This window comes from uncultured Halovibrio sp. (assembly GCF_913056445.1).
Taxonomy (GTDB): domain Bacteria; phylum Pseudomonadota; class Gammaproteobacteria; order Pseudomonadales; family Oleiphilaceae; genus Halospina; species Halospina utahensis_B.
This window is the reverse complement of the sequence record NZ_CAJXMA010000002.1, coordinates 57672-108022: the sequence shown is the minus strand read 5'-3', so window position 1 is coordinate 108022 and position 50351 is coordinate 57672. Positions and strand designations below refer to the sequence as shown.

The following is a 50351-nucleotide window of genomic DNA, read 5'->3' as shown; positions in this document are numbered from 1 at the left end:
CCAGTCGGTTGATCAGTGCCCACAGCATCGGGCGGACCCCCCCCGATGCAGCCGCTGTCATGAATCGGCCCCCCGGGGGCGGGGACAGAGCCAGGTTACACTAGAGCAAAACCACATCGTACTGCTCCTGGCTGTAGACGAGCTCAACCTGGAATTTGATGGTCTTGCCGATGAAGGTCTCGAGGTCCGCAACGTTATCCGAATCCTCGTCCAGAAGACGGTCGATCACGCTCTGCGAGGCCATCACCAGCAGCCCCTCCACATCGTAGGCACGATTGACCCGCATGATCTCGCGAAAAATCTCATAGCAGACCGTCTCCGGTGTCTTGAGAAAGCCTCGTCCATTGCAGACCGGGCAGGGTTCGCACAGCAGCTGCCCCAGGCTCTCGGTGGTGCGCTTGCGGGTCATCTCCACCAGCCCCAGCTCGGAAACGCCGGTGATCTTGGTCCGGGCATGATCCCGCTCCAGCATCTTCTCGAGCATGCGCAGCACCTGGCGCTGGTGCTCCAGGTCGGCCATGTCGATGAAATCGATAATGATGATGCCGCCGAGGTTACGCAGTCGCAGCTGGCGGCTGATGGCGCGGGCCGCCTCCAGGTTGGTCTTGAAGATGGTCTCTTCGAGATTGCGGTGACCGACAAAGGCGCCGGTATTCACATCGATGGTGGTCATGGCCTCAGTCTGGTCAATCAGCGCATGACCACCGGATTTGAGCTGAACATGGCGGCTCAGCGCCTTCTGGATCTCATCCTCGACACTGTAAAGATCGAACAGAGGGCGCTCGCCGGGATAGAACTCGATCATTTCGCGCAGCTGCTCGACAAACCGGTCCGCGAACGCCAGCAGTTTCTCGCAGCTTTCCCGCGAATCGATACGGATCTTCTCCGTCTGGACCCGCACCAGGTCCCGCACCGTCCGGATGAACAGCGGCAGATCCTCGTAGATCACCCCCGGGGCCTGAACATCACGGGCGCCTTCCATGATGGACGTGGACAGGCGGTTGAGGTAGTCCATGTCCCGCCGGATATCGTCCTCACCCACACTTTCGGCGGCAGTACGGACAATGTAGCCTCCAGCATCCAGCTCATAGTCCCGCGCCACCGACTGGATCAGATCACGCAGACGTTTTCTCTCGGTTTCATCCTCGATTCGCTGCGAAATCCCAATATGGGACATGGCCGGCATGTAGACCAGATAGCGCGACGGGATGGAGAGGTGAGTGGTCAGGCGTGCGCCCTTGGTGCCAATCGGGTCCTTGGTCACCTGCACGATGATCGACTGACCCTCACGCAGCAGCGAACGGATGTCCGGAACGGTGCGTGGCGCGCTGCTGTCGCTGTCACCACCGAGTTCGGCCACATCCGAGGCATGAATGAATGCAGCCCGCTCCAGCCCGATATCCACAAAGGCTGCCTCCATGCCCGGAAGCACCCGTACCACCTTACCCTTGTAGATATTGCCAACAATGCCCTTGTTGCGGGTCCGCTCCACATAGGCTTCCTGGAGCATCCCGTTTTCCACCAGCGCCACCCGGGTCTCGACGGGGGTAACGTTGATCAGGATCTCTTCACTCATCAGACGTCACCCACCACTGATGCACGGGCTGATCCACCTGATGCAGCAGGTCTGTGACCGCCTCCAGAGGCAGCCCCACCACAGCGGTATAGCTGCCGGACAGCTCCGAGACCAGCGCTGCCCCTCGCCCCTGGACCGCGAAGGCTCCGGCCTTGTCCATTGGTTCGCCTGTCGCCACATAGTTATCAATCTCGGCGCTGGACAGCGGGCGCAGCCGTACCCGTGAGGCAACCACCCGTTCACGGACAGCGTGGGGTCCGGTCAGCGCCACACCGCTCATCACCTGGTGCTCGCGCCCGGACAGACGTGCCAGCATGGCCCGGGCTTCCCCGGCATTGGCGGGCTTGCCCAGTATGCGGCCGTCCATGACCACGGCTGTATCCGCGCCCAGGAAAAGGCGGCCGGCATCATGCCACCCCGCCTGACAGGTCAGCGCCTTCTGCCTGGCCATCCGCAGCACGTACAGATCCGGTGCCTCATGCTGGCCGGGCGTTTCATCGATATCGACCGGGGCAACCTCATGCCGGATCCCGATCTGATCCAGAAGCTCACGGCGGCGCGGTGATGCGGAGGCCAGTACCAGTGACTGGAAGGCTGGGCTGCTCATTCGTTTTACTCCAGCTTACGATTCACGAAATCCCAGAAGCCCCGGAAGACCGGCCATATGAGACCACTGGTAACCGCGGGAAGCAGATAGTCAAATCCGCCGCCCGCCTGCCCCAGCAACTGGTGCAGGAAATGCACCACCATGTGCGCCAGGCCGATCATGAGAAAAACCACGAGCGACTGCTGCGCCAGGGGGAACAGCTTCAGCCGCTGATGGGCGGCCAGCACCATTAAGGCGATCAGGGCCATGGCCAGCGCATTCATACCCAGAATATCCGCCCGCAGCACATCCACAAGCAACCCCAGACACCAGGCCAGCACAATGCCGAAGGTCTGTGGCGCACGCAGCACCCAGTAGACCACAACCAGCCCGATCCATTCCGGCCGCCAGTGCCCGATCTGCTGCGGGAACAGCGAGATGGTGCCAACCAGGGCAACAAGAGCACTCAGGATAGCCACCGGGTAACTGACCGAACGGTGCTCCATGCTCAGTCCTCCTCCCCAGTCGCCGGTGATGGCGTGTCCCCGCCGCTGACCGAGCCACCGCTGAACACCACCAGCACCTGGCTGCTGCTGTTGAGCCTGGCCATGGGGCGGGCCTCAACCCGGGCAAAGGGCTCGCCCGGGTCGTGTTTGATGCTGTTGATCCGCGCCACCGGGTACCCCTGGGGGAAACGTCCGCCCAGCCCGGAGCTGACCAGCAGATCCCCCACCTCGACATCGGCGGTATCCGGCACATGAGCAAGTTCCATGCGATCATGCTCCCCTGTGCCGAACATGATCGCACGCAGCCCATTACGGTTGATCTCCACGGGAACCGCATGACTGTTGTCGGAAATCAGGATGGCGCGGGAGGCGTGGGCACTGGTATGCACAATCTGCCCCATGAGGCCATGGGCATCGAGCACGGCCTGACCTTTGCTCAGCCCATCGGACTCGCCCTTGTTCAGGATGATCTCATGGGTCAGTGGGTCCGGTGTCACGCCGACCACATCGGCAACGAGCACCCTGTCATCCAGCTGTTCAGAAGCGTTCAGGAGTTCCCGCAGGCGGGCATTCTCCGCGGCAAGGGCGGTGTAGCGCTGGGCGCGGCGCTCCAGCACAAGAAGGCGGGACGCCAGGGCCTCATTCTCCTGCAGCAGATCGGAGCGGCTGCTCGTCAGATCCCCCATCCACTCAAGGAATCGGTCCGGCGCGTGCCCCAGCCAGTAGACCGGCGTCAGGCCGGTCATGAGCCAGCTGCGCACCCGGTCGCCATAGGGCAGATACAGGTCCGCGCCGACCAGCACTCCAGACAGGAGCACCACCAGCAGCAGCCTGGGACCAATGAGTGGGCCTTGCGTGAAAAGCGTGTTGATGGACCGTCCCCCGTTCAGAACGACAGCCGCCGCTGGCGCCGGGACGGCAGCGGCGGGTCTTCTTGCGATTCAACCGGAACCGGTGGCGACTCTGTCAGTCGTCCTGGGAAAACATGGTCACGCCGCTCTTGTCGATACGCTCGAGCGCCTTGCCACCACCCCGTGCCACGCAGGTCAGCGGATCTTCCGCCACCACCACGGGCAGGCCGGTTTCCTCGCTCAGAAGGCTGTCGAGGCCACGCAAAAGCGCACCGCCACCGGTCAGAACAATGCCGCGCTCCGCAATATCGGAAGCCAGCTCGGGCGGCGACTGCTCAAGCGCGCTCTTGACCGTCTGAACAATCTGCGACAGCGACTCCTGCAGTGCCTCCAGGATCTCGTTGCTGTTGAGCGTGAACTGGCGCGGCACGCCCTCGGCGAGGTTACGCCCGCGCACATCGATCTCGCGCACTTCCAGCCCTTCATAGGCACAGCCGATCTCATGCTTGATGCGCTCGGCAGTGGAGTCCCCGATCAGGCTCCCGTAGTTGCGGCGCACATAGGTGACAATGGCTTCGTCGAACTTGTCACCGCCAACGCGCACCGATTCCGCATAGACGATGCCGTTGAGCGAGATGATCGCGATCTCGGTGGTGCCCCCACCGATGTCCACAATCATGGAACCGCTGGCTTCCTCCACCGGGAGCCCCGCGCCAATCGCGGCCGCCATGGGCTCCTCAATCAGGAACACCTCCCGGGCACCGGCACCGAGGGCGGATTCGCGGATCGCCTTGCGCTCCACCTGGGTGCTCTTGCTGGGCACACAGACCAGAACCCGCGGACTCGGGGTAATGAAGCTGTTCTCGTGTACCTTGTGGATGAAGTGCTGAAGCATCTTCTCGGTGACCACGAAATCCGCGATCACCCCGTCTTTCATCGGGCGGATGGCCTTGATGTTGCCCGGAGTCCGGCCCAGCATGCGCTTGGCCTCACTGCCCACGGCAGCGACTTTCTTCTGCCCGTTGGAGGTGCTGACCGCAACAACGGAAGGCTCATCCAGGATGATGCCGCGGCCGCGGACAAAGATGAGCGTGTTGGCGGTCCCCAGATCAATGGACAGATCGCTGGAGAACGCGCCTCTGAGTTTCTTGAGCATCGGTGCTGTTTCAACCTGGCTTTACGGATTCGATGGCTGGCCTCGCCCTCCCCGTTGCGTGGCGAAACCTCTTGGATGCCGGAACTTTAGCAGTGGCGGGGGGTTCAGGCAAGACAACCGGCATTGTGAGCGGCCAGGCAGCAATGGAATAATGCCTGTTTCATAAACAACAGTGGACGTCATGTCGCAGCCTCTGGCAGCCCGACGAACCGGACCAACCATCAGATCCGCTGCCCTGCTGTTGCTGGCAGTACCCGGCTCAGCGACCGCTTTCTGGGGTGACACCCTGGTCATGGAACCACAGCCATTCCGCCAGGAGCGCGTCCTGCAGGGGCGCACCTTCCAGTACAATGACGAAAGTTTCATCCAGCGCAACAGCTTCACGGCCAGAGCCTCCGAGTTCCATGCGGCCCCAGTACCCCGCGACCACATTGAAGGTACGGGCGGAAGCACGCGTACCAGAGAGCTTTTCCTGGATGCCAGCGTCAAGGTCACCCGGCAATTCGACGATGAAGGAACGCTGGACTTCCAGTACCGATTCCGGCGGAGCGAGGACTTTGACGGGCGCTACACCCGCAACCTTATGGGCATTGGCGTGCATCCGGGCGGCGGCTTCCAGGCGCGACTGATGGCAGATGTGCGCGGGGACAAATCCCGCATCGACCTCCAGCCGGAACTGGGCTGGCAGGATGACGCCGGAAACGCGGCGCGATTCGCCGTGGTTCTCCCGGAGTACCTGTTCAACAGCAAACAGGATGAAGGCCAGTACCTGAGCGAACCCATCACCCTGTTCAGCGCCGGCGAATGGCACCCGTCCTCCGACAGCACCCTGCGCGGCTATATCAGCGCGTCACCGGAAACGGAACTGGAAATCCCGTCACTGGAGCGTCGCTTCCGGGATGAATCCCTGCAGGGTGGCGCCAGTATCCAGTACCGCCTCAGTGAACGGAGCCGGCTGCGCTGGCTGGCGGAAGGCCTGGCCACCAATCGCCACGAAAGCGCCACCACCAGCAACCGGTCAGCAACCATGGAAAGGCGCGCCTGGCGCAGCCGGATCGCACTGACACTGGGCGGCGACCCCGTCAGCCAATGGCGCCTGGGCGGGGAATTCCTGAGCCTGTCCGAAAAGGGCGCCCTGATCGGCGGGGCGCAGCAGCTTTCCAGCCGGGACGAGCACCTGGTGTTCGCGGGCCTGACAACCCCGCTATCCGCGGACTGGCATTTCGCCCCGGAGCTGTTCGTCAGCCACGTGGACGGCGAATCCATCCAGGGCATCGACCGCCGGCGCACCGACCATGACGGCACCTATGCCAAGGTCTCACTGCCATTCACCTGGTCGCCGGGCAACGGCGCCCAGCTCACACTGAACCCCACAGTAGAGCTGCACAGCGCCGCCTTTGGTGGCGGCAACCTGCGCGTACGCATCCCGCTCTAGGGGGTTCGGATCAACGTTGCATCTGCTATCATCCCGCGCTCCGAAGGGAAGGAAACGGCATGAGCATCTCCAGAGACAAGATCGAACAGGTGGCCTGGCTGGCGCGCATCCGGCTTGAGGACTCCGAGAAGGAAGCCCTCGAGGGCAAGCTGAGCGACATCCTCGGCATGGTCGACCAGCTCCAGGCCTCGGACACCGACGGCATCACCCCCATGGCCCACCCGCTGGACGCCACCCAGCGGCTGCGCCCGGATGAGGTAACCGAAACCAACAAGCGCGAACGGTTCCAGGCCGTGGCCCCCGAGACACAGGACGGGCTCTACCTGGTACCGCGGGTAGTGGAGTAAGCGCCGCCATGCACACCAGCACCCTTTCCGAACTGGCCCGGGCACTCGAGGCGGGCGAAACTACCAGCGAAGCGCTGACCCGCGAAACCCTGGAGCGCATCCGGGCCCACGACGGACGCTACAACAGCTTCATCACCGTTGCGGAAGAGCGCGCCCTTGAACAGGCCCGCGCAGCCGACCAGGCCCGCACAGAGGGTCGGGCAGGCCCTCTGACCGGTATTCCCTTCGCGCACAAGGACATCTTCTGCACCGAGGACCTGCTCACCACCTGCGGCTCGCGCATGCTCGAAAACTTCGCGCCGCCCTATAACTCAACCGTGGCCCAGAAGCTGGACGACGCCGGCGCGGTCTGCGTGGGCAAGGCCAATATGGACGAGTTCGCCATGGGCTCGTCCAACGAGACCAGCTATTTCGGCCCGGTGACCAACCCCTGGGGTGACGGCCTTGTCCCCGGTGGTTCCTCCGGCGGCTCCGCCGCGGCGGTGGCGGCACGCCTGGTGCCCGCCGCCACCGCCACCGACACCGGCGGCTCCATCCGCCAGCCTGCAGCGCTGTGCGGCCTCACAGGTCTCAAGCCCACCTATGGCCGCATCTCCCGGTACGGCATCATTGCCTTCGCCTCCAGCCTGGACCAGGCCGGCACCCTCACCCGCGACGCCCGGGACGCGGCCCTGATGCTCAACACCATGGCCGGTTTCGACCCCAAGGACTCGACCAGCCTGGACCGCGAAGTGCCGGACTACTGCGCCAGCCTGGACAACGACCTGAGCGGCCTGCGCATCGGCCTGCCGAAGGAATACTTCTCGGATGAGCTGTCACCGGAGATGGCGGAACAGGTCCGCAACGCCGTGCGCGAATACGAGAACCTCGGTGCCACGGTGAAAGAGATCAGCCTGCCCCACTCGCACCTGGCCGTAGCTGCCTATTACGTCATCGCGCCCGCGGAAGCCTCCGCCAATCTCTCACGCTTCGACGGCGTGCGCTACGGCCACCGCTGCGAGAACCCGCAGGACCTCAACGACCTCTACCTGCGCTCGCGCTCCGAAGGCTTCGGCGAAGAAGTCAAACGCCGCATCCTGGTCGGCACCTACGCCCTCTCGGCCGGCTTCTTCGACGCCTACTACCTCAAGGCCCAGAAAGTCCGTCGCCTGATCCAGCAGGATTTCACCGACGCCTTCAATGAAGTCGACCTGATCATGGGCCCCACGTCGCCCTCACCGGCCTTTGCCCAGGGCGACAAGACCGACGACCCGATCAACATGTACCTGGAGGACGTTTTCACCATCGCCTCCAACCTGGCGGGCCTGCCAGCCATGTCCATACCCGGCGGCATGGTGAACAACCTGCCAGTGGGGCTACAGATCATCGGCAACTATTTCGACGAAGCGCGCATGCTCAATGCCGCCCACCGCTTCCAGCAGGTGACGGACTGGCACCAGCAAGTGGCACCTAACGGGGTTTAAGACAATGCAATGGGAAACCGTGATCGGGCTGGAAGTCCACGTACAGCTCGCCACCCAATCCAAGATCTTCTCCGGCGCCAGCACCGCCTTCGGCGCCGAACCCAACGCCCAGGCCAGCGCCGTCGACCTGGCCATGCCCGGCATGCTTCCCGTGCTCAACGAAGGCGCCGTGCGCATGGCCGTGCAGTTCGGCCTGGCCGTCAACGCCAACATCGCGCACCGCTCCGTCTTTGACCGCAAGAACTACTTCTACGCCGACCTGCCCAAGGGCTACCAGATCAGCCAGATGTACCACCCCATCGTGGGCAAGGGCGAAGTCAGCGTAAACCTGTCCGACGGCAGTGAGCGCACCATCGGCATCGAGCACGCCCACCTTGAGGAAGATGCGGGCAAATCCCTGCACGAAGACTTCCAGGGCCAGTCCGGTATCGACCTCAACCGCGCCGGCACGCCCCTGCTTGAGATTGTCTCCGAACCGGACATGCGCAGCGCCGAGGAAGCTGCAGCCTACCTGCGGAAGATCCACGCCATCGTCACCTATCTAGGCATCTCCGACGGCGACATGTCCCAGGGCTCCATGCGCTGCGACTGCAACGTCTCAGTGCGCCCGAAAGGCCAGACCGAATTCGGCACCCGCAGCGAGATCAAGAACGTCAACTCCTTCCGTTTCGTGGAAAAAGCCATCAACACCGAGGTGGAGCGCCAGATCGAGCTGATCGAGGACGGCGGTGAAGTCCAGCAGGAAACCCGGCTGTACGACGCGGACCGGGACGAGACCCGCTCCATGCGCACCAAGGAATTCGCCAACGACTACCGCTATTTCCCCGACCCCGACCTGCTGCCATTGGAGATCGATGATACCTATATCAACGCCATCCGCGACGGCCTGCCGGAGCTGCCGGACGCCAAGCAGGCCCGCTTCGTCACCGAGTATGGGCTGAACGCGGACGAAGCCGCGCCCCTGGTCCAGAGCCAAGCGCTGGCAGACTACTTCGAGCAGGTCGCCAGGGGCAGCGGTGATGCCCGCCAGGCGGCCAACTGGATCATGGGCGAACTGGCCCGACTGATGAACCAGAACGAGGTCGAGATCCAGGACTGCCCGGTAGGCGCCAGCGACCTTGCCACTCTGATCCTGCGCGTTCAGGACGGCACCATCTCCGGCAAACTCGCCAAGCAGGTCTTTGAAGCGCTGTGGAACGGCGAAGGCAGCCCGGATGAGATCATCGATAAGCAGGGCCTTAAGCAGGTCTCGGACAGCAGTGAGATCGAGGCGCTGGTGGACCAGGTGCTGGCGGACAACCAGGCCATGGTGGACGACTATCTTGGCGAGGAAGTGGCCAAAAAGCAGAAGAAGAAGTTCAACGCCCTGGTCGGCCAGGTCATGAAGGCCTCACAGGGTAAGGCCAACCCGGCCCAGGTGAACGACATACTGCAGCAGAAGCTGACCTCAAGCGATTAGGGTGCTACGTTCTGTAACAGAATTCGGCAGATCAGTGCCTTGCGTGCGATTTGTATAGTCTGTGTACAGCAACTACGCTGATAGTCAAATCGCGTCAACCGGTATTGACCCATGTCAGCACTCTCGTCATCCACAGGCTTCACCGGCAGGCCCAACCTGCGCCACTACCATCGCATCCCGGTGAACCTGGAAGCGTTCCTCGAGCGTGGCGGCGAAGCCCTGCCCCGCTGCCCCATCAACAATCTGTCACGGGCCGGTCTCCAGATCGAGTGCACCCCGGAAACGCTTGATCAGCTGGTTCCCAATGGCGAGCCCGTGGCCCCCCAGATGGCCATTCCGGTCCAGGTGGCGTTCACCATTCCCGTAGGCGAATCCGAAAGCACCTGCATCCGGGCCCGCTGCGACGTGGTGACAGTGCGGCGCATTGCCCGCGACTGTTTTCATGTAGGCATGTCCTTCGCTGAGTTCGAGGAAGACGCAGTCCCGATGCTCGATCACTACATCAATGAACAGCTTTCGGCCGGCGTCTGAACGGACCCTTCTTCCTCACCCTCACGCTCTGGTATAATTCCTCGTTCAGTTGAAGCCGTTTGTTATAAGAAGCGGTTCCATTCCGAGTCAACAGCGGTACAGAGCGCGATGACCCAATACAACCTCACGCACCTCAAACAGCTGGAAGCGGAAAGCATCCACATCATGCGGGAAGTAGCGGCCGAGTTCGACAACCCGGTCATGCTCTACTCCATCGGCAAGGACTCCTCGGTGATGCTCCATCTGGCCCGCAAGGCTTTCTGGCCCGGCCGGATCCCCTTCCCCATGCTGCACGTGGACACCACCTGGAAATTCAGGGAAATGATCGAATTCCGGGATCGCATGGCCGAAAAGTACGATCTCGACATGATCGTCCACATCAACGAGGAAGGCGTGAAACAGGGCATCGGCCCCTTCAGTCACGGCAGTGCCAAGCACACCGACGTGATGAAGACCCAGTCGCTGAAGCAGGCCATGGAGAAGTACAAGTTCGATGCCGCCTTTGGCGGGGCCCGCCGTGACGAGGAGAAATCCCGCGCCAAGGAGCGCGTCTACTCCTTCCGGGACGAGAACCATCGCTGGGACCCGAAGAACCAGCGCCCGGAGCTGTGGAACATCTACAACGGCCAGATCAACAAGGGCGAGAGCATCCGCGTCTTCCCGCTGTCCAATTGGACCGAGCTGGACGTCTGGCAGTACATCCATCTTGAGGACATCGAGATCGTGCCGCTGTACTTCTCCAAGCCCCGGCCTGTGGTCGAGCGCGACGGCACCCTGATCATGGTCGACGACGACCGCATGCCGCTGGAGCCGGGCGAAGAGCCCGAAATGAAGTCCGTGCGCTTCCGTACCCTGGGCTGCTACCCGCTGACCGGCGCCATCGAGTCCGAGGCGGACTCGCTGCCCGAGATCATCCAGGAGATGCTGCTGACACGCAGCTCCGAGCGCCAGGGTCGAGTCATTGACCACGACAGCGCCGGCTCCATGGAGAAGAAGAAACAGGAAGGCTACTTCTAAGCGCGCCCAACCCGGTTTTCGGAGACAAGATCCAATGTCACATCAGTCAGACCTGATCGGCACCGACATCAACGCCTACCTCAAGCAGCACGAACAGAAGGAACTTCTGCGGCTGCTGACCTGCGGCAGCGTGGACGACGGCAAAAGCACCCTCATTGGCCGCCTGCTGCACGACACCAGCATGATCTACGAAGACCAGCTGGCAGCGCTGGAGTCCGACAGCTCCAAGGTGGGCTCCACCGGCGAGAAACTGGACCTGTCGCTTCTCGTCGATGGCCTGCAGGCCGAGCGGGAACAGGGCATCACCATTGACGTGGCCTACCGCTACTTCTCCACCGCCAAGCGCAAGTTCATCATGGCCGATACGCCCGGGCATGAGCAGTACACGCGCAACATGGCCACAGGCGCCTCCAATGCGCAGCTCGCGGTCATCCTGATCGACGCCCGTCATGGGGTGCTGACCCAGACCAAGCGCCACTCCTTCCTGGCCTCGCTGCTGGGCATCAAGCACGTGGTCGTCGCCATCAACAAGATGGACCTGGTCGACTACAGCGAGCAGCGCTTCAATGAAATCAGGGAGGAGTACCAGCACTTCTGCGGCAACCTCGGCCTGGAAGACGTGCGGTTTGTGCCCATCTCCGCGCTCGAGGGCGACAATGTCGTCTATCCCAGCGAGAACATGCCCTGGTTCGACGGCAAGCCCATGATGCAGGTGCTGGAGACCGTCCCGATCTCCCACGACAAGGACTTCGAGCATTTCCGCTTCCCGGTCCAGTACGTGAACCGCCCGAACCTCGACTTCCGGGGCTTCTGCGGCACCATCGCCAGTGGCGTTGTGAAGCCGGACGACGAAGTGGTCGCCCTGCCCTCGGGCCGCTCCACCCGCGTGGACCGGGTCGTCACCTTTGAAGGGGATCAGGACGAAGCCCATATCGATCAGGCCGTTACCCTGACCCTGAAGGACGAGATCGACGTCAGCCGCGGCGACATGCTGGTACACGCCGGCAACATGCCCGAGGTGGCCACCGCCTTCAACGCCAACGTGGTCTGGATGACTGACCAGCCGCTGGCACCGGGCCGCCAGTACGACATCAAGCAGGGGCCACGCTACACCTCTGGCGCCATGCGCCGGGTGCACTACAAGACGGACGTGAATACCCTGGAACAGCAGGAAGGCAGCGAGCTGGGCCTGAACGAGATCGGCCTGTGCGAGTTCGCCGTCAGCCACCCTCTGGCCTTTGACCCCTACCCGAACTGCGGCTCCACCGGGGCGTTCATCATCATCGACCGCCTGACCAACATCACCATCGGTGCGGGCATGATCAAGAGCACCGCCAGCGACGCCGAAGGCCTGATGAACCCGGTCACTATCGAGGAATGGCAACGCCGGCTCGACCAGAAACCGCTGGTGATCGACTGCGGCGGCGAAGCAGCAGACAAGCTGGCCACAGCCCTGCAGCGCAGCCTGTTCGACGTGGGCAAGACCGGCGTTGTGCTGGACAACACCAATACGGACTCCGAGGAAGACCGTGGCAGCATGGCCGATGTACTGCGCAGCCAGGGCCTGATCGTGCTCACGGCCGGTATAAGCGGCACACCGGCGGACTACAGTGTCAGTGCCGACAATGACGCCGGCATCAGCAAGGCCGTGCAGGAACTGCTGCAGACACTGCGTCGGGAACAGCGGCTGCAGGGCTGACCCATGGCCATTCAGCAGCTCAGGCTGATGCGAGCCACACTGCCCGGCGGCGGGCAGCCGGCCCGGGCCAACGCCGGAGAGGCGATGGCCGAGCCGGGTGGTGACTACGAAGCCCTGCACCGCCAGCTCAAAAAGCTGTTCAACAACCGCCCCGGCAAGGCCTATGGCCGCTTTTCGGACGACCTTGGCAGCCACCCCATCCGCGGGTGGCTCGGCAACTACCTGGACGGCCAGCAGGGCTTTGAGGCCTTCACGGACCAGCTTCTGGGCCAGTGGCAGGACGAGATCACCCGCGCGGACACCGACCCCGAGCGCCCGCTGCTTATCGTCCACGAATCCCTGGCCGACGGCGAGGTGCTGTACCTCTTCGCCCTGGAGATGGACCCGGTCTTCACCCTGGACCCGAACCTGGAGCTCACCCCCACCGAAACCATCAGCCGCTCCCGCCTGAACCTGGCGGCGCGTGTTGAGCTGGAGGACTGGCGCGGCGAGTCCGGCTCAGAGAACTACCTGACGGTGCTCCAGGGCCGCGGAACGGGCGAGATCGGAAAGTGCTTCGCGCGCCTGGTGGGCTTCCAGCAGGAAGTGGACGTGGAAGCGGAGACCCGCACTTTCCTGGAGGCGGTGGAGTCGTTCGCCCAGCAGCAGACGGAGCCGGAAGACGCCCAGAGCGTGCGCCACAAGGCGTTCGAGTTCTGCAATGAGCAGGAGGCGCTGGGCGAGCCGGTGCCTCTCTCGGCCCTTTCCAGCTACATCGATGACAGCCAGCCGGAGCGGTTTGCCGAGCATGTGGCCGAATCCCAGGCCGTGGGGCCGGATCAGGTCCTGCACCCGGACCGGCGCAAGGTCCGCAAACTGGTCCGCATCGCCGGCAAGGGCAACGGCCTGAGCCTGTCGTTCTCCTCCGACCTGGTGAACCAGGCGGTCCACTACGACCGCGACCGCGATGCCCTGATCATCACCCAGGTCCCCCGCAGCCTCAAGGAACAACTCCAAAGCTATCTGGATGATTCCTCTGACTGAGGTGTTGTCTCCAGCTTGGACGGTTTTGACTTCTGTTTGGAGACTTTCCGGATTTTACGTCTTGTCTCAGGCATGACGGCCAGTGCGAGGCATTACGCTGGGGGAGCCCTTTCAGGGACCGCTGTAAACCCATCCCTGGGCGCTGGCGCGATGACATCCTGTCATCGAGCCTCCCTGAAAGGGCTCCCCCACCGCAATGCTGTTGAGTGAGTCGGTAACGCATCCATTCCCGCCTGAGACTCATGCTCTGCCTTTTCAGATCCAAGGAATGCTGAAACACCAATTATTCGCCAAGAGCAGAAATAATCTTCCAAGCACGGGCAGCTCCCCTGTGTAAGCGTTAGCTGGCCAATTTTTCCGCTGCGAGGCACAGCTTTCTACTGAAGCTCTAAAAAGGCCTGCGAATAGCAACTGTCCCTGAGCGTTGGGCCATGGGGGTCTTTTCCGGGAGGCTCGATGGCAGGGATGCCATCGCGCCAGCGCCCAGGGATGGGTTCACAGCGGTCCCGGAAAAGACCCCCATGGCCCGACGCTTGCAGCACCCCCAAAGGCTGGTGACAACATCGACGCTCCGATAAGGTAGTTGGGGAGCAATCACCCATCAGGCTTGTGACAGAACCAGACCGCAGGCGTTATAATCGCTGATCTTCCAACCAGACAGAACGCCGCCAACCATGGGAAAGAAACTCTTCATCAAGACCCACGGCTGCCAGATGAACGAATACGACTCATCGCGCATGATCGACCTCCTGCGCGAGAGTCACGAGGTGGAGCTGACCGACACCGCCGACGACGCGGACATTCTGCTGCTCAACACCTGTTCCATCCGTGAAAAGGCCCAGGAAAAGGTCTTCCACCAGCTCGGCCGCTGGAAAAAACTGAAGAAAGACAACCCGGACGCCATCATCGGCGTCGGCGGCTGCGTCGCCAGCCAGGAAGGTCAGGCCATCATCGACCGGGCGCCCTACGTGGACATGGTCTTCGGCCCCCAGACCCTGCACCGCCTGCCCGAGATGATCACCAAGGCGGACAGCGAGGGCGGCGTCGGCGTGGTGGACGTCAGCTTCCCCGAAATCGAGAAGTTCGACCAACTGCCCGGGCCAGGCGTGGATGGCCCTTCCGCCTTTGTGTCCATCATGGAAGGCTGCAGCAAGTACTGCTCCTTCTGCGTGGTGCCCTACACCCGGGGCGAAGAGCTGAGCCGCCCGGTGGAGGACGTCCTTGAAGAGGTCCGGGACCTCGCCAGCCAGGGCGTGCGGGAAGTGAATCTTCTCGGCCAGAACGTCAATGCCTACGACGGGGAAACCCTGGACGGCGACACCATGGACCTGGCCGAGCTGATCACCTGGGTGGCGGACATCGAGGGCATCGACCGGATCCGCTTCACCACCTCGCATCCGGTGGAGTTCTCGGATGCGCTGATCAACGTCTACGAGCAGGTTCCGGAGCTGGTCAGTCACCTGCACCTGCCGGTACAGGCGGGCTCGGACCGGATCCTGGCGCTGATGAAGCGTGGCCACACGGCCCTGGAGTACAAATCCAAGATCCGCAAGCTGCGCCGCATCCGTCCGAACCTGAGCCTGTCCTCGGATTTCATCATCGGTTTCCCCGGTGAAACCGAAAAGGACTTTGAAGACACCATGAAGCTGATCAACGACGTGGGCTTCGATGTGTCCTTCAGCTTTGTCTACAGCGCCCGCCCCGGCACCCCGGCGGCGGACCTGCCGGACGATACCCCGGAAGAGGTCAAGAAAGAACGCCTGGCGATCCTGCAGGACCGCATCAACCAGCAGGCCATGGACATCAGCCGCAAGATGGTCGGCAACACCGAGCGCATCCTTGTCACGGGCGTGTCCAAGAAAGATCCCGGTGAATACCAGGGTCGGACCGAGAACAACCGGGTCGTCAACTTCCGCACCGATGTCCCCGGCGTGGTCGGCTCCTTCGTGGACGTCGAGATTACCGAGGCATTGCCGAATTCACTGCGCGGCGTCATGATTGACGACAACCGCTACTGAGCCGAGGCCCGATTGAGCGCCGACACCCGAGAATTCCAGCTGGAACCCGCCGACACGGAACGTCTGGCCGCGCTCTGCGGTCAGTTCGACGAACACCTCAAGCATATCGAAAAACGCATGGGCGTGCGCATCGGCTACCGGGGGCACCACTTCCGGATCACCGGTGACGGCGAGGCCGCAACAGCGGCCATGGAAGTGCTCAAACACCTCTATCGGGAAACCGAGGCCAGTGATGACATCAGCCCGGACACGGTGCACCTGTTCATCCGCGAATCCGGCTTTGAGCGCCTGCCCGAGACCAGCGGCTATGACGGCGCCCAGCAGGTCATCGAAACACCCCGCCTGAAGATCCAGCCCCGGGGCGAGAACCAGCAGCGCTACGTACATGCCATCCGCACCCATGACATCAACTTCGGCGTGGGCCCGGCTGGCACGGGCAAAACCTGGCTCGCCGTGGCCTGTGCCGTGGAGGCCCTCCAGGCCGAGGAAGTCAAGCGGGTTATGCTGGTCCGCCCAGCGGTCGAAGCCGGTGAAAAGCTGGGTTTCCTGCCGGGGGATCTTTCCCAGAAAGTCGATCCCTACCTCAAGCCGCTCTATGACGCTCTCTACGAGATGCTCGGCTTCGAGCAGGTGAACAGGCTGATCGAACGCGGTGTGATCGAGATTGCACCGCTGGCGTTCATGCGCGGGCGCACCCTCAACAACTCCTTCATCATCCTGGACGAAAGCCAGAACACCACGCGGGAACAGATGAAGATGTTCCTCACGCGCATCGGCTTTGGTTCCACCGCCATCATTACCGGCGACATCACCCAGATCGACCTGCCGCGCGGCCAGCACTCCGGCCTGGAACACTGCCTGCGTGTGCTGCGGGAGGTCAAAGGCATTGGTATCACCTACTTCGGCGCCGAGGACGTAGTGCGCCATCCGCTGGTTCAGCGCATCGTGGAAGCCTACGACGACTGGGACGACCGCAACGCATGAACCGCGTAACGCTGGATCTGCAACTGGCAACCCGGCTCACGGGGCTGCCCGCCCAGGCGGATTTCGAAACCTGGGCGGAACAGGGCTGGCAGGGTGACGGCGAAACCGAAGTGACCCTCCGGATCGTGGACGAGCCGGAAGGCCATGAGCTGAATCACCAGTACCGGGGAAAGGATTATCCGACCAACGTGCTTTCCTTCCCCTTCGAGGCGCCCCCCGGGGTGGAGCTCGTCCTGCTCGGAGATCTCGTCATCTGCGCCGGGGTCGTCGAACGGGAAGCCCATGAGCAGGGCAAGACGCCTGAAGCCCACTGGGCACACCTGCTGATTCATGGCATGCTTCACCTGCAGGGTTACGACCATCAGGACCCAGACGAGGCAGAAACCATGGAGAATCTTGAAGTGCATCTCCTTGCCGAGCTTGGTTTTCCCGACCCCTATCGGTAGCATCCCGCGAACAGCAATCCGGAAAGGACCCCATGAGCGACGACTCATCCAACGGCCAGACAAAAAACTCCTGGCTGGAGCGATTATCCCAGGCTTTCTCGAGTGATCCCCGCACCCCCGAAGATCTGCTGCGCGTTCTGCGCGACGCGGAGTTTCAGCAGCTGATCGACAGCGATGCCATGAGCATCATCGAGGGTGCCATGCAGGTGACGGACATGCGCGTGGAGGAGATCATGATTCCACGCTCGCGCATGGTGACGGTCAAGGCCGACGCCGACCCCTCCTCTTACATCAGCGAGGTCATCGAATCCGCCCACTCGCGCTTCCCGGCCATCGGCGATACCTCGGACGAGATCGTCGGCATCCTCCTGGCCAAGGATCTGCTGCCACTGGCCCTGCGCAACAACCTGACCCGCGACAGCATCCGAGATATCCTGCGCCCGGCCACTGTCGTGCCCGAGAGCAAGCGCTGCAACCAGCTGCTCAAGGAGTTCAAGGAAAACCGCAACCACATGGCCATTGTGGTCGACGAATACGGAGGTGTGGCTGGGCTGATCACCATTGAGGACGTGCTTGAACAGATCGTCGGCGACATCGAGGACGAGCACGACGTTGATGATGACGATCGCATCCGCGAGCGCGAACACGGCATCTACGCGGTCAAGGCCCAGACGCCCATCGATGAGTTCAATGAATTCTTCGGCACGGATCTGGACCAGGAAGCTTTCGACACCATCGGTGGCCTGATGCTCAAGGAGTTCGGCCGCCTGCCAAGGCGTGGTGAAACCACCACCGTGGACCGTTTCCGGTTCAAGGTGCTGAACGCCGATAACCGCAAGATCCGCCTGATCCAGGTCAAACCCATCGCATGACGCGGGACGCGCCATGATCCAGAACCGCCTTTTCCGTATTCCCGCGCTGGTGGCCACCGGCGCGCTCCAGACACTCGCGTTTGCCCCCTTCTATCTGTGGCCCGCTGCGCTGCTGTCCCTTATGCTGATCCTGCTTCTGTGCAGCGGCCGGGAGGCGAAGCCCCTGTTCCGGGACGGCTGGTTCCTCGGCCTGGGCCTGTTCGGCAGCGGCGCCTCCTGGGTCTACGTCAGCATCAGCGAATACGGCATGACGGCCGCGCCGCTGGCCGCGATCATGACGCTGCTGTTCGCCATGGGACTGGCGCTGTTCCCGGCCATCGCCTTCTGGTGCTGGGGCCGGCTCGCGGGCACTCACACCGGGCGCAGTCTGTGGCTGTTCCCGGCCGTCTGGGTCCTGATGGACTGGGTGCGTGGCTGGCTTCTGACCGGCTTCCCCTGGCTCTACGCCGGCACCGCCCAGGTGGATGGTCCCCTGGCGCCATGGGCACCGGTCCTTGGCGTACACGGCGTCACCTTTGTTACAGCTGTCACAGCCGCCCTGCTGGTCGCCGCCTGGCACCATTACCGCAGCGGCCCCCGCTGGCTGCCCGCCGGCTTCGTGGCCGCCGCCATACTGCCCTGGCTGCTGGCGCCGCTGCTCAGCCTGGTGGCGTGGACCCAGCCGCAAGGCGAGCCCCTGTCGGTCGCCGCCGTCCAGGGCAATATCTCCCAGCATGACAAATGGGATCCGGACATGCTCCGGAAGCAGATCCGGATCTACCGGGAGCTCACCGAGCCGCTCTGGGGCCGGGATCTGATCCTCTGGCCGGAAACCGCACTGCCCGCCACCCAGGGGCAGGCGGCCCAGGTTCTGGATGCACTGGAAAGCCGCGCACTCGAGACCGGCACGACGCTGGTCACTGGCCTGCCCTGGTACGGCAACAGCCCACACTACGCGGAGCCGGTCTTCCACAACAGCCTGATGACAGTGGGCCCCGGCCAGGGAACCTATCACAAGCAGCGGCTGGTGCCATTCGGTGAATACGTGCCGCTGGAATCACTGCTACGCGGCACCATCGAGTTCTTCAACCTGCCCATGTCGGTCTTCCGTCCGGGCCCGGAAAACCAGTCACCACTGAACTTCGACGACACCAGCACCCATCCGGCCGTGTGCTATGAGATCGCCTACGCGGACTTCGTCGCCCGCAACACAGCTGAAACAGGATTCCTGATGACAGTGAGCAACGACGCCTGGTTCGGGCGTTCACTCGGCCCCTTCCAGCATCACCAGATCGCCCGCATGCGGGCACTGGAAACCGGCCGGGAACTGTTGCGCGCAACCAATAACGGGATCACTTCCATCGTGGACCGCGAAGGCCGGATCCGCGCCCGGGCCCGGCACTATGAGCGGGATGTTCTGAAGGGGGAAATCCAGCCGGTAACCGGCACCACGCCCTTCATGGCTACCGGTTCATGGCCGGTCATAACGCTGGCGGCCGTGATGATCGTGTTCGGCCGCCAACGCGGGAAGCGCAATACGGCCTAGGCGATCGAAGCCACCAGCCCGTCAATCGCCACCAGCCCACCGAGAATCACGCCACCGAGCGCCAGGGCTAGAAGGGTATTCACGGAGTACTTCAGCGCCTTGTACTGACGCCGGTTGGTCTTCTTCAGTTCCCGCACCCGGGCCAGTGCCGGCGAGATCCGCGCGAACAGGCTGTTGGCGAAGCCACGCTGGTCGCCATCCATATTGGGCACCACGGTCAGCCGCATCAGCCCCTTGTAGAAGACGTTGATTACACTCCCGAGCAACCATGTGGGCCGCTCCACATCGCACATCAGGATCAGGCGATACTGTTTGGCATCGTTGTGGGCGTAATGGAGGTAGGTTTCGTCAAAGATCAGGTCCTCGCCATCGCGCCAGGAATAGTCCTGGCCATCAATATTGATGTAGCAGCGGTCATCGTTGGGCGTGGACAGCCCCAGGTGATAGCGCAGCGAGCAGGCCACCGGATCCGCATGCCGGGTCAGTTGTGAGCCCACCGGGAGGATCGAGAACATGGCCCCGTTCACCGACGGCACCTGATCGAGGATCTTCAGGGTCTCCGGGCACGAGGCTTGGGCGGAGTTGTGCTTGGTCCCATACCACTTGATATAGAACTTGCTCCACCCATACTTCTGAAAGGTGCGGAAACCGATGTCGTAGTAGGCGCTGGATTCCGGGTCACTGGTCTGGTCGAAGACCCGATCCTCATAAAGCCCCACCGCCTCACGGCGGATGGTCTCCCAGTTGTCCTGGATCACCTGCAGTTCCGGGAACTGATCCCGATCCATGATGGGGGCCCGCGCCCGTTTCTCGGTGAAGAGATAGAGCAGACAGTTCAGCGGACTGAAGATCGGCCAGCCCTTGCGCCAGTACTCACCAACGCTCTTATAGCGCTCCTGGCCACGGAATCGGTACACATAGATCATTGACCCTGCAACAAAGGCCACGATCAGGATAAAAACGGCCACAGCGACCGGCATGGGCAACCTCCCGGAATGAATGGTTTGAACCGCCACTCATTCTGGGATAGTTCGAAAAATCAAGCAAAGGCCGCGTGCTCAGCCTGTGCCAGGCTCCACATCCGGCGTGTGCGCCGTAATCCGCTCGAAGTAATGGGATTCACACCGCTCACAGGGCTCCAGGCGGGTTGTTTCAGCCAGTGTCCGCATGTGACCGCAGTTCAGACAGCGCAGAACACCCGCCATGGCGAGCTCGCCTGCAAAATAGTGATCCGCGTCCGTGTTCTGAAGCTTCTGCTGGAGCTCCAGGGTATCCAGGCGGGTGGGATCGGCTATGGACAGCAGCCGCTCCACCAGCCAGTCCTCGATCCATTCCAGGTCCGTGCGCAGCCACTCCGCCACGCCGTCGCCGGTACTGGAAACAAAGCCCAGCAGATGGGAGAGATCCCGACGCAGGTAAGCGGCGAGCAGATTCAGCTCATCACGGGTGAGTTCCGCCACCTCCTGCTCAAACTCAACCGCTTCCTCAATTTCCTGCTGGAGCTGCTCCCAGGTTCGTTCCTCCGCTTCCGCGAGGCGGGACTCCACCCGCTCAAGCATGCGGTTGTAGGCGGTCTCGGCACCGTCACTGAGACGGGGGCGCTGCTTATCGGCCACTGTTTTCTCCTGCTGATGGGTTGGAAGTCGGCATGCCTACCTGTCACCTTCTCTCTACGCTAGAATGAGCCCTTTCCCGATGCAACAGCCATTTTCGATCCGAGAGCATAAGGCACCGACCCATGGAAGAGCATTACCGCCCCGACGCCGTCGAGCGCAACGCCCAGCAGTACTGGGAGTCCAACGATGTCTTCGCGGTACGGGAAGAACCCGGCAGGCCCAAGTACTACTGCCTCTCCATGTTCCCCTACCCCAGCGGCAAGCTGCACATGGGGCATGTGCGCAACTACACCATCGGTGATGTGATCTCGCGCTTCCAGCGCATGCAGGGCAAGAATGTGCTGCAGCCCATGGGCTGGGATGCCTTCGGGCTGCCGGCGGAGAACGCGGCCATCAGCAACCGCACCGCCCCCGCCGCCTGGACCCGGCAGAACATTGAACACATGAAGACCCAGCTCAAGCGCCTGGGCTTCGGCTACGACTGGAACCGGGAACTGGCGACCTGCGATCCTGAGTACTACCAGTGGGAGCAGTGGTTCTTCACCAAGCTCTATGAAAAGGGCCTGGTCTACAAGAAGAACGCCACCGTCAACTGGGACCCGGTGGACCAGACGGTACTCGCCAACGAACAGGTGGTGGATGGCCGCGGCTGGCGCTCTGGAGCTGTGGTCGAACAGAAAGAGATTCCCCAGTGGTTCGTCAAGATCACCGACTACGCCGATGAACTGCTGGACGACCTGGATCAGCTCGAGGGCTGGCCGGAACAGGTCAAGGCCATGCAGCGCAACTGGATCGGCCGCTCCGAAGGGGTCGAGCTCGACTTCCAGATGGAGGACGGTTCCGAAACCCTGCGGGTCTATACCACCCGTCCGGACACCCTCTATGGCGTGACCTACATGGCGGTGTCCGCACGTCACCCGGTAGCGGAGAAGGCGTCTGAGCGTTCCCGCGAGGTGGCCGAGTTCGTGGAGGAGTGCCGCCACACCGTTGCCTCCACCGCCGATGTGGAAACCATGGAGAAGAAAGGCGTGGAGACGGGCCTGTATGCCCTCCACCCGCTGACCGGCGAGCGCCTCCCGGTCTACGTTGCCAACTTCGTGCTGCACGAATACGGCACCGGCGCTCTGATGGCGGTGCCCGCCCACGACGAGCGCGACCACGAGTTCGCCCGCAAGTACCGCATCGCCATCCGCCAGGTCATCAGCCCCAGCGACGGCCGCGACGTGGACACCTATGTGGAGGCCTTCACCGAGAAGGGGCTGCTGACCGGCTCAGGCCCCTACACCGGTACCAGCTCCGACGAGGCCTTCGCGGCCATCGCCGAGGATCTGGAAAAGCGCGGCATCGGTAAGCGCAAGACCAATTACCGCCTGCGCGACTGGGGCGTCTCCCGCCAGCGCTACTGGGGCGCGCCCATCCCCATGCTCACCCTCGAAAACGGTGAGTCAGCCCCGGTACCGGAAAGCGACCTGCCAGTGGCACTGCCCGAGGACGTGACCATGGACGGCGTCCAGTCGCCGCTCAAGACCGATCCCGAGTGGGCAAAGACCACCTACAACGGTGAGCCCGCCTTCCGCGAGACGGACACCTTCGACACCTTCATGGAGTCCTCCTGGTACTTCGCACGCTTCTGCAGCCCCTGGAAGGACGACGGCATGCTGGACCCGGAAGCGGCCAACTACTGGCTGCCCGTGGACCAGTACATTGGCGGTATTGAACACGCCATCCTGCACCTGCTCTACGCGCGCTTCTTCCACAAGCTGCTGCGCGATGTCGGCCTGGTCAACAGCGATGAGCCCTTCAACCGCCTGCTGTGCCAGGGCATGGTGCTGGCCGAAACCTGGTACCGCGAGACGGACAACGGCGGTAAAGAGTGGTTCTCACCGCAGGATGTGGACGCGGAGTACGATGGCAAAGGCAACGTGGTCAGCGCCACGCTCAAGGCGGATGGCGAGCCTGTCCACCCCGGTGGCGTGACCAAGATGTCCAAATCCAAGAACAACGGCATCGATCCCCAGGCCATCATCGACGAGTACGGTGCCGACACCGTGCGCCTGTTCATGATGTTCGCGGCCCCGCCGGAGCAGTCGCTGGAGTGGTCCGACAGCGGTGTGGAAGGCGCTCACCGCTTCCTGCGCCGGCTCTGGCGGATGGTGCACCAGCACGTGAGTGACGGCGGCACAGACGGGGCCATGCCGGGCGAGCCCGATGAAGCCCAGCAGGGCATGCGCCGCAAGACGCATCAGACCATTGCCAAGGTCAGCGACGACTTCAGCCGACGCCTGACCTTCAACACGGCCATTGCCGCCGTAATGGAGCTGCTCAACGACGCCGGACGGTTTGAGATCCGCAATGACGGCGACCGGGCGGTGATGCAGGAGGTGCTGGAAACAGCCGTTCTGGTGCTGGCACCTGTGGCCCCCCACATCACCCATGAACTGTGGCAGGCCCTTGGCTACACAACCGCGGTTGTCGACGCTGAATGGCCCGTAGCCGACGAGAACCTGATGAAACAGGACAGCATTGAGCTGGTGGTGCAGGTCAACGGCAAGCTCCGCTCGCGCATCCAGGCGGACGCCGAGGCCGACCGGGACCAGCTCGAGGCCCTGGCGCTTGCGGATGACAACGTCCAGCGCTTCATCGAGGACAAGACCATTCGCAAGGTGGTGGTGGTTCCCGGCAAGCTTGTGAACGTGGTCGCCAACTGACCCGGTCCGGAGGAGATCATGCCCCAGGTCGCCTGGAAACCCATCACCGTACTCATGCTGACAACGGTTCTCAGCGCCTGTGGCTTCCAGCTCCGGGGCAGCGCCCTGGTACCGGATGCACTGGCGCCTTTAACGCTGTCCTGTGGCGAGGGCGTCCCCACCTCCGTCTGCTCAGGCGCCCGCGAGCGTCTGGGCCTGTACAACCTGCTGGCGGAAGACGGCGAGACACCGGAATACCGCCTGACGCTCAGCGGTTACGAGCAGGAACGGCGGACCAGCGCCCTGGATGACCGGGCAGCCGCCAGCGAATACGAACTCAGTGCCCGCATAGCGGTGGAATTGACGACCAGGGACGGCATTCCCCTTCTGGCGGATACCGAACTGAGTGCCCGTGAGTTCTACCAGGCGGATGAGCAGCAGGTGCTGGCCGGAGAGCGGGAACAGCAGGGTATCGAGGGCCTTCTCCAAGACCAGCTGGTGCAACAGGTCACCCGCCGGCTGATGCCCTTCACCGAGGAGCGTATCCGCCGGATCCGCTCCGAGCACGAAAGCAGTACGGACACGGACGAATGAAGGTCACCCCGGAACAGCTCCCGGATCAGCTGGCCAAGCGCCTGGATGCCGGCTACCTGGTTACCGGTGATGAACCCCTCCTGGTCCAGGAAGCCTGCGACCGCATCCGCGAACGGGCCGTTGCAGAAGGCTACGAGGAACGCACGGTCTTCCAGACGGACCCGCAGTTCGACTGGCAGCAGGTCCACGACGAGACCCAGGCACTGTCGCTGTTCGCCAGCCGCCGTCGCATCGAGGTGCGCCTGCACAGTGGCAAGCCCGGCAAGGGCCGTGAGGTTCTGGAAGCCTTCGCCAAGGCGCCCCCGGAGGACGTCATCCTGATTGTGTCTGGCCCACGCCTGGACAGCGGCGAGACCAGCAAGGCCTGGTTCCGCAACTGGCAGAAGGTCGGCCTCCACGTTCCGGTCTGGCCGGTGGATCCAGCGGACTTCCCCCGCTGGCTCTCACGCCGCGCCGAAACCATGGGCCTGAAGCTCACCCGCAACGCCGTGGCCCAGCTCAGCGAGCGCCTGGAGGGCAACCTACTGGCGGCCCACCAGGAGCTGGAACGGCTCAGGGTGGTCGCCGGGGATGAACCGGTGGATGACGCCGTTGCGATTGGAGGTGTTGAGGACAGCAGCCGTTACAACGCCTTCGAGCTGAGCGCCGAGGCGCTTTCCGGCAACCGGGTTCACGCCCTGCAGATGCTGCGGCGTCTCGAGGAGGAAGGAACCAGCACACTGGCCGTATTGGGTGTGCTCCAGCGTGACCTGAAGCACCTTGCCAGCCTGCAGCACAGCCTGCGTCAGGGCAGCAATGCCGCCACCTGGTTCAAGCACAACGGAGTGCGCCAGCCGCCGCTGAGAAAGGCCCTGGAAAAGGCCTCACGCCGGCACAGCAGCCAATCGATCAGCAGGGCCTGGGGACAGGCCAGACAGGTAGACCGGGCCAGCAAAGGGCAGGACCCGGCCATGCCGCCCTGGTCCGCCCTTGCCGCCCTGGTGGAGACGCTCTCCGCCTAGCCGAACTCCGCCTCGTCGAACGCCATCATGCTGTCGCCGCCGTTGCGGATGGACTCCGTCAGGGCAACCGACTGCGGCAGGATGCGGTCGAAGAAGAAGCGCGCGGTCTTGAGCTTGCCGGTATAGAAGCCGGAAGTATCGTTCTCCGCCTTGGGCGCGGCTGCCTGCACCATGCGGACCCACAGATAGGCTTCGGCGGTGAGGCCGAACAGATCCAGGTAGTCCACTGCGGCCGCACCGATCTCCGCCGGATTGCCATCCGCTGCCTTGATGACGCTCTCGGTCACATCGGAAAGACGCTCAAGAGCCGCCGCCAGGGGCTGGATGTAGTCGGCCACTGCCGGATCATCCTGGTTCGCATTGATGTAGTCGGCCACGTCGTTCGCGAAGAGTTCGAAGAACTTACCGCCATTACCGACCACCTTGCGCCCCATCAGGTCCATGGCCTGGATGCCGTTGGTCCCCTCGTAGATCTGGGTGATGCGGGTATCACGCACCAGCTGCTCCTGGCCCCACTCACGGATGTAGCCATGACCGCCGTAGACCTGCTGACCAATCACACAGGTATCCAGCGCCCGGTCGGTCAGGAAGGCCTTGGCCACCGGCGTCAGCAGCGCCACCATGCCATCGGCTTTCTCCTTCGCTTCCGGGTCTTCGGCGAACTTGGCCTGGTCGAGCCACTGGGCTACGTAAGTGATAAAAGCACGGCTGCCTTCGGTATGCGCCTTCATCTTCAGCAGCATCCGGCGCACGTCCGGGTGCACGATGATGGGATCCGCCTGCTTGTCGGGGGTCTGGGGCCCGTTGGGCGAGCGGCTCTGGATGCGCTCGCGGGCGTAGGCCAGGGCGTGCTGGTAGGAAGCTTCCGCCGCGCCCACACCCTGGATGCCCACACCCAGACGCTCATAGTTCATCATGGTGAACATGGCCATCAGGCCCTTGTTGGGCTCGCCCACGAGCCAGCCACGGGCATCATCGTAGTTCATGACACAGGTCGCGGAGCCGTGGATGCCCATCTTCTCCTCCAGTGACCCGCAGGAGACGTTGTTGCGCGCGCCCAGGGAATCGTCCTCATTCACTTCGTATTTCGGCACGAGGAAAAGCGAGATGCCCTTGGGTCCCGCCGGGGCGTCCGGCAGCTTGGCGAGCACCAGGTGGATGATGTTCTCCGCCATGTCGTGCTCACCCCAGGTGATGAAGATCTTGGTGCCTGAGATGCTGTAGGAACCATCATCGTTTGGCTTCGCCTTGGTCCGGATAATGCCCAGATCCGTGCCGGCGTGGGGCTCGGTCAGATCCATGGCCCCGGACCAGGTGCCATCGTACATCTTCGGCAGGTACTTCTCCTTGAGCTCCTCACTGCCGTGGGCATGCAGCGCCAGGCATGCGCCGGCGGTCAGCATGGGGCAGAGGCCGAAGGCCATGTTGGCCCCCTGCATCATCTCCTCGACCTGCCCAACCAGGCTCTTGGGCATGCCCATGCCACCGTAGTTGGGATCACCACCAAGGCCGACCCAGCCGCCTTCGGCGAAGGTCTGGTAGGCCTCCTTGAAGCCGTCAGGCGTGGTCACCTCGCCGTCCTTCCACTGACAGCCCTGCTCATCGCCACTCTGGTTGATGGGGGCGAGCGTCCCTGCTGCGATCTTGCCGGCTTCTTCCAGAATGGCATCCGCCGTCTCCGGATCCACGCTTTCGCTGAGTCCGGGCAGGGAAGCCCACTGCCCCGGTGCGTCGAAGATCTCATTGAGCAGGAACCGCATGTCCTGCAGGGGAGCCTTGTAGTCAGCCATGGATTGTCCTCACTTTGAACGTCTGCGGGGCTATTCTACCCCGGGATTTCTCACAGAAAAGCCCGCACGTGGCGGGCTTTTTCATGCTTACCGGATCATACCGGTTCAGAAGGCGAAATGCTCTTCCTGAATGTCCATCAGGTTGTCCGCACCGCTGATCATGGCGTCGGCGTGGGCCTTCGCCCGAGGCAGCATCCGCTTGAAGTAGAAGCGTGCCGTCTGGAGCTTGGCGTTATAGAAGGCTTCCTCAGTAGTGCCCTCCTCCAGCTTGCGCTGGGCCACTTCCGCCATCTCCGCCCAGAGGTAGGCGAGCACGCCGTAGCCTGAGTACATCAGGTAGTCGTAGGACGCCGCCCCGACCTCTTCACGATCCTTCATGGCGGCCGAACCCAGCTTCATGGTCAGGTCGCCCCACTCCTTGTTGAAGGCCGCCAGTGGCTCGATGAACTCGGCCAGCTGCTTGTTGTCACCGTGCTCCTTGCAGAACAGGTGGACCTTCTTGGTAAAGCGCTTGAGCGACTCGCCCTGGGTCATCAGAACCTTGCGGCCCAACAGATCCAGTGCCTGGATGCCCGTGGTGCCTTCGTAGATGGTACCGATGCGCGCATCACGGACGATCTGCTCCATCCCCCACTCAGAGATATAGCCATGCCCACCCAGAACCTGCATGCCCTGGTTGGCCGCCTCAACGCCGGTTTCAGTCAGGAATGCTTTGGCAATGGGCGTCAGGAATCCAAGCAGTTCATCAGCTTCCTTGCGGGCGTCCTCGTCCTGGCCACGCGTGGCGATGTCCGCCTGCTGAGCGGCGTAATAGATCATGGCACGACCGCCCTCAGCGAGCGCTTTCTGGGTCATCAGCATGCGCCGGACGTCGGGGTGGACGATAATGGGGTCGGCCGCGCCGTCCGGATTCTTGGCCCCGGAGAGAGAGCGCATGGCCTGGCGGTCCTTGGCGTATTCCAGCGACCCCTGGAAGGCCAGTTCCGCGGAGCCCAGCCCCTGGATGGCGGTACCGATACGGGCAATGTTCATGAAGGTGAACATGTAATTCAGGCCCTTGTGCGGCTCGCCGATGAGGAAGCCCCTGGCACCATCAAAGTTCAGCACGCAGGTGGCGTTGCCGTGAATGCCCATCTTGTGCTCGATGGAGCCAACGGAGACGCTGTTGCGCTCGCCCGGGTTGCCGTTTTCGTCGGGAATGAACTTGGGAACCACAAAAACCGAAATGCCCTTGGTGCCCTTGGGCGCATCAGGCAGTTTGGCCAGTACCAGATGGATGATGTTGTCCGACATGTCGTGATCGCCCGCGGAGATGAAAATCTTCTCGCCGGAGATGCTGTAGCTGCCGTCAGAATTGGGTTCCGCCTTGGAGCGCATAATGCCGAGGTCAGAGCCACAATGGGATTCCGTCAGACACATGGTGCCTGTCCATTCGCCACTGATCATCTTGGGCAGGTAGGTCTGCTTCTGCTCTTCCGAGCCATGGGCTTCCAGCGTGTTCAGGCAACCGTGACTGAGGCCGGGGTACATGCCGAACGACCAGTTGGCCGTCCCCACCATTTCACTCATGACCATGGAAAGAGAGCCGGGCAGCCCCTGGCCGCCAAGTTGCTCATCGGCCGTCATCGAAGGCCAGCCACCCTCAATGTACTGCTTGTAGGCTTCCTTGAAACCGGTCGGGGTCTTCACTTCCCCGTTTTCCAGGGTACAGCCTTCCTGGTCGCCGGTCTGGTTCAGCGGCGACAGCACCTGCTCGCAGAACTTGGCCCCTTCCTGGATGATGGCATTGACCATGTCCGGCGTAGCTTCCTCGCCACCCGGGATATGCTGGTAATGCGTTTCAGTATCCAGAAGCTCGTTCATAACAAACTGGATGTCGCGCAGCGGTGCTTTGTACTGGGGCATGGCTCGTACCTCGGTTCATGCAATTAAACGGCTGTTTGAAACATACGTTTGGGGCGGGCCTCGTGTCAAGAGACATAACCGCTGTGAATGCATTCCGAGGGGCGCTCAGGCTGTGGCACGGAAGCCTGTAGTAGTGGCGGTAGCAGAATCGGTGGAGGGCATTTCATCCACGTCACGGAAGAGGCTGATACGGGTATCATCTCCGCCGGGACGCTCGGAAGCAGAGGCGTCCGTTTCCTGAGCGCGCTCCACCCGCCCTTCCCCACTGCTGCCCTCGTCCTGGCGCGAGGAACGCAGCTCCGATTGGGCCTGAAGAAGCTGACGGGTCGCCTCCTGCGCGACGCGGATATCCTGGGGCGACGGTTCGGCCGGGGCAAGCGCAGCCGCGCGCACGGTCTGCATCTTGCTGATGGTGGCTTCCGGGTCATCAGCGATGACACTGGTATCAATGGAGACCTGCCCGCCGACGGCATAGAGCTGGCCATCCGGTCCGCGCTGGTAGGTGTAGGTAGGCGCCCCGGCGTACTGGCCACCCACGACCTGATGCGCCTGTTCATGCTGGCGCACCTCCCGGTCCCGGCCTCTGAGTTCCTGGACGGCCGACTGCTGTTCCGGGGATGGCCCATCAGAACCCTGTTCCGGCTGCTGCCGCTCGCCCTCGCGGTTCTCCGATCCGGGTTCCTGACCCGCCTCACGACGGGGACTTTCCGGGCGCGGCGGCGACGTCTCATCGTCTGCCCCCCGGGCGTTACGCCCCCCTTCCTGCGGGTTCTGCCGGCGGGCCTGTTCACTGATGGAAACCTCGACGCCACCACGACTGCTGCTGTCACCACGCGTTGCGGGAGACGCAGACCTGGAAGGCGCCGTCGGACTGGAGGGCGTTACCGGACTGACAGAAGCACTGGAATAGGACGGTGACGTACTGTTATTGGGCGTGCTGGTCTGCGGCACGCTGCCGGAAGCCGTACCGGGAGGAGCGGCGCTTCGGGTTACAGCACCGCCGGCGTTGCTGATCGCGGGCTGGATGGATGTAAGCTGCACGGCGATTCCATTCCGGCGTCAGGCACGTTCATCGAGCAGCGTCCCCACCATCTCGTCCGCTGTCCGAACCACTTCGATGGAAGCCTCGGCATTCCGCTGGTTGACCTTAAGATCCACGATGGAGCCCGCCAGGCTGTCCTCGACGGCACCAGCACCATCAGGAGCAGCGGCTTCCCGGGCAGGCGCCTCTGTGGTTCCCGAACGCGCAATACGGCTGGCCGCATCCTGCATGCCGCGCTGGGCATCCTGAACACCGTTCACACCAATGGACAGGGCATTACTGATCATGGGCACACCTCCCGCCCAGAACGTTCATGAACATTACACCACAGCAGTGTTCAAAATTCAAACAGACGGAGCAGGCCTGTTTACGCTCCAGGCAGGGGCAGCGAAAGGTGCCGGGAGGCCTCTTCCACCATGGCGGTGGGATCCCGCGAAGCCAGCCAGGGCACACGCCCCATGCACGGCGCGGGCATGCGCTCGCAGAGCGTCTCGAACGTCTCGTCTTCCCGCGCCATGGGCTCGGGAGTGCAGCGATTGGCCACCCACCCCGCCAGGCGGCAGCCGTCACGCTGGATCAGCTCGGCACTGAGCAGCGCGTGGTTGATGGCGCCCAGGCGCAATCCGACAACCAGGACGACGGGAAACTGGAGATCGCTCACCAGATCCACCCAGGTTTCATGGTCATTGAGCGGCACACGCCAGCCACCGGCGCCTTCAACCAGGAACAGGTCCGCAGGGCGCATCATGGCACCCCGACAGAACCCCGCCAGGCGCTCGGCACTGACCCGGCGCCCGGCTTCCCGGGCCGCTACGTGGGGCGCGATTGCAGGTTCCAGCGCCACCGGGTTCACCGACTCATAGGGCATGGACTCGGTCATGGCCTGTGACAGCGCCAGGGCATCGGCATTGCGCAGGCCTTCAGGGGTCTGCTCACAGCCGGAAGCCAGGGGCTTCATGGCCAGGGTACGCAGGCCATTGCGGGCTGCCAGGCGCAGCAGGCCAGCCGTGACCACCGTCTTGCCGGAGTCCGTGTCAGTACCTGTGACGAAGTAGGATTGTCGTGGCATGGGCGTTATGGAAGGTTCCGGTTATTGCCTGGGGCCGGTCAGGTGCGCAAAAGCCACCTGCCAGGTTGCGGGCACACCATACCGGGAATCCCGGTGGCGGTCATAGGCGCGGCGCATGGCTCTCAGGCGCCCGGGGCCCAGCGCACCCCGGTGGCGGTGTTCATCCTTGTAGCGGGCCCCGAGGGTCTTGAGCTCTCCCAGCAGCGCCATGACATCCGGGTACCACAGTACCAGCGGTTCAACATCAACAGTCACCCTCTCAAAGCCCTCGGCCAGCCGCGCCTCCAGCTCCGCCCGGGTCAGGAAACGATTGACGTGGCGACGGCCGGGATCGGCCTCCGCCCACGCGGATTCCAGTTCGGTCAGGGTTCCGTCCACCAGGGTCGCGAGATGGGCCCCGCCCCCGGGCTTAAGCAGTCTTGCCATCTCCCGGGCAACGGCACCGGTGTCCTCGCACCACTGGATCATCAGGCTCGACTGGATCCAATCCAGGCTGCCCGAGGCCAGCGGCACATTCGCGGCATCAGCCACGAGCCAGCGCGCATCCACGCCCCGGTGCGCCCGGGCATAATCGACCATTCCGGGAGACAGGTCGGCGGCGATCAGTTCCTCGGGGGCCAGCTCGCGCTCCAGCTCCGGCAGACTGAAACCGGTACCGCAGCCCAGATCAAGTCCCACACCACCGCTCGGAGCCTCCATGCGGGCCAGCAGATCCAGCGCCACGCGCTGCTGCAGCCGTGCCGCCGCGTCATAGCTCTCAGCGGCCGCGCCGAAGTCCTCGGATACGCGCTGGCGACTGACCTGGTTGAACTGCCGCGCATTCATGGTGCCACCTGCTCCATAGCCCCGCTGATCCAATCCGTTGCCCCAGCGGCGGAAGCCGGCCAGTGGCAGGATTCAGCCGCCAGATGACAGCGTTCACCGGCCAGGCCAAGTGTTTCCGGTACCGCCCCGCTGACCAGCGCATCACGCCCGCAGAACAGGTGCTGTGCCCATGCCCCTGCCTGCTGCCAGAGCGCCCGTTGATCGAGCCGGGCAAGCCACTCCAGACTGTCTGAAAGACCCTGCCGGTAGTCCAGGGTCAGCTCCGGCCAATCCAGGGCCTGGAGTTCACGGCGTACCTGCCGGGGAGATGCGCTGCCCTGGCTGACCAGGGCGCAGAAACGACCGAGCGTCTGCTCCACATCCACCCGCATACCCTCCCGGAAACCACGGAAGTCGGCATCCGCCATACCCACGGACCAGTCCGACCCCTCCAGAAAGCGGGGAGTCGAACAGAGGGTCACCACACCGCTCACCGTTCCAGGAAAGCGCTCACGGGCCGCCATGGCCACCTGTCCGCCCAGGGACCAGCCCAGCCAGGGCACTCCCGAGGGAACACGGGCCATAACAGCGTCCAGCGCGGATTCCAGATCCTGATGCCCGATCGCCATCCGTGCCGGCTCCAGCAGCACGGGCTCCACCTCAGCGGGCAGCAGTGGCCGCAGCGCCTCCGCCGGGATACCCCAGCCGCCGACAACAACCGCCCTGGTCATGCCGCCCCCGTTTCGCTGCGCGCCGCCCTGAGCGCCTCCAGGAGCCGCTCCATATGTTCATCCGTATGGCTGGCGCTGAAGGTCAGGCGCAGACGCGCTTCACCCTGGGGAACCGTGGGCGGACGGATCGCCGGCACCAGAATATCCCGCCGCGCCAGTGCCTCGCTCAGGGCCATGGCACGGTCCGATGGCCCCACGATCAGGGGCTGTATCGGCGTCCAGGACTCCATCAGCCGGTAGCCGAGCGCGGTTGCCTCATCCCGGAACCACGCCACCAGCTTCGCCAGGCGTTCACGCCGCCAGCCCTCTTCCCGACAAAGTTCCAGGCTGCGCCGGGTTGCGGCCGCCATCGCCGGCGGCATGGCGGTGGTGTAGATATAGGTGCGCGCTTTCTGCACCAGGTAATCCACGAATTCACGTGAGCCGGCAACAAAAGCACCACCGACACCCAGTGCCTTGCCCAGTGTGCCCACCAGTATGGGCACTGCGGACTGGTCAAGACCGCGGACCTCGGCGATACCGCCGCCCTTGCTGCCCAGCACGCCCAGACCATGGGCGTCGTCCACCATCAGGGGCACACCCTGCTCCCGGCACAGCGCGGACAGACCGTCCAGCGGTGCCAGGTCGCCGTCCATGCTGAAAACCCCATCCGTTGCCACCAGCGCACAGCGCGACTCCGCCTCCAGAAGCCGGGCGGCGGCGCTGGTGTCGGCGTGGGTATAGCGTTTCAGGCGGGCACCCGCGAGACGGGCACCGTCCAGCAGTGAGGCGTGGTTGAGGCGGTCCTGCAGGATCACGTCATGGCGCCCGGCCATGGCGGCAGTGACACCGAGATTGGCCATATACCCCGTGGAGAACAGCGCCGCCGCTTCCCGGCCGGTATGTGCCGCCAGTGCCTCTTCGAGCTCCTGATGGAGCCGGTGGTGACCATTCACCATATGCGAGGAACCGCTGCCCACCCCGTGTTCACGGGCTGCGTCTGTGAGCGCCTCAATCACACCGGGGTGGTTGGCAAGCCCGAGGTAGTCATTGCTGCAGAAGGCCAGCATGCTGCGGCCATCCACAACAATCTCCGGGCCCTGGGCGGAATCCAGAACCCGGCGATCCCGCAGCAGCCCCTGCTGCCGCAGTGTTTCGAGCTCGGCGCTGTAATCAGGCATTGGCCGCGTCGTAGAACAGGGCACTCTGGCGCTCCTGCTCCATGCGGCGGGTCAGCTCGTCGACCTCGTCCTCGTCCGAACGGTCCGTGGCCAGCGGCTCCGGCACGATGCCAAGGCGCCGGAACAGCGCCCTGTCCTGCTCGGCCTGCGGGTTTTCCGTGGTCAACAGCTGATCGCCGTAGAAAATGGAATTGGCGCCGGCCATGAAGCACAGTGCCTGCATCTGGTCGTTCATCTCTTCACGCCCCGCGGACAGGCGGACATGGCTCTTCGGCATGAGAATGCGCGCCACGGCAATGGTACGCACGAACTCGAACGGATCGAGGTCCTCGACGTCTTCCAGCGGTGTACCCGGAATCTTGATCAGCATGTTAATGGGCACACTTTCCGGGTGATCCGGCAGGTTGGCCAGCTGCAGCAGCAGCCCTGCCCGGTCATCCTCATCCTCGCCCATACCCATGATGCCGCCGCAGCAGACCTTCATGCCCGCATTACGCACGTTCTCCAGGGTATCCAGACGGTCCTGGTAGGTCCGGGTGGTGATGATCTGGTTGTAGTAGCGCTCGGAGGTGTCGAGGTTGTGGTTGTAGTAATCCAGCCCTGCTTCCGCCAGCTCACCGGCCTGGTCCTCCGTGAGCATGCCCAGGGTCATGCAGGTTTCGAGCCCCATGTCCTTCACGCCACGGATCATTTCCAGCACGTGCGGCAGATCCTTCTTCGTGGGGCTGCGCCAGGCCGCGCCCATGCAGAAGCGGGTTGCACCGGTTTCCTTGGCCGCTTTCGCCTGCTCCAGGACCTTCTCGACCTGCATCAGCTTCTCTTTTTCGAGACCGGTGTTGTAATGGCCACTCTGCGGGCAGTACATGCAGTCCTCGGGGCAGGCACCGGTCTTGATGGAGAGCAGGGTTGAAACCTGCACTTCATTGGGATCAAACCACTGGCGGTGCGCCTGCTGGGCCCGGAAGACCAGGTCGTTGAACGGCATATCCAGAAGTTCACGGACCTCCTTCAGGGTCCAGTCGTGACGGATGGCATCGGAAGTGGTCATACTGGTGTCCTTATCCTGCTGATCAATGGTCTGCCACACGGAGGTGTCCAGACGGAATGGAAACCATGATAAGGATGGCCAGACGGCTGTCAACCAGAGCAACCCTGATGGTTAACAGGGTGAACACAACCCGCCCCAGGCTGAGCCGGTGCGTCATCTGCCTGGGCCCGGACCAGGGCGGCGGACTCTGCCACGCATGCCTTCTTGACCTTCCGGCAACAGGTCCCTGTTGCCGGCGCTGCGCCCTGCCACTGTCCATTGAGGAACGCGGAGCAAGCCTGTGCCGGCAATGCGAGCGCACCGACCCACCCCAGGACCGGAGCCGCATTCCCTGGCGCTACGAGTGCCCCGTGGACCGCATGATCCAGAACTACAAGTACCACGGCACACGCGCCCAGGGCGCCGCTCTGGCCCGCAATTGGCTGCGGGCCGCTGGCATGCCCGAGCCGCGACCATTGGCCCTGATTCCGGCGCCCATGGATCCGGAACGGTTGCGCGAGCGCGGCTTCAGCCAGACGGCGGAGCTGGCGGACTGGCTCGGTCGCTCCACAGGGATACCGGTGCTGCCCGGCCGGCTCCAGCGCCATGGCGGCTATCGTGCCCAGGCCAGCCTGTCGCGCTCCGAGCGACGGCGCAACCTCAGAGAGGTTTTCTTCGTTGCCGGCAGCGCGCCCCTTCCGGAGCATGTCGCCCTGATCGAGGACGTGGTCACCACCGGCGCGACAGCGGAGGCCATGGGGCACTGCCTGCGCCGGGCGGGAGTGCAACGCCTGGAGGTCTGGGCACTGGCAAGAACACCCTAGGCGTCAGTACAGCTGCTGGAGCACACGGTCGGCGAGCGCCAGGGAAGCAGTGAGCCCCGGGGACTCAATACCGAACAGATTCACCGCCCCGGCCAGGCCGTGCTCCCTCGGCCCCTGGATCATGAAATCCGCCGGTTTGTCGTCAGGGCCGTGAATGCGGGGACGGATGCCGGCATAGGCGGGCGTCAGGCGCGCGGGGTCCAGCCCGGGCCACCACTGGCGGACGGCGTCGGCAAAAGTGGCAGCCAGTGATTCCGGCACGGACCATTCCAGGGCATCCACCCAGTGCGCGTCCGGCCCAAACCGGGCCTGACCGGCCATATCAAGGGTCAGGTGCACGCCAAGCCCACCTGCAGCCGGCAACGGGTAGATCAGGCGCTGGAAGGGGTGACGGCCGCTGTAGGCGAAGTAGTGGCCCTTGGCGAACCACTGGCGCGGCACAGCCTCTGCAGGCATCCCTTCCCATCGCCGGGCAACGGGCACAGCCCCCAACCCACCGGCATTAACCACGATGGCGGCGCTGAGTTCGCAGGGTGCATCGCCGCCCACCTGGACGCGGTGGCGCCCCTGCACGGTCTCAATCCGCTCCACCGGCGCCTGGCGCACCAGCCAGCCGCCATGGGCTTCCATATCCCCGAGCAGAGCCTGCATAAAGGCGTGGGAATCCACAATGCCGCTCATCGGGGACGCCAGCCCGGCCGCCGCGTGAAGCTCCGGCTCCCGGGCGATTTCACGGGTGCTGAGCCACTCTAGTACCACGTCGTTGTCCGCGGCATTGCGGCGCAGTCGCTCCAGGGCGGGAATTTCAGCCTCACCGGTGGCAACCAGCCACTTGCCGCAGCGCCGGTGGGCGACAGCGTGACGCTCGCAGAAAGCGTACAGCCGGTCCCGGCCCTCACGGCACAGCTCCGCCTTGAGCGACCCCGGCGGATAGTAGATGCCCGCGTGGATGACTTCGCTGTTGCGCGAGGAGACCTCCTCACCGGGGAGAGCGTGGCGCTCAAGCACCAGTACCTCGTGTCCGGCCCTGGCCAGGGCCCGCCCCACGGCCAGCCCCACAACCCCCGCACCAATGACGACCGCATCAACCTGTTCCGAATCCATGAGCAAAGGATACCAGCCGGGGCTCTGATTGAAACGCCCAAGCGGTTATACTGGTGACCTGGCCATTTCAGCGGGGGAAGTATGTCGGACATCCGCCAGTTCATTGCGGTCATGATCGTGGCAGCCCTGTTTGTAAGCTGGCTGGGCTGGCGCGGCTATACCGTGATGGAACTCAACGAAACGCTGCGCGAACAGTCCGCGCTGGCGGCCTACCCCTATCCTTTCCGCGTGCTGCGCGTGGAAGGAGACACGGCCGTCATGAGCACACTTCGCTCGCCCCGTGTGGACACCGCCCAGGCCATGCGGGAACTGTTCCCTGACCTGCGCCGGATACCGGAAACCAGCCGCGAATTCCGCCGCGCTGAACAGGAGTACGCCCGCCTTCAGGCACGGGCAAGTGAGACCGTCACCGCCTCGGGCAGCATCCGCCGGGTACGCTGGGAGCTGGACGAGAACTGGTACTACCTCAATAACATGGAGACCCGTCGCACCCCCGGTCACGCGGCCCCCATCAACCCCGCGACAGGCAGCTGACCCATGGAGACGATGGCGCACCCCTACCAGCACCTCACCCCCGACCTGGTTCTCGATGCGGTAGAGGCCTGTGGCTACGCGGTTAACGGCCGACTCTTCCCGCTTAATTCCTATGAGAACCGTGTCTACCAGGTCGGGATTGAGGACCAGAAGCCGCTGATCGCCAAGTTCTATCGCCCGGGACGCTGGTCCCGACCGCAGCTGGAGGAAGAGCACGGATTTGTGGCCGAGCTGGAGTCCGCCGAGATCCCGGCGGTTGGTGCGCTCCCCATGCCCGGCGGCGGCTACCTGGCGGACTACGGCGTTTTCACGCTGGCGCTCTACCCCCAGCGCGGCGGCCAGGCCCCGGACATCACGCTTCCGGACACACTGTTCCGCATTGGCCAGTGGCTCGGGCGCATCCATCAGGTTGGCGCGCGCAGGGACTTCCAGCACCGCCCCACCATTGACCCGGTCCGGGTGATTGATGAGGGGCAGCGCTATGTCCTGGATGCCGGATTTGTGCCGGACGATCTGGTGGCGGCCTACCGCAGCCTGATCCCGGACCTGCTCGATGCCATCCGCGCCTGCCAGGAGCGCGCCGGCGAGGTGACGATCCAGCGGCTGCACGGGGATTGCCATATGGGCAACATCCTGATGCGCGAGGAACGGCTGCTGTTCGTGGACTTTGACGACGCCCGTCAGGGCCCGGCTATCCAGGACATCTGGCTGATGCTCAGTGGCGACGCCGAGGAGCAGCGCTGGCAGCTGGGAGAGCTCATCGAGGGCTACGAGCAGTTCAACCAGTTCAACCCGGCGGAATGCCACCTCATTGAGCCTCTTCGCACCATGCGACTGATCAACCAGGCCGCCTGGCTGGCCTGGCGGTGGGACGACCCCACCTTCCCCATGCACTTCCCCTGGTTCGGACAGGCACGATTCTGGTCCGACCATATTCTGATGCTGCGCGAACAGCTCGCCAGCCTGCAGCAGCCACCGGTCCGGCCACCCGGGCCCTGACAGCGCCCACGAACAACGGAAACCGCACCATGAATGATCCAACCGGTCGCTTCGATACCGAAACTGATGCCGTGTATGCCGGCGCCAGCGCCTCCGATGACCCGTTCCGGTTTGACGAGGCAGTCGCACGCGTCTTTCCGGACATGATCCGGCGCTCTGTGCCCGGCTACACCACCATTGTGCCCATGATCGGGGTGATCGCAGCGCGCTTCGCACGGCCGGACACCGCCCTCTATGATCTGGGGTGCTCACTGGGGGCCGTGAGCCTGGCCATGCGTCACAGCGTCAAGGTCCATGGCGCCCGCATTGTAGCCGTGGACAACGCCGCCTCCATGATCGAGCGCTGCCGCCACTACATTGCGCTGGATTACGGCCAGCTCCCGGTGGCCCTCCAGTGCGCTGACATCCGCGACATCGACTACCAGCCCGCCAGCGTCGTCGCCCTGAACTTCACACTCCAGTTCCTTCCCCCCGAGGACCGGGACACGCTTCTGGAACGCCTCTGCCAGGCCCTGACACCGGGCGGCGTCCTGGTGCTTTCGGAGAAGGTGGCGTTCGCGGATGCCGCCGAGCAGTCACTGCTGGAGGAGCTGCACCTGGACTTCAAGCGTGCCCAGGGCTATTCCGAGATGGAGATCAGCCGCAAACGCAACGCGCTGGAAGAAGTGCTGATCCCCGAGTCCATAGCGACGCACCGCCAGCGGCTGGAAGCGGCCGGCTTTGAGCAGGTCACGCTCTGGCACCAGTCGCTGAACTTTGTCTCCATCCTCGCCATTGCGCCGGAGGCGACGGCATGAGCACGGACTTTGACTGGCGCAGCGAATACGCCAACCTGCTGGACTGGCTGCGCGACAGCGGCCGAACAGAGTGGCACGAGCAGCTGCAACAGCGCCTGACCAGCGTCTTCGAGACCCACCCGCACGGCGACCTGCCGCGCTGGATGGCGGCGCTCAATCAGCTTCCCCGGATCCCCGGCGCCGAAGCGGACCTCGATCAACCGACGGTCACGCTCACAACACCCGAGCCCCTGACGGAGGCCCAACGGGAGCAGCTTGAACAGGGGCTGCGGGGCCTGATGCCCTGGCGCAAGGGGCCCTTCGATTTCTTCGGGACCCATATCGACACCGAGTGGCGATCCGACTGGAAGTGGGAACGGGTCCGGCCCGGTCTGAGTGACCTGCGCGGCCGTACCGTACTGGATGTTGGGTGCGGTTCCGGCTACCACTGCTGGCGCATCCTGGGAGCCGGCGCCCAGAGGGTGGTCGGCATCGACCCCGGCATGCTGTTCCTGATGCAGTTCCAGGCGGTGCGTACCTACCTGGGTGATCCACATGCCCACCTGCTGCCACAGCGGCTGGAGGACCTGCCCCACCAGCTCCAGCTGTTCGATACCACCCTGTCACTGGGGGTGCTCTATCACCGGCGCTCGCCCATCGACCACCTGATCGAACTCAAGGGCACGCTCAAGCCCGGCGGCGAGCTGGTACTGGAGACACTGGTGATTGAGGGCGAAATGGGCGAGACGCTGATGCCGGAAGACCGCTACGCGCGCATGCGCAACGTCTGGTTCATTCCCAGCGTCCCCACCCTGGAGCGCTGGCTGCAGCGTGCCGGTTACCGGGAGGTTGAGTGTGTGGATGTAACGCGCACCACCACGGACGAACAGCGCGCCACGGACTGGATGCAGTTCCAGTCACTGCCCGATTTCCTGGATCCGGAGGACGAGCACCGGACCATTGAAGGCTATCCGGCGCCCCGTCGGGCCACCCTGGTGGCCCGCAAGCCGGCCTGAGATTCAGGCGTTGAAGGGGTGGCGCAGGGTAACGGTCTCGATCCGGTCCGGCCCTGTGGAGATGACGTCGATGGGCGCCTCGATCTGCTCTTCGAGGAAGCGGATGTAATTGCGCGCATTCTCGGGAAGCTGATCCAGGGCCGTGATGCCCGAAGTGCTTTCCGACCAGCCGGGAAGCGTCTCATACACCGGCTCAATGGCTTCGTACTGGGCGCCGCGGATCGGCGGCCGGGTTACGCGTCCTTCACGGGTGATGTAACCCACACAGACCTTCACCTCGTCCAGGCCGTCCAGAACATCCAGCTTGGTCAGGCAGATGCCGGAGACACTGTTCACCTGGATGGCATGGCGCAGCGCTACCGCGTCAAACCAGCCACAGCGCCGGGCGCGCCCGGTTGTGGTGCCGAACTCGTGCCCCTGGCGCGCCAGGTGCTCACCGCAGGTGTCGAACAGCTCCGTCGGGAAGGGACCGGAACCAACACGGGTGGTGTAGGCCTTGGTGATCCCCAGGATATAGTCCATGTACTGGGGCCCGAAACCGGTGCCCGTTGCCGCGCCACCGGCAGTGGTGTTCGACGAGGTGACGAATGGGTAGGTGCCGTGATCAATGTCCAGCAGCGCCCCCTGGGCCCCTTCGAACAGGATGTGCTCACCGCGCTTGCGCAGATCATGCAGCATGTCCGTAACATCCGCCGCCATGGGCAGCAGCTCTTCGGCGTAGGCGCGGAAATCCGCCAGGGTGGCTTCCACATCCACCGGCTCCTCGCCGTAGTACTCGGTGAGTACGAAGTTGTGGTAGCCCATCAGGTGGCGCAGGCCCCTTTCGAAGGCTTCCGGATCCGCAAGGTCACCGAAGCGCAGGCCCTGACGGGATACCTTGTCCTCATAGGCAGGGCCGATACCACGCCCGGTGGTACCAATGCAGTCCTTGCCTCGGGCACGCTCACGGGCCTGATCAAGGCGCTCATGGGTGGGCAGGATCAGCGGGCAGGCCTCGCTGACCCGCAGCCGTGAACGCACATCCACGCCGCGCGCCTCCAGCTTGCGGATCTCCTCAAGCAGGGCCTGGAGTGCCAGCACCACACCGTTGCCGATCATGCAGGTGATGTGCTTGCGCAGAATCCCGGAGGGAATCAGGTGAAGCGCGGTGGTCTCACCATCGATCACCAGTGTATGGCCGGCGTTGTGTCCGCCCTGGAACCGCGCAACGGCGGACACCTGCTCGGTGAGCAGATCCACGATCTTGCCCTTGCCTTCGTCACCCCACTGGGTGCCCAGCACTACGACGTTCTTACCCATGAATGGCTCGCTGATCCGTTCACAAACTCATGATTGACGTTCTCGCCGCTGCGGCTACAGCGGCTCCACTTTCCAGTCACCGTCCTTCAGGACAAGCTGGCGGTCACAGCCGGGCGGCAGCCGGTCATCGGCCTCGTCGTCCAGCTGCTGGATGACCGTGTCACTCTGGCGCAGCTCGCTGATGCGCCGGCGCAGCGCCGCGTCCGTTCCAGCCGGCGCCAGGATGGCGCCCCCGCCGGCACCGAAGGCACGCCGGCCCGCTTCCAGAAGCCGGTTCAGATCGGCACTGAAGCCGGTGGCCGGGCGGGCACGACCGAAATCCTCGCCCACGGCATCGTATCGACCGCCCTGGGCGAGCGCTTCCTCCTGCCCCGGTGTGTAGGCGGCGAACACCAGGCCGGTGTGATAGTTGTAGCCGCGCAGTTCGCTGAAATCGAACCCGATGGCCACGCCGGGGTGACGCTCACGCACCCGGGCGGCGGTCTGCTCCAGCTGGTCAATGGCCTCGAGCACGGGCGCAGGCGCTCCCGCCAGCCGTTGCCGAGCGGCATCCGGCACCCCTTCGCCACCACTGAGCCGGCCCAGCTCCCGCAGCATGGCGCGGGCGGAGCCGGCTTCGGCAGTGCCCAGAAGCTCGTCCAGCTCCGGGATGGAGCGCCGGCGCAGGGCATCAAAGACCCGCTGCTCCAGATCGCCCCCCAGGGCCGCCTCTTCCGCCAGGCACTGGAAAATGCCCACATGGGCGATGTCCAGGTGAACCGTTTCAACGCCAGCCGCAGTCAGGGTCTCCAGCATCAGATCGATGATTTCCTGGTCGGCGCCACTGCTGCGGCTGCCGAAAAGCTCGCACCCGACCTGCAGCGGGGTACGACTGGCCAGCATGCTGCTCGGGCGGGCATGCAGAACATGGCCGGCATAACACAGGCGCGTGACACCCGGGCGGCGCAGGCTGTGCGCGTCCATCCGCGCCGCCTGCGGGGTCATGTCGGCGCGCACGCCCATCATCCGACCGGTCAGCTGATCCGTCAGCTTGAACGTCTGCAGATCCAGATCATTGCCGGTACCGGTCAGAAGCGACTGCAGGTATTCGATCATCGGGGGGATGATGAGTTCATAGCCCCAGCGCCGATAGGTATCCATCAGCTCGCGGCGCAGGGCCTCGACCTTCTGGGCCCGGGGCGGCAGGACATCGGCCACCCCATCGGGCAGCAACCATCGATCAGACGTACTCATGACGCTTGAATCCGTGATTGATTGACTGAGCAGGAACGTTTCAAGCGGTTCCGGGGGAACCTAGCGAACAACATAGAGCAGGGTCACCCCCACCAGCATGCTCGCAAACCCCGCCCACCGCATGCTTGAGGGCGCCATCTGTGCCAGAACTTCCACCATCCGCTGCCAGCGCTGCGGACACAGAAACGGCATGACGCCCTCAATGATGAGCACCAGCGCCAGAGCTGTCAGCAGATCCTGCCACATGGCAATACCAGGCACCGTTCGGGTTTGTTACAGAGCCGGGATTCTACGCCCATCGCGCCCATAAAAAAACCGGAGCCGAAGCTCCGGTTCACTGGGGCTGCAGGTGTTACTGCCCGCCCATGGGTCCGTCCAGCATGTTCATGAAGTCGCTCTGGGAATCCATCAGGAACACGTCCTGGCGACTGTTGAAGGTGCTGCGGTAAGCCTCAAGCGTGCGATAGAGCTCATAGAACTCCTGGTCCTGCCCGTAGGCCTCCGCATAGATGGTCGCGGCCTTGCCGTCACCCTCACCACGGGTTTCCTGGGCTTCACGGTTCGCCTCGGCCAGCAGCACCGTCACCTTACGGTCCGCCGCAGCGCGCACGCCCTCGGCCTGTTCGCGCCCACGGGAGCGGTATTCCTGCGCCTCGGCCTGGCGCTCAGTGCGCATGCGCTGATACACCGTTTCACTGACTTCATCCGGGAGCTCAATCCCCTTGATCCGGATATCCTGAACGCGGATGCCGAATTCCTTGCGCGTGAATTCATCCACGTTGCCCTGAATCTTCTCCATCAGCTCATCACGGGCACCAGAAACAACCTCCGTCATGTTACGCACCCCGAACTCATCCCGGAGGCCGTTTTCAATCCGGGAGGCAAGAAGCCCTTCCGCCCGCATCTCACTGCCACCGGTGGCCCGGTAGAAGTCGGCCACATCGATGATCTGCCAGGTCACGTAGGAATCCACATCCAGTGGCTTTTTCTCAATGGTCAGATACCGCTGGGTTTCGATATTGAGTGTTAGAATCCGCGTATCGAACTCCTCTGCCGTCTCGACCCAGGGAAGCTTGAAATGCAGTCCGGGCTCCACACCTGTCTTGACGAGTTCACCAAACCGCAGAACGACGCCGCGATGGGTTTCCGGCACGATGTAGACGGTCGCCGACACGAGGTAAAGAACCACGACACCGGCTATGATCGCCAGTATACCCTTAGTGTTCATGCTTAACGCCTCTCCCGGCCGGAATTACTGTTCTGCTGATCACGGATGCGATCGATCACCTGATCGCTGATCCGGTCGATGCGGTCATTGGTGGAGCCAATACCCTGATGCTGTGTATCGCCGGAGCTACTGCCGCCCGGAGCATCATCCGCCATGGCCCTGGCACCGCCCTTCATCATCTGATCCAGCGGCAGCATCATCAGGTTGTTGCCCTTCTCAATGTCGACAACCACCTTGCTGGTCCCGGTGAGAACCTGCTGCATGGTATCGATATAGAGCCGGCGGGCTGTAATCTCCGGAGCCTGCTCATAGACGCCGAGCACATCCAGGAAGCGGGCTGTCTCACCCTGGGCGGCTTCCACCACCTTGTCTCGATAGGCCTTCGCTTCCTCGCGGATACGCTCTGCCTGACCCCGCGCCTCCGGGACCACTCGGTTACGATACTGTTCCGCCTGATCAACGAAGCGCTGCATGTCCTCACGGGCACGCTGCACATCACGGAAGGCTTCCTGCACCGGCTCCGGGGGCTGGGTACTCTCGACGTTCACTCGCAGGATCTGCATGCCCACCGTATAGGTATTCAGAAAACGCTGCAGGCGCTTCTCAACCAGCTGCCCCAGTTCCGCACGGCGCTCCGTAAGCACCCCATGCAGGGTTGAACTACCCACTTCGTGGCGCAGGGCGCTGTCCGTCGCGTATTGCAGGGTCGTGCTGGGACTGCGCACATTGAGCACAAAGTTCTTCGGCTCCTCGACCCGGTACTGGACGCTCAGGTTCACACTGACGATGTTCTCATCCTCGGTAAGCATGTGCCCCGTGGATCTGAAGGAGCGCACATCGGTCACTGTGACCATGCGGACATCGTCCAGCAGCGGAATCTTGAAATTCAGACCTGGCATGGTGGTTTTGTGGTACTCACCGAAGCGCAGGACAACGCCGTTTTCCCGCTCGTCCACGATGTAGACCGACTGCCAGGCCAGAAAGCCGAAAACCAGCAGACCGACCACGGCGAGGATCAGGCCAAAGCCGCCACCGCCCTGGCCACCACTGCTGCCCGAGCCGCCACTGCCACCGGAACCGCCCTTGTTGCCGAAAAGCCGGTTCAGCTTGTCGAGGCCCTTTTTCAGGGCCTCATCGAGGTCCGGCGGCCCCTGATCGTTGCCGCCGCGATTGCCCGAGCTCCAGGGGTCGCGGTCGTTGTTGCGGTTACCACCCGGTTCGTTCCAGGCCATAGTGTTCTCCGTCTGAGGTTATACGCTGCAGCGGCCCGGGTCTGCCGGGCACAACAGATGCAAATAGTAGGTGTTCTGAAAGGCCGCGACAACCGGGGGTACTACACCGCCTCAACCGCCATCCAGTCACTGCCGTCCAGGCAGGTCAGCCGATTCTCGTCCGTGCCGGCACGTGCAAGCAGCTGGTGCCAGTCGCGGGCCTCCATGCGCAGCTCCAGCACAGGCTCGCCACTGTCGGACATGCGCTCCGCCACCACGGCACCGCTCTGGTAGAACTGGGCCCGCAGCCAGCCATCCGCCGGAGACAGTTTCACATAGCGATGGACGACGTCCTCGGCCAGACGCTCCGCGACGGCGTCGCGCAGCTCCTCCATGCCAGCCCCGGTATGGGCCGACAGCCAGACGCGTACCGGACGACCGCTCTCGTCCCGCTCCACCCCCGGCTGCGCACCGGGGATGAGATCGATCTTGTTGCACACCTGCAGAACCGGCACTTCACCGGCTCCGATCTCACCCAGCACCGATTCAACCTGCTGGATGGTGTCATCACGGGCCGGATCGGTATTGTCGATGATATGAAGCAGCAGCGAGGCCTCGACCGTCTCCTCAAGAGTGGCGCGGAACGCCTCGACCAGGGTGTGCGGCAGATGCCGGATAAACCCAACCGTATCCGCCAGCACCACCGGGCCCACGTCCGGCACGCTCACACGGCGCACCGTGGGGTCCAGGGTGGCGAACAGCTGGTCCGCCTCAAACACCGTGGAATCAGTCAGATGGTTGAACAGGGAGGATTTGCCCGCATTGGTATAGCCCACCAGCGAGACCACTGGGATCTCGGCACGCTTACGCGACCGCCTCGCCTGCTCGCGCTGGCGCCGGACCTTCTCGAGCCTGCGGTTGATCTGGTTGATGCGCGAGCGCAGCAGCCGTCGGTCGGTCTCAAGCTGGGTCTCACCCGGCCCCCGCTGACCGATACCGCCCTTCTGGCGCTCCAGATGCGTCCAGCCCCGGACCAGCCGCGTGGACATGTGCTCCAGCTGGGCCAGCTCCACCTGCAGCTTGCCTTCATAGGTGCGGGCGCGCTGGGCGAAGATATCGAGAATGACCCCGGTGCGGTCCAGTACCCGGCATTTGAGTTCGGCCTCGAGATTACGCTCCTGACTGGGGCTGAGCTGGTGATTGAACAGCACCACGTCCGCGCCCTCGGCGTTCAGGGTCGCACGCAGCTCCTCGAGCTTGCCCTTGCCCAGAAAGAAGCGCGAACTGGGCTGATTCCGGGTCCCGGTGACAACGGCTGCACAGGTCACTCCGGCGGACTCTGCCAACTCGCGGAATTCATCCGGATTTTCCGGCTCCATCTCGGACGCCAGCGTAATGTGAACGAGAAGGGCCCGTTCACCGACCTCAGGACGCTCAAACAATCAGGTGCTGCTCCTCATTCGGGATCGACCGCCTCGCCCTCGTCACCGGGATGCTGGGGCGCCTTCACATTACGCGACGGCACAATCGTGGAAATGGCGTGCTTGTAGACCATCTGGCTGACAGTGTTGCGCAGCAGGACCACGAACTGGTCAAACGATTCGATCTGCCCCTGGAGCTTGATGCCGTTGACCAGAAAGATGGACACGGGGATGCGTTCCTTGCGCAGGGAATTCAGGTAAGGGTCTTGTAGGGAATGCCCTTTTGACATGAGGCTGCTCCTGTTTTTTATGATTGCTCGCCCCCGGGGCGATCCCCGGGCGCTGTTCCTTTCATACCATGCGGCGTGGTGTCTGGATCACCGGAGACAGTGGTGCCGCCTTTGACGATTTTCAAGGCATCGGCCAACGGATCCTTGCCCTGACTGTCCAGCCAGTGCGCATCCGGCCACCTGCGAAGCCACGTCAGCTGGCGCTTGGCCAGCTGACGGGTGGCTGCCAGCGCGCGCTCAATCATATCATCATATTGGGTTGCGCCGCTCAGGTAGTCCCACACCTGACGATACCCCACCGCCCGGATGGACGGCAGATCCGGGGACAGGTCGCTGCGCGCATAAAGCGTCTGCACCTCCTCCAGCAGCCCCTGCTCCAGCATCGCCCTGAACCGGCGCTCGATCCGTTCATGCAGATCGCGGCGCTGCGGCGGAGCCAGCGCGAGGCTGACGGTACCTTCCGGTAGCCCGCCGCCCTGATCCTCACCGGCGCCCTGCGCCCAGTGCGCGGATATCGGTCGCCCTGAGAGGCGATAGACCTCCAGGGCACGGATCAGTCGCTGGCGGTTGTTCGGATGCAGCCCGGCGGCGGCCACCGGATCCACAGCTTCCAGCTCACGATAGAGGGCGTCACCCCCCTCGGTGTCAAAGCGATGTTCCAGTTCCGCCCTTACGCCTTTATCGGCCTGCGGCAAACTCGCCATCCCCTGGCGAAGCACATTGAAATAGAGCATGGTGCCGCCCACCAGAATCGGCACCCGGCCCTCTCCCCGGATGCGCCCGATCAGGGCCCCGGCATCGGCCGCGAACTCCGCCGCCGAATAGGGTTCCGCCGGGTCACGGATGTCGATCAGGTGATGGGGCGCCCGGCGCAGGGTGGCCGCATCCGGCTTGGCAGTACCGATGTCCATGCCCCGGTAGACCAGTGCCGAGTCCACGCTGATGAGCTCACCATTCAGGCGCTCACGCAGTTCAACAGCCAGGTCCGTCTTGCCCGAGGCCGTCGGCCCCATGACCAGAACCGCGGGAGGCCGCCACACCATGGCTACTGCCCCCGCATGAAGAGCTTATCCAGATCCCCCATGCTCAGCCGCGTCCAGGTGGGCCGACCATGGTTGCACTGACCGCTGCGCTCCGTGGCCTCCATATCGCGCAGCAGTGCGTTCATTTCCGGGATCGTCAACTGGCGGTTGGCCCGTACTGAGCCGTAGCAGGCCATGGTGCCCAGCAAGTGCTCGATACGGGCCTCCACCTGCTGACTGCGGCCATGGGTCACCAGGTCCGAGAGAACATCGCGCACCAGCTGCTCCATATCCGCGTCCCGCAGCAGCGCCGGAACCTGGCGCACGGTCACCGTCTCCGGCCCCATACGGTCCAGCTGCAGACCCAGCGTTGCCATATCGTCGGCGTACTGTTCGGCGTGATCCGCCTCACGCTGGCTCACGTTGAGCGTCAGCGGTACCAGCATCGGTTGGGAAGTCACGCCTTCCCCTGCCACACCGCGCTTCATGCGTTCATAGACAATGCGTTCATGGGCGGCATGCATGTCCACAATCACCATCCCCTCGGCACTCTGGGCAAGGATGTACACACCATGGAGCTGCGCGACGGCGTAGCCCAGTGGCGGCATTTCCCCTTCCGGGCTCTCAGGCATAGTGGAGGGAGCCGTGGTGCGGCTCTGGATGAAGGGCGTGGGCGAGGCTTCCCGAACGGCATTGGCGGAGAGGCCGCCGCCCTGGTGCAGCCCGCCGTAGAAGGCCATCTGGGCCTCGGTCTCCGAGGGACTGGCGGGCCTGTCCCGGCTCTGCGCCGGACCGCTCACCGCAGGCTCATCAGCCACCCCCGTTGCAACAGCAGATCCAGACGGGGCCGGGGCACCCGCCTCACCCTGCCCCGGCTCCGTGCTGTCATCGCCGGGTCGCACTTCAGCCAGGGCGCGGTGCAGGCTGCGGAACAGAAAATCATGGACCAGGCGGCCGTCTCGGAAACGGACCTCGTGCTTGGTCGGGTGGACGTTGACATCCACATTGGCCGGATCAACCTCCAGATAGAGCACAAAAGCCGGATGGCGCTGGTTATAGAGCACGTCGCGATACGCCTGGCGCACTGCATGAGCCACCAGCCGGTCCCGGATGGGGCGACCGTTGACGAAGAAATACTGCAGATCCGCCTGGCTGCGCGAGAACGTCGGCAGCGCCACCCAGCCCTGCAGGCGCAGGCCCGACGCCTCCACATCAATACTCAGGGCGTGTTCCATGAACTGGCTTCCGCAGAGACTGGCCACCCGCTGCTGCCGGTCACGCTCGGTGGTTGCCGGCCGCAGGGACTGCACCGCCCGGCCATTGTGCTGGAGGGTGAAGCCCACATCGAAGCGACTCAGCGCCTGGCGCCTCAGGGTCTCTTCCAGGTGATTGAACTCGGTTTTCTCGGTGCGCAGGAACTTGCGACGGGCCGGCGTGTTGAAGAACAGATCCCGAACCTCGACGGTGGTGCCCTGGGGGTGGGCCGCCGGTGACACCCGAGTCTGCATGTCCTGCCCCTCGGCCTCCACGCACCACCCCTCGGTCTCTCCTCTGGCGCGGGAGGTCAGCGTCAGCCTCGCCACGGAACTGATGCTTGCCAGTGCCTCACCGCGGAACCCCAGGGAACTCACCGCCTCCAGGTCATCAAGGCTGTGAATCTTGCTGGTGGCATGACGGCTGAGCGCCAGCGGCATCTGATCATGGGCAATACCGTCGCCATCATCGCGCACCCGGATCAGGCGCGCCCCGCCCTGCTCCACCTCCACTTCAACCCTGGAGGCGCCGGCATCCAGCGCATTTTCGATGAGTTCCTTCGTAACCGAGGCCGGGCGTTCAACGACTTCGCCGGCCGCGATCTGGTTGGCGAGACGGGGGGGTAGGGTCTGGATGGCTGCCATGATCGGAATGGTACCAGATCAGGACGAGGGGATGCTGATCACCTGCCCGATATGCAGCGTCTCACCATTGATGTTGTTGGCTGACTTGAGCTTCTGCACCGACACCTGATTGCGCCGGGCGATGGCCGACAGGGTATCGCCGCGCCGGATTTCATACTCGCGCCTGTCCTCTGCGTTCCCCTGACGGTGGGCGATCAGGGTCCCGGGTGGCGGCGAGGCACGGAAGTGGCGACCCAGACCCGAGACAACCGCGTCCGCAATCTGGCGCTGATGGGATGCCTGGGTCAGGCGTTGCTCATCCGTCGGGTTGGAAATAAACCCGGTCTCAACAAGGATGGACGGAATATCCGGGCTCTTGAGCACCGCAAATCCCGCCTGCTCAACAGATGACTTGTGCAGTTTGCCCACCGTGTCCAGCTGATCGAGGACATTGGACCCGACCCCCATGCTGTACTCAATACTCGCCGTCATGGAAAGGTCCAGCAGCACGCCCGCCAGCATCTCGTCCTTGTCCTTGAGCGAGACACCGCCAACACCGCCGATCAGGTCAGCGCTGTTCTCACTCTCCGCCAACCA

At 63.7% G+C, this 50351-nt stretch carries 47 protein-coding genes and 1 pseudogene (1 of these 48 only partly in view); 21 read left to right on the top strand and 27 right to left on the bottom strand.

The window, feature by feature from the left end; translation table 11 throughout:
* Nucleotides 1–100: 100 nt before the first annotated feature.
* The 5 genes from rng to QZ501_RS01435 form a co-directional block, all read right to left on the bottom strand.
* Nucleotides 101–1576 (bottom strand): ribonuclease G, encoded by a 1476-nt coding sequence (gene rng / locus QZ501_RS01455; RefSeq protein WP_151441121.1) that lies wholly within the window; start codon nucleotides 1574–1576, stop codon nucleotides 101–103.
* Nucleotides 1569–2183: a Maf family protein gene (locus tag QZ501_RS01450; protein WP_151441120.1), complete on the bottom strand. Its 615-nt coding sequence runs from the start codon at nucleotides 2181–2183 to the stop codon at nucleotides 1569–1571. Before QZ501_RS01450 ends, rng begins: the two co-directional genes overlap by 8 nt.
* Nucleotides 2184–2188: 5 nt before the next feature.
* Complete coding sequence (mreD, locus tag QZ501_RS01445; protein ID WP_151441119.1) at nucleotides 2189–2668, bottom strand: rod shape-determining protein MreD; 480 nt, start codon at nucleotides 2666–2668, stop codon at nucleotides 2189–2191.
* A 2-nt stretch (nucleotides 2669–2670) separates the two neighbouring features.
* Entirely contained in the window at nucleotides 2671–3540 is an 870-nt protein-coding gene (gene mreC / locus QZ501_RS01440; RefSeq protein WP_295716620.1) for a rod shape-determining protein MreC, read from the bottom strand.
* A 94-nt stretch (nucleotides 3541–3634) separates the two neighbouring features.
* Complete coding sequence (locus tag QZ501_RS01435) at nucleotides 3635–4675, bottom strand: rod shape-determining protein (RefSeq protein ID WP_095618296.1); 1041 nt, start codon at nucleotides 4673–4675, stop codon at nucleotides 3635–3637.
* A 292-nt stretch (nucleotides 4676–4967) separates the two neighbouring features.
* Here QZ501_RS01435 and QZ501_RS01430 point away from each other — a divergent pair, with 292 nt between their 5' ends.
* The 13 genes and pseudogenes from QZ501_RS01430 to lnt all read left to right on the top strand — a co-directional run bounded on the left by QZ501_RS01430 (nucleotide 4968) and on the right by lnt (nucleotide 19494).
* Nucleotides 4968–6110 (top strand): hypothetical protein, encoded by a 1143-nt coding sequence (locus QZ501_RS01430; protein ID WP_295716616.1) that lies wholly within the window; start codon nucleotides 4968–4970, stop codon nucleotides 6108–6110.
* 59 nt (nucleotides 6111–6169) lie between these two features.
* Nucleotides 6170–6457: an Asp-tRNA(Asn)/Glu-tRNA(Gln) amidotransferase subunit GatC gene (gatC, locus tag QZ501_RS01425; protein WP_151441116.1), complete on the top strand. Its 288-nt coding sequence runs from the start codon at nucleotides 6170–6172 to the stop codon at nucleotides 6455–6457.
* 8 nt (nucleotides 6458–6465) lie between these two features.
* On the top strand, nucleotides 6466–7920 hold the full coding sequence (gene gatA, locus QZ501_RS01420; protein ID WP_160897918.1) for an Asp-tRNA(Asn)/Glu-tRNA(Gln) amidotransferase subunit GatA: 1455 nt from the start codon (nucleotides 6466–6468) through the stop codon (nucleotides 7918–7920).
* Nucleotides 7921–7924: 4 nt separating this feature from the next.
* A complete protein-coding gene (gene gatB / locus QZ501_RS01415) occupies nucleotides 7925–9379 on the top strand; it encodes an Asp-tRNA(Asn)/Glu-tRNA(Gln) amidotransferase subunit GatB (protein ID WP_295716613.1) in 1455 nt (484 codons plus the stop codon).
* Nucleotides 9380–9490: 111 nt separating this feature from the next.
* Nucleotides 9491–9910 carry a PilZ domain-containing protein gene (locus QZ501_RS01410; RefSeq protein ID WP_160897916.1) on the top strand — a complete coding sequence of 140 codons (420 nt, stop codon included), beginning with the start codon at nucleotides 9491–9493 and terminating at the stop codon, nucleotides 9908–9910.
* Between the two features lie 102 nt (nucleotides 9911–10012).
* Nucleotides 10013–10927: pseudogene (gene cysD, locus QZ501_RS01405) on the top strand (sulfate adenylyltransferase subunit CysD); the annotation flags it as partial.
* 34 nt (nucleotides 10928–10961) lie between these two features.
* Nucleotides 10962–12626 carry a sulfate adenylyltransferase subunit CysN gene (cysN, locus tag QZ501_RS01400; protein ID WP_151441111.1) on the top strand — a complete coding sequence of 555 codons (1665 nt, stop codon included), beginning with the start codon at nucleotides 10962–10964 and terminating at the stop codon, nucleotides 12624–12626.
* A 3-nt stretch (nucleotides 12627–12629) separates the two neighbouring features.
* Nucleotides 12630–13649 (top strand): nucleoid-associated protein, encoded by a 1020-nt coding sequence (locus tag QZ501_RS01395; RefSeq protein WP_295716610.1) that lies wholly within the window; start codon nucleotides 12630–12632, stop codon nucleotides 13647–13649.
* A 674-nt stretch (nucleotides 13650–14323) separates the two neighbouring features.
* Entirely contained in the window at nucleotides 14324–15667 is a 1344-nt protein-coding gene (gene miaB / locus QZ501_RS01390; protein WP_295716608.1) for a tRNA (N6-isopentenyl adenosine(37)-C2)-methylthiotransferase MiaB, read from the top strand.
* Between the two features lie 12 nt (nucleotides 15668–15679).
* Nucleotides 15680–16651: a PhoH family protein gene (locus QZ501_RS01385; protein WP_151441108.1), complete on the top strand. Its 972-nt coding sequence runs from the start codon at nucleotides 15680–15682 to the stop codon at nucleotides 16649–16651.
* Complete coding sequence (ybeY, locus tag QZ501_RS01380) at nucleotides 16648–17097, top strand: rRNA maturation RNase YbeY (protein ID WP_295716606.1); 450 nt, start codon at nucleotides 16648–16650, stop codon at nucleotides 17095–17097. Before QZ501_RS01385 ends, ybeY begins: the two co-directional genes overlap by 4 nt.
* 32 nt (nucleotides 17098–17129) lie before the next feature.
* Nucleotides 17130–17969 (top strand): transporter associated domain-containing protein, encoded by an 840-nt coding sequence (locus tag QZ501_RS01375; protein ID WP_295716604.1) that lies wholly within the window; start codon nucleotides 17130–17132, stop codon nucleotides 17967–17969.
* Nucleotides 17970–17982: 13 nt separating this feature from the next.
* A complete protein-coding gene (gene lnt, locus QZ501_RS01370) occupies nucleotides 17983–19494 on the top strand; it encodes an apolipoprotein N-acyltransferase (RefSeq protein WP_151441105.1) in 1512 nt (503 codons plus the stop codon).
* On the opposite strand, the gene QZ501_RS01365 is transcribed toward lnt, so the two are convergent.
* Nucleotides 19491–20474 carry an aspartyl/asparaginyl beta-hydroxylase domain-containing protein gene (locus tag QZ501_RS01365; RefSeq protein WP_295716601.1) on the bottom strand — a complete coding sequence of 328 codons (984 nt, stop codon included), beginning with the start codon at nucleotides 20472–20474 and terminating at the stop codon, nucleotides 19491–19493. The two genes, lnt and QZ501_RS01365, sit on opposite strands and share 4 nt — an antisense overlap.
* 78 nt (nucleotides 20475–20552) lie before the next feature.
* Nucleotides 20553–21110, bottom strand: coding sequence for a zinc ribbon-containing protein (locus QZ501_RS01360; protein ID WP_151441103.1), 558 nt, complete (start codon nucleotides 21108–21110; stop codon nucleotides 20553–20555).
* 122 nt (nucleotides 21111–21232) lie between these two features.
* Between QZ501_RS01360 and leuS the strand changes: the two genes are divergently transcribed.
* From leuS to holA, 3 genes are read left to right on the top strand one after another with little or no spacing between them, the layout of a single operon-like run.
* A complete protein-coding gene (leuS, locus tag QZ501_RS01355; RefSeq protein WP_295716599.1) occupies nucleotides 21233–23818 on the top strand; it encodes a leucine--tRNA ligase in 2586 nt (861 codons plus the stop codon).
* Nucleotides 23819–23836: 18 nt separating this feature from the next.
* On the top strand, nucleotides 23837–24391 hold the full coding sequence (lptE, locus tag QZ501_RS01350) for an LPS assembly lipoprotein LptE (protein WP_151441101.1): 555 nt from the start codon (nucleotides 23837–23839) through the stop codon (nucleotides 24389–24391).
* Nucleotides 24388–25392, top strand: coding sequence for a DNA polymerase III subunit delta (gene holA, locus QZ501_RS01345; RefSeq protein ID WP_295716597.1), 1005 nt, complete (start codon nucleotides 24388–24390; stop codon nucleotides 25390–25392). Before lptE ends, holA begins: the two co-directional genes overlap by 4 nt.
* Here holA and QZ501_RS01340 read toward each other — a convergent pair.
* From QZ501_RS01340 to bioB, 9 genes are all read right to left on the bottom strand, one after another.
* Complete coding sequence (locus QZ501_RS01340) at nucleotides 25389–27182, bottom strand: acyl-CoA dehydrogenase C-terminal domain-containing protein (protein WP_295716595.1); 1794 nt, start codon at nucleotides 27180–27182, stop codon at nucleotides 25389–25391. The genes holA and QZ501_RS01340 overlap by 4 nt on opposite strands.
* A 105-nt stretch (nucleotides 27183–27287) precedes the next feature.
* Nucleotides 27288–29087, bottom strand: a complete 1800-nt coding sequence (locus tag QZ501_RS01335; RefSeq protein WP_295716593.1) for an acyl-CoA dehydrogenase C-terminal domain-containing protein — start codon at nucleotides 29085–29087, stop codon at nucleotides 27288–27290.
* A 105-nt stretch (nucleotides 29088–29192) separates the two neighbouring features.
* Nucleotides 29193–30128 carry a putative metalloprotease CJM1_0395 family protein gene (locus tag QZ501_RS01330; RefSeq protein WP_202405509.1) on the bottom strand — a complete coding sequence of 312 codons (936 nt, stop codon included), beginning with the start codon at nucleotides 30126–30128 and terminating at the stop codon, nucleotides 29193–29195.
* An 18-nt stretch (nucleotides 30129–30146) separates the two neighbouring features.
* Nucleotides 30147–30416 carry a flagellar biosynthesis protein FlgE gene (locus tag QZ501_RS01325; RefSeq protein WP_160897907.1) on the bottom strand — a complete coding sequence of 90 codons (270 nt, stop codon included), beginning with the start codon at nucleotides 30414–30416 and terminating at the stop codon, nucleotides 30147–30149.
* Between the two features lie 80 nt (nucleotides 30417–30496).
* Complete coding sequence (bioD, locus tag QZ501_RS01320) at nucleotides 30497–31198, bottom strand: dethiobiotin synthase (protein ID WP_160897906.1); 702 nt, start codon at nucleotides 31196–31198, stop codon at nucleotides 30497–30499.
* A gap of 21 nt (nucleotides 31199–31219) precedes the next feature.
* Nucleotides 31220–32023 (bottom strand): malonyl-ACP O-methyltransferase BioC, encoded by an 804-nt coding sequence (gene bioC / locus QZ501_RS01315; protein WP_295716588.1) that lies wholly within the window; start codon nucleotides 32021–32023, stop codon nucleotides 31220–31222.
* Nucleotides 32020–32733 (bottom strand): hypothetical protein, encoded by a 714-nt coding sequence (locus QZ501_RS01310; RefSeq protein ID WP_295716586.1) that lies wholly within the window; start codon nucleotides 32731–32733, stop codon nucleotides 32020–32022. The genes bioC and QZ501_RS01310 overlap by 4 nt, the downstream gene beginning before the upstream one ends.
* Nucleotides 32730–33893: an 8-amino-7-oxononanoate synthase gene (bioF, locus tag QZ501_RS01305; RefSeq protein WP_295716584.1), complete on the bottom strand. Its 1164-nt coding sequence runs from the start codon at nucleotides 33891–33893 to the stop codon at nucleotides 32730–32732. The genes QZ501_RS01310 and bioF overlap by 4 nt, the downstream gene beginning before the upstream one ends.
* On the bottom strand, nucleotides 33886–34941 hold the full coding sequence (gene bioB, locus QZ501_RS01300) for a biotin synthase BioB (protein WP_160897902.1): 1056 nt from the start codon (nucleotides 34939–34941) through the stop codon (nucleotides 33886–33888). Before bioB ends, bioF begins: the two co-directional genes overlap by 8 nt.
* A gap of 107 nt (nucleotides 34942–35048) precedes the next feature.
* On the opposite strand from bioB, the gene QZ501_RS01295 reads away from it, so the two are divergent.
* Nucleotides 35049–35744, top strand: coding sequence for a ComF family protein (locus tag QZ501_RS01295; RefSeq protein ID WP_295716581.1), 696 nt, complete (start codon nucleotides 35049–35051; stop codon nucleotides 35742–35744).
* A 3-nt stretch (nucleotides 35745–35747) separates the two neighbouring features.
* On the opposite strand, the gene QZ501_RS01290 is transcribed toward QZ501_RS01295, so the two are convergent.
* Nucleotides 35748–36848, bottom strand: coding sequence for an NAD(P)/FAD-dependent oxidoreductase (locus QZ501_RS01290; protein WP_160897900.1), 1101 nt, complete (start codon nucleotides 36846–36848; stop codon nucleotides 35748–35750).
* Nucleotides 36849–36929: 81 nt separating this feature from the next.
* On the opposite strand from QZ501_RS01290, the gene QZ501_RS01285 reads away from it, so the two are divergent.
* Genes QZ501_RS01285 through cmoB form a run of 4 tightly spaced genes read left to right on the top strand, consistent with a single transcriptional unit; the run spans nucleotide 36930 to nucleotide 40173 of the window.
* Complete coding sequence (locus QZ501_RS01285) at nucleotides 36930–37382, top strand: hypothetical protein (protein WP_295716579.1); 453 nt, start codon at nucleotides 36930–36932, stop codon at nucleotides 37380–37382.
* Between the two features lie 3 nt (nucleotides 37383–37385).
* Entirely contained in the window at nucleotides 37386–38381 is a 996-nt protein-coding gene (locus tag QZ501_RS01280) for a serine/threonine protein kinase (protein WP_295716577.1), read from the top strand.
* 29 nt (nucleotides 38382–38410) lie between these two features.
* A complete protein-coding gene (gene cmoA / locus QZ501_RS01275; RefSeq protein WP_295716575.1) occupies nucleotides 38411–39178 on the top strand; it encodes a carboxy-S-adenosyl-L-methionine synthase CmoA in 768 nt (255 codons plus the stop codon).
* The gene (gene cmoB / locus QZ501_RS01270; RefSeq protein WP_151441087.1) at nucleotides 39175–40173 is read left to right on the top strand and encodes a tRNA 5-methoxyuridine(34)/uridine 5-oxyacetic acid(34) synthase CmoB; all 999 of its coding nucleotides are present in this window, start codon (nucleotides 39175–39177) and stop codon (nucleotides 40171–40173) included. Before cmoA ends, cmoB begins: the two co-directional genes overlap by 4 nt.
* A gap of 3 nt (nucleotides 40174–40176) precedes the next feature.
* Here the strand turns inward: cmoB and QZ501_RS01265 are convergent, their stop codons facing one another.
* From QZ501_RS01265 to QZ501_RS01220, 10 genes are all read right to left on the bottom strand, one after another.
* The gene (locus tag QZ501_RS01265) at nucleotides 40177–41472 is read right to left on the bottom strand and encodes an adenylosuccinate synthase (RefSeq protein ID WP_151441086.1); all 1296 of its coding nucleotides are present in this window, start codon (nucleotides 41470–41472) and stop codon (nucleotides 40177–40179) included.
* Between the two features lie 54 nt (nucleotides 41473–41526).
* Nucleotides 41527–42705 carry an ATP phosphoribosyltransferase regulatory subunit gene (locus QZ501_RS01260; protein ID WP_295716572.1) on the bottom strand — a complete coding sequence of 393 codons (1179 nt, stop codon included), beginning with the start codon at nucleotides 42703–42705 and terminating at the stop codon, nucleotides 41527–41529.
* Between the two features lie 60 nt (nucleotides 42706–42765).
* Entirely contained in the window at nucleotides 42766–42951 is a 186-nt protein-coding gene (locus QZ501_RS01255; RefSeq protein ID WP_151441084.1) for a DUF2065 domain-containing protein, read from the bottom strand.
* Between the two features lie 106 nt (nucleotides 42952–43057).
* The gene (gene hflC / locus QZ501_RS01250; protein ID WP_160897896.1) at nucleotides 43058–43933 is read right to left on the bottom strand and encodes a protease modulator HflC; all 876 of its coding nucleotides are present in this window, start codon (nucleotides 43931–43933) and stop codon (nucleotides 43058–43060) included.
* Nucleotides 43934–43935: 2 nt separating this feature from the next.
* Complete coding sequence (gene hflK / locus QZ501_RS01245; protein WP_160897895.1) at nucleotides 43936–45165, bottom strand: FtsH protease activity modulator HflK; 1230 nt, start codon at nucleotides 45163–45165, stop codon at nucleotides 43936–43938.
* A 101-nt stretch (nucleotides 45166–45266) separates the two neighbouring features.
* A complete protein-coding gene (hflX, locus tag QZ501_RS01240) occupies nucleotides 45267–46586 on the bottom strand; it encodes a ribosome rescue GTPase HflX (protein WP_160897894.1) in 1320 nt (439 codons plus the stop codon).
* A 14-nt stretch (nucleotides 46587–46600) separates the two neighbouring features.
* Nucleotides 46601–46855, bottom strand: coding sequence for an RNA chaperone Hfq (hfq, locus tag QZ501_RS01235; RefSeq protein ID WP_077530587.1), 255 nt, complete (start codon nucleotides 46853–46855; stop codon nucleotides 46601–46603).
* A 17-nt stretch (nucleotides 46856–46872) separates the two neighbouring features.
* Complete coding sequence (miaA, locus tag QZ501_RS01230; protein WP_160897893.1) at nucleotides 46873–47898, bottom strand: tRNA (adenosine(37)-N6)-dimethylallyltransferase MiaA; 1026 nt, start codon at nucleotides 47896–47898, stop codon at nucleotides 46873–46875.
* A 2-nt stretch (nucleotides 47899–47900) separates the two neighbouring features.
* On the bottom strand, nucleotides 47901–49775 hold the full coding sequence (gene mutL, locus QZ501_RS01225; RefSeq protein ID WP_295716568.1) for a DNA mismatch repair endonuclease MutL: 1875 nt from the start codon (nucleotides 49773–49775) through the stop codon (nucleotides 47901–47903).
* 18 nt (nucleotides 49776–49793) lie between these two features.
* Nucleotides 49794–50351, bottom strand: the end of a protein-coding gene (locus QZ501_RS01220; RefSeq protein WP_160897891.1) for an N-acetylmuramoyl-L-alanine amidase. 783 nt of this gene lie beyond the right edge of the window; the window shows 558 of its 1341 coding nt (coding positions 784–1341); its start codon lies off the right edge, out of view; it ends in the stop codon at nucleotides 49794–49796.

What these genes read in the sequence shown, in the direction of transcription:
- rng (WP_151441121.1), bottom strand. Translation starts at nt 1,576, where the DNA reads ATGAGTGAAGAGATCCTGATCAACGTTACCCCCGTCGAGACCCGGGTG.
- QZ501_RS01450 (WP_151441120.1), bottom strand. Translation starts at nt 2,183, where the DNA reads ATGAGCAGCCCAGCCTTCCAGTCACTGGTACTGGCCTCCGCATCACCG.
- mreD (WP_151441119.1), bottom strand. Translation starts at nt 2,668, where the DNA reads ATGGAGCACCGTTCGGTCAGTTACCCGGTGGCTATCCTGAGTGCTCTT.
- QZ501_RS01435 (WP_095618296.1), bottom strand. Translation starts at nt 4,675, where the DNA reads ATGCTCAAGAAACTCAGAGGCGCGTTCTCCAGCGATCTGTCCATTGAT.
- QZ501_RS01430 (WP_295716616.1), top strand. Translation starts at nt 4,968, where the DNA reads ATGGAACCACAGCCATTCCGCCAGGAGCGCGTCCTGCAGGGGCGCACC.
- gatC (WP_151441116.1), top strand. Translation starts at nt 6,170, where the DNA reads ATGAGCATCTCCAGAGACAAGATCGAACAGGTGGCCTGGCTGGCGCGC.
- gatA (WP_160897918.1), top strand. Translation starts at nt 6,466, where the DNA reads ATGCACACCAGCACCCTTTCCGAACTGGCCCGGGCACTCGAGGCGGGC.
- gatB (WP_295716613.1), top strand. Translation starts at nt 7,925, where the DNA reads ATGCAATGGGAAACCGTGATCGGGCTGGAAGTCCACGTACAGCTCGCC.
- QZ501_RS01410 (WP_160897916.1), top strand. Translation starts at nt 9,491, where the DNA reads ATGTCAGCACTCTCGTCATCCACAGGCTTCACCGGCAGGCCCAACCTG.
- cysN (WP_151441111.1), top strand. Translation starts at nt 10,962, where the DNA reads ATGTCACATCAGTCAGACCTGATCGGCACCGACATCAACGCCTACCTC.
- QZ501_RS01395 (WP_295716610.1), top strand. Translation starts at nt 12,630, where the DNA reads ATGGCCATTCAGCAGCTCAGGCTGATGCGAGCCACACTGCCCGGCGGC.
- miaB (WP_295716608.1), top strand. Translation starts at nt 14,324, where the DNA reads ATGGGAAAGAAACTCTTCATCAAGACCCACGGCTGCCAGATGAACGAA.
- ybeY (WP_295716606.1), top strand. Translation starts at nt 16,648, where the DNA reads ATGAACCGCGTAACGCTGGATCTGCAACTGGCAACCCGGCTCACGGGG.
- QZ501_RS01375 (WP_295716604.1), top strand. Translation starts at nt 17,130, where the DNA reads ATGAGCGACGACTCATCCAACGGCCAGACAAAAAACTCCTGGCTGGAG.
- lnt (WP_151441105.1), top strand. Translation starts at nt 17,983, where the DNA reads ATGATCCAGAACCGCCTTTTCCGTATTCCCGCGCTGGTGGCCACCGGC.
- QZ501_RS01365 (WP_295716601.1), bottom strand. Translation starts at nt 20,474, where the DNA reads ATGCCGGTCGCTGTGGCCGTTTTTATCCTGATCGTGGCCTTTGTTGCA.
- leuS (WP_295716599.1), top strand. Translation starts at nt 21,233, where the DNA reads ATGGAAGAGCATTACCGCCCCGACGCCGTCGAGCGCAACGCCCAGCAG.
- lptE (WP_151441101.1), top strand. Translation starts at nt 23,837, where the DNA reads ATGCCCCAGGTCGCCTGGAAACCCATCACCGTACTCATGCTGACAACG.
- holA (WP_295716597.1), top strand. Translation starts at nt 24,388, where the DNA reads ATGAAGGTCACCCCGGAACAGCTCCCGGATCAGCTGGCCAAGCGCCTG.
- QZ501_RS01340 (WP_295716595.1), bottom strand. Translation starts at nt 27,182, where the DNA reads ATGGCTGACTACAAGGCTCCCCTGCAGGACATGCGGTTCCTGCTCAAT.
- QZ501_RS01335 (WP_295716593.1), bottom strand. Translation starts at nt 29,087, where the DNA reads ATGCCCCAGTACAAAGCACCGCTGCGCGACATCCAGTTTGTTATGAAC.
- QZ501_RS01325 (WP_160897907.1), bottom strand. Translation starts at nt 30,416, where the DNA reads ATGATCAGTAATGCCCTGTCCATTGGTGTGAACGGTGTTCAGGATGCC.
- bioD (WP_160897906.1), bottom strand. Translation starts at nt 31,198, where the DNA reads ATGCCACGACAATCCTACTTCGTCACAGGTACTGACACGGACTCCGGC.
- bioC (WP_295716588.1), bottom strand. Translation starts at nt 32,023, where the DNA reads ATGAATGCGCGGCAGTTCAACCAGGTCAGTCGCCAGCGCGTATCCGAG.
- QZ501_RS01310 (WP_295716586.1), bottom strand. Translation starts at nt 32,733, where the DNA reads ATGACCAGGGCGGTTGTTGTCGGCGGCTGGGGTATCCCGGCGGAGGCG.
- bioF (WP_295716584.1), bottom strand. Translation starts at nt 33,893, where the DNA reads ATGCCTGATTACAGCGCCGAGCTCGAAACACTGCGGCAGCAGGGGCTG.
- bioB (WP_160897902.1), bottom strand. Translation starts at nt 34,941, where the DNA reads ATGACCACTTCCGATGCCATCCGTCACGACTGGACCCTGAAGGAGGTC.
- QZ501_RS01295 (WP_295716581.1), top strand. Translation starts at nt 35,049, where the DNA reads ATGGTTAACAGGGTGAACACAACCCGCCCCAGGCTGAGCCGGTGCGTC.
- QZ501_RS01290 (WP_160897900.1), bottom strand. Translation starts at nt 36,848, where the DNA reads ATGGATTCGGAACAGGTTGATGCGGTCGTCATTGGTGCGGGGGTTGTG.
- QZ501_RS01285 (WP_295716579.1), top strand. Translation starts at nt 36,930, where the DNA reads ATGTCGGACATCCGCCAGTTCATTGCGGTCATGATCGTGGCAGCCCTG.
- QZ501_RS01280 (WP_295716577.1), top strand. Translation starts at nt 37,386, where the DNA reads ATGGAGACGATGGCGCACCCCTACCAGCACCTCACCCCCGACCTGGTT.
- cmoA (WP_295716575.1), top strand. Translation starts at nt 38,411, where the DNA reads ATGAATGATCCAACCGGTCGCTTCGATACCGAAACTGATGCCGTGTAT.
- cmoB (WP_151441087.1), top strand. Translation starts at nt 39,175, where the DNA reads ATGAGCACGGACTTTGACTGGCGCAGCGAATACGCCAACCTGCTGGAC.
- QZ501_RS01265 (WP_151441086.1), bottom strand. Translation starts at nt 41,472, where the DNA reads ATGGGTAAGAACGTCGTAGTGCTGGGCACCCAGTGGGGTGACGAAGGC.
- QZ501_RS01260 (WP_295716572.1), bottom strand. Translation starts at nt 42,705, where the DNA reads ATGAGTACGTCTGATCGATGGTTGCTGCCCGATGGGGTGGCCGATGTC.
- QZ501_RS01255 (WP_151441084.1), bottom strand. Translation starts at nt 42,951, where the DNA reads ATGTGGCAGGATCTGCTGACAGCTCTGGCGCTGGTGCTCATCATTGAG.
- hflC (WP_160897896.1), bottom strand. Translation starts at nt 43,933, where the DNA reads ATGAACACTAAGGGTATACTGGCGATCATAGCCGGTGTCGTGGTTCTT.
- hflK (WP_160897895.1), bottom strand. Translation starts at nt 45,165, where the DNA reads ATGGCCTGGAACGAACCGGGTGGTAACCGCAACAACGACCGCGACCCC.
- hfq (WP_077530587.1), bottom strand. Translation starts at nt 46,855, where the DNA reads ATGTCAAAAGGGCATTCCCTACAAGACCCTTACCTGAATTCCCTGCGC.
- miaA (WP_160897893.1), bottom strand. Translation starts at nt 47,898, where the DNA reads ATGGTGTGGCGGCCTCCCGCGGTTCTGGTCATGGGGCCGACGGCCTCG.
- mutL (WP_295716568.1), bottom strand. Translation starts at nt 49,775, where the DNA reads ATGGCAGCCATCCAGACCCTACCCCCCCGTCTCGCCAACCAGATCGCG.